At 39.3% G+C, this 57,671-nt stretch carries 64 protein-coding genes (1 of these 64 only partly in view); 17 read left to right on the top strand and 47 right to left on the bottom strand.

The genetic code is table 11. The features are described 5' to 3' along the window. The 3 genes from ACPUEY_RS01740 to ACPUEY_RS01730 all read left to right on the top strand — a co-directional run. On the top strand, positions 1-145 hold the final stretch of the coding sequence (locus ACPUEY_RS01740) for an LLM class flavin-dependent oxidoreductase (RefSeq protein ID WP_425120930.1). 857 nt of this gene lie to the left of the window's left edge; only the last 145 of its 1,002 coding nucleotides appear in the window; its start codon lies off the left edge, out of view; its stop codon occupies positions 143-145. A gap of 427 nt (positions 146-572) precedes the next feature. Then, entirely contained in the window at positions 573-1,427 is an 855-nt protein-coding gene (locus ACPUEY_RS01735) for a ferritin-like domain-containing protein (RefSeq protein ID WP_425120929.1), read from the top strand. A 21-nt stretch (positions 1,428-1,448) separates the two neighbouring features. Beyond that, positions 1,449-2,003, top strand: a complete 555-nt coding sequence (locus ACPUEY_RS01730; RefSeq protein ID WP_425120928.1) for a flavoprotein — start codon at positions 1,449-1,451, stop codon at positions 2,001-2,003. Positions 2,004-2,428: 425 nt separating this feature from the next. Here the strand turns inward: ACPUEY_RS01730 and ACPUEY_RS01725 are convergent, their stop codons facing one another. Beyond that, positions 2,429-3,199, bottom strand: a complete 771-nt coding sequence (locus ACPUEY_RS01725; RefSeq protein ID WP_425120926.1) for a hypothetical protein — start codon at positions 3,197-3,199, stop codon at positions 2,429-2,431. A gap of 67 nt (positions 3,200-3,266) precedes the next feature. Further along, positions 3,267-4,103 (bottom strand): posphoenolpyruvate synthetase regulatory kinase/phosphorylase PpsR, encoded by an 837-nt coding sequence (gene ppsR, locus ACPUEY_RS01720; RefSeq protein WP_092818297.1) that lies wholly within the window; start codon positions 4,101-4,103, stop codon positions 3,267-3,269. Positions 4,104-4,256: 153 nt separating this feature from the next. On the opposite strand from ppsR, the gene ppsA reads away from it, so the two are divergent. Then, positions 4,257-6,635 (top strand): phosphoenolpyruvate synthase, encoded by a 2,379-nt coding sequence (gene ppsA / locus ACPUEY_RS01715; RefSeq protein ID WP_086197274.1) that lies wholly within the window; start codon positions 4,257-4,259, stop codon positions 6,633-6,635. A gap of 242 nt (positions 6,636-6,877) precedes the next feature. Continuing rightward, on the top strand, positions 6,878-7,570 hold the full coding sequence (locus ACPUEY_RS01710) for a hypothetical protein (protein WP_425120925.1): 693 nt from the start codon (positions 6,878-6,880) through the stop codon (positions 7,568-7,570). Positions 7,571-7,633: 63 nt separating this feature from the next. Here ACPUEY_RS01710 and ACPUEY_RS01705 read toward each other — a convergent pair whose 3' ends face one another. The 34 genes from ACPUEY_RS01705 to ACPUEY_RS01540 form a co-directional block, all read right to left on the bottom strand. Beyond that, entirely contained in the window at positions 7,634-7,882 is a 249-nt protein-coding gene (locus tag ACPUEY_RS01705) for a pentapeptide repeat-containing protein (protein WP_425120938.1), read from the bottom strand. A 100-nt stretch (positions 7,883-7,982) separates the two neighbouring features. Then, positions 7,983-12,779 carry an RHS repeat-associated core domain-containing protein gene (locus ACPUEY_RS01700; RefSeq protein WP_425120924.1) on the bottom strand — a complete coding sequence of 1,599 codons (4,797 nt, stop codon included), beginning with the start codon at positions 12,777-12,779 and terminating at the stop codon, positions 7,983-7,985. Between the two features lie 419 nt (positions 12,780-13,198). Further along, the gene (locus tag ACPUEY_RS01695) at positions 13,199-13,714 is read right to left on the bottom strand and encodes a glycoside hydrolase family 108 protein (RefSeq protein ID WP_425120937.1); all 516 of its coding nucleotides are present in this window, start codon (positions 13,712-13,714) and stop codon (positions 13,199-13,201) included. A gap of 235 nt (positions 13,715-13,949) precedes the next feature. Beyond that, entirely contained in the window at positions 13,950-14,525 is a 576-nt protein-coding gene (locus tag ACPUEY_RS01690) for a hypothetical protein (RefSeq protein WP_425120923.1), read from the bottom strand. A 62-nt stretch (positions 14,526-14,587) separates the two neighbouring features. Beyond that, entirely contained in the window at positions 14,588-14,818 is a 231-nt protein-coding gene (locus ACPUEY_RS01685) for a hypothetical protein (RefSeq protein ID WP_425120922.1), read from the bottom strand. Next, entirely contained in the window at positions 14,811-16,706 is a 1,896-nt protein-coding gene (locus tag ACPUEY_RS01680) for a hypothetical protein (RefSeq protein WP_425120921.1), read from the bottom strand. The genes ACPUEY_RS01685 and ACPUEY_RS01680 overlap by 8 nt, the downstream gene beginning before the upstream one ends. 15 nt (positions 16,707-16,721) lie before the next feature. Then, the gene (locus ACPUEY_RS01675; protein WP_425120920.1) at positions 16,722-17,561 is read right to left on the bottom strand and encodes a hypothetical protein; all 840 of its coding nucleotides are present in this window, start codon (positions 17,559-17,561) and stop codon (positions 16,722-16,724) included. Positions 17,562-17,564: 3 nt separating this feature from the next. After that, a complete protein-coding gene (locus ACPUEY_RS01670; RefSeq protein ID WP_425120919.1) occupies positions 17,565-17,963 on the bottom strand; it encodes a hypothetical protein in 399 nt (132 codons plus the stop codon). Further along, entirely contained in the window at positions 17,960-18,256 is a 297-nt protein-coding gene (locus ACPUEY_RS01665; RefSeq protein ID WP_425120918.1) for a hypothetical protein, read from the bottom strand. Before ACPUEY_RS01665 ends, ACPUEY_RS01670 begins: the two co-directional genes overlap by 4 nt. Next, positions 18,253-19,548 (bottom strand): hypothetical protein, encoded by a 1,296-nt coding sequence (locus tag ACPUEY_RS01660; protein ID WP_425120917.1) that lies wholly within the window; start codon positions 19,546-19,548, stop codon positions 18,253-18,255. Before ACPUEY_RS01660 ends, ACPUEY_RS01665 begins: the two co-directional genes overlap by 4 nt. A gap of 53 nt (positions 19,549-19,601) precedes the next feature. Further along, positions 19,602-21,218 (bottom strand): hypothetical protein, encoded by a 1,617-nt coding sequence (locus ACPUEY_RS01655; protein WP_425120915.1) that lies wholly within the window; start codon positions 21,216-21,218, stop codon positions 19,602-19,604. 10 nt (positions 21,219-21,228) lie between these two features. Beyond that, positions 21,229-23,193, bottom strand: a complete 1,965-nt coding sequence (locus ACPUEY_RS01650) for a hypothetical protein (protein ID WP_425120914.1) — start codon at positions 23,191-23,193, stop codon at positions 21,229-21,231. Next, the gene (locus ACPUEY_RS01645) at positions 23,183-23,599 is read right to left on the bottom strand and encodes a hypothetical protein (RefSeq protein ID WP_425120913.1); all 417 of its coding nucleotides are present in this window, start codon (positions 23,597-23,599) and stop codon (positions 23,183-23,185) included. Before ACPUEY_RS01645 ends, ACPUEY_RS01650 begins: the two co-directional genes overlap by 11 nt. 2 nt (positions 23,600-23,601) lie before the next feature. Further along, positions 23,602-27,000 carry a tape measure protein gene (locus tag ACPUEY_RS01640; RefSeq protein WP_425120912.1) on the bottom strand — a complete coding sequence of 1,133 codons (3,399 nt, stop codon included), beginning with the start codon at positions 26,998-27,000 and terminating at the stop codon, positions 23,602-23,604. Between the two features lie 104 nt (positions 27,001-27,104). Further along, complete coding sequence (locus ACPUEY_RS01635) at positions 27,105-27,254, bottom strand: hypothetical protein (RefSeq protein ID WP_425120911.1); 150 nt, start codon at positions 27,252-27,254, stop codon at positions 27,105-27,107. Between the two features lie 355 nt (positions 27,255-27,609). After that, entirely contained in the window at positions 27,610-28,176 is a 567-nt protein-coding gene (locus ACPUEY_RS01630; protein WP_425120910.1) for a hypothetical protein, read from the bottom strand. A gap of 342 nt (positions 28,177-28,518) precedes the next feature. Further along, positions 28,519-29,262 (bottom strand): hypothetical protein, encoded by a 744-nt coding sequence (locus tag ACPUEY_RS01625; RefSeq protein ID WP_425120909.1) that lies wholly within the window; start codon positions 29,260-29,262, stop codon positions 28,519-28,521. Next, positions 29,262-29,432, bottom strand: a complete 171-nt coding sequence (locus ACPUEY_RS01620) for a hypothetical protein (protein WP_171259615.1) — start codon at positions 29,430-29,432, stop codon at positions 29,262-29,264. Before ACPUEY_RS01620 ends, ACPUEY_RS01625 begins: the two co-directional genes overlap by 1 nt. A gap of 4 nt (positions 29,433-29,436) precedes the next feature. Then, positions 29,437-29,889 carry a phage tail terminator protein gene (locus tag ACPUEY_RS01615; RefSeq protein WP_092818189.1) on the bottom strand — a complete coding sequence of 151 codons (453 nt, stop codon included), beginning with the start codon at positions 29,887-29,889 and terminating at the stop codon, positions 29,437-29,439. Next, positions 29,882-30,382: a phage virion morphogenesis protein gene (locus tag ACPUEY_RS01610; RefSeq protein ID WP_425120908.1), complete on the bottom strand. Its 501-nt coding sequence runs from the start codon at positions 30,380-30,382 to the stop codon at positions 29,882-29,884. The genes ACPUEY_RS01615 and ACPUEY_RS01610 overlap by 8 nt, the downstream gene beginning before the upstream one ends. A 55-nt stretch (positions 30,383-30,437) precedes the next feature. Continuing rightward, positions 30,438-30,878: a gp436 family protein gene (locus tag ACPUEY_RS01605; RefSeq protein ID WP_425120907.1), complete on the bottom strand. Its 441-nt coding sequence runs from the start codon at positions 30,876-30,878 to the stop codon at positions 30,438-30,440. A gap of 7 nt (positions 30,879-30,885) precedes the next feature. Further along, positions 30,886-31,161, bottom strand: coding sequence for a hypothetical protein (locus tag ACPUEY_RS01600; RefSeq protein ID WP_425120906.1), 276 nt, complete (start codon positions 31,159-31,161; stop codon positions 30,886-30,888). Between the two features lie 10 nt (positions 31,162-31,171). Continuing rightward, positions 31,172-32,245: a major capsid protein gene (locus ACPUEY_RS01595; RefSeq protein WP_425120905.1), complete on the bottom strand. Its 1,074-nt coding sequence runs from the start codon at positions 32,243-32,245 to the stop codon at positions 31,172-31,174. A 3-nt stretch (positions 32,246-32,248) separates the two neighbouring features. Beyond that, positions 32,249-32,632, bottom strand: coding sequence for a hypothetical protein (locus ACPUEY_RS01590; RefSeq protein WP_425120904.1), 384 nt, complete (start codon positions 32,630-32,632; stop codon positions 32,249-32,251). Beyond that, positions 32,632-33,594 (bottom strand): hypothetical protein, encoded by a 963-nt coding sequence (locus ACPUEY_RS01585; protein ID WP_425120902.1) that lies wholly within the window; start codon positions 33,592-33,594, stop codon positions 32,632-32,634. Before ACPUEY_RS01585 ends, ACPUEY_RS01590 begins: the two co-directional genes overlap by 1 nt. A 369-nt stretch (positions 33,595-33,963) precedes the next feature. Continuing rightward, positions 33,964-35,169, bottom strand: a complete 1,206-nt coding sequence (locus ACPUEY_RS01580) for a phage minor head protein (RefSeq protein ID WP_425120901.1) — start codon at positions 35,167-35,169, stop codon at positions 33,964-33,966. Between the two features lie 54 nt (positions 35,170-35,223). Beyond that, entirely contained in the window at positions 35,224-35,805 is a 582-nt protein-coding gene (locus ACPUEY_RS01575; protein ID WP_425120900.1) for a hypothetical protein, read from the bottom strand. A gap of 68 nt (positions 35,806-35,873) precedes the next feature. Then, positions 35,874-37,334, bottom strand: coding sequence for a phage portal protein family protein (locus tag ACPUEY_RS01570; protein WP_425120899.1), 1,461 nt, complete (start codon positions 37,332-37,334; stop codon positions 35,874-35,876). Positions 37,335-37,346: 12 nt separating this feature from the next. Then, positions 37,347-38,753: a phage terminase large subunit gene (gene terL / locus ACPUEY_RS01565; protein WP_425120898.1), complete on the bottom strand. Its 1,407-nt coding sequence runs from the start codon at positions 38,751-38,753 to the stop codon at positions 37,347-37,349. Beyond that, complete coding sequence (locus ACPUEY_RS01560) at positions 38,743-39,213, bottom strand: DUF2280 domain-containing protein (protein WP_425120897.1); 471 nt, start codon at positions 39,211-39,213, stop codon at positions 38,743-38,745. Before ACPUEY_RS01560 ends, terL begins: the two co-directional genes overlap by 11 nt. Positions 39,214-39,265: 52 nt before the next feature. Further along, a complete protein-coding gene (locus ACPUEY_RS01555) occupies positions 39,266-39,907 on the bottom strand; it encodes a putative metallopeptidase (RefSeq protein WP_425120896.1) in 642 nt (213 codons plus the stop codon). Beyond that, positions 39,867-40,343 carry a hypothetical protein gene (locus ACPUEY_RS01550; RefSeq protein ID WP_425120894.1) on the bottom strand — a complete coding sequence of 159 codons (477 nt, stop codon included), beginning with the start codon at positions 40,341-40,343 and terminating at the stop codon, positions 39,867-39,869. The genes ACPUEY_RS01555 and ACPUEY_RS01550 overlap by 41 nt, the downstream gene beginning before the upstream one ends. Then, a complete protein-coding gene (locus tag ACPUEY_RS01545; RefSeq protein WP_425120892.1) occupies positions 40,333-40,509 on the bottom strand; it encodes a hypothetical protein in 177 nt (58 codons plus the stop codon). The genes ACPUEY_RS01550 and ACPUEY_RS01545 overlap by 11 nt, the downstream gene beginning before the upstream one ends. A 740-nt stretch (positions 40,510-41,249) precedes the next feature. Then, the gene (locus ACPUEY_RS01540; RefSeq protein ID WP_425120891.1) at positions 41,250-41,780 is read right to left on the bottom strand and encodes a hypothetical protein; all 531 of its coding nucleotides are present in this window, start codon (positions 41,778-41,780) and stop codon (positions 41,250-41,252) included. 236 nt (positions 41,781-42,016) lie between these two features. Here ACPUEY_RS01540 and xseA point away from each other — a divergent pair, with 236 nt between their 5' ends. Both xseA and xseB read left to right on the top strand, forming a co-directional pair. Then, entirely contained in the window at positions 42,017-43,279 is a 1,263-nt protein-coding gene (gene xseA / locus ACPUEY_RS01535) for an exodeoxyribonuclease VII large subunit (RefSeq protein ID WP_425120890.1), read from the top strand. Beyond that, entirely contained in the window at positions 43,272-43,466 is a 195-nt protein-coding gene (xseB, locus tag ACPUEY_RS01530) for an exodeoxyribonuclease VII small subunit (protein WP_009586282.1), read from the top strand. The genes xseA and xseB overlap by 8 nt, the downstream gene beginning before the upstream one ends. A gap of 2 nt (positions 43,467-43,468) precedes the next feature. Here the strand turns inward: xseB and ACPUEY_RS01525 are convergent, their stop codons facing one another. From ACPUEY_RS01525 to ACPUEY_RS01480, 10 genes are read right to left on the bottom strand one after another with little or no spacing between them, the layout of a single operon-like run. Continuing rightward, positions 43,469-44,236 (bottom strand): hypothetical protein, encoded by a 768-nt coding sequence (locus tag ACPUEY_RS01525; RefSeq protein WP_425120889.1) that lies wholly within the window; start codon positions 44,234-44,236, stop codon positions 43,469-43,471. Between the two features lie 51 nt (positions 44,237-44,287). Then, positions 44,288-44,791 carry a hypothetical protein gene (locus ACPUEY_RS01520; protein ID WP_425120887.1) on the bottom strand — a complete coding sequence of 168 codons (504 nt, stop codon included), beginning with the start codon at positions 44,789-44,791 and terminating at the stop codon, positions 44,288-44,290. A gap of 2 nt (positions 44,792-44,793) precedes the next feature. Continuing rightward, positions 44,794-45,201, bottom strand: coding sequence for a DUF559 domain-containing protein (locus ACPUEY_RS01515; protein ID WP_425120886.1), 408 nt, complete (start codon positions 45,199-45,201; stop codon positions 44,794-44,796). Further along, the gene (locus tag ACPUEY_RS01510) at positions 45,198-45,458 is read right to left on the bottom strand and encodes a hypothetical protein (protein WP_425120885.1); all 261 of its coding nucleotides are present in this window, start codon (positions 45,456-45,458) and stop codon (positions 45,198-45,200) included. The genes ACPUEY_RS01515 and ACPUEY_RS01510 overlap by 4 nt, the downstream gene beginning before the upstream one ends. After that, positions 45,455-46,408, bottom strand: coding sequence for a helix-turn-helix domain-containing protein (locus tag ACPUEY_RS01505; protein WP_425120884.1), 954 nt, complete (start codon positions 46,406-46,408; stop codon positions 45,455-45,457). The genes ACPUEY_RS01510 and ACPUEY_RS01505 overlap by 4 nt, the downstream gene beginning before the upstream one ends. After that, complete coding sequence (locus tag ACPUEY_RS01500; RefSeq protein ID WP_425120883.1) at positions 46,405-46,824, bottom strand: HNH endonuclease; 420 nt, start codon at positions 46,822-46,824, stop codon at positions 46,405-46,407. The genes ACPUEY_RS01505 and ACPUEY_RS01500 overlap by 4 nt, the downstream gene beginning before the upstream one ends. Next, positions 46,817-47,116, bottom strand: coding sequence for a hypothetical protein (locus ACPUEY_RS01495; RefSeq protein ID WP_425120882.1), 300 nt, complete (start codon positions 47,114-47,116; stop codon positions 46,817-46,819). Before ACPUEY_RS01495 ends, ACPUEY_RS01500 begins: the two co-directional genes overlap by 8 nt. A 3-nt stretch (positions 47,117-47,119) precedes the next feature. Further along, the gene (locus ACPUEY_RS01490) at positions 47,120-47,470 is read right to left on the bottom strand and encodes a hypothetical protein (protein ID WP_425120881.1); all 351 of its coding nucleotides are present in this window, start codon (positions 47,468-47,470) and stop codon (positions 47,120-47,122) included. 47 nt (positions 47,471-47,517) lie between these two features. Next, positions 47,518-48,009 carry a phage regulatory CII family protein gene (locus tag ACPUEY_RS01485; RefSeq protein WP_131274467.1) on the bottom strand — a complete coding sequence of 164 codons (492 nt, stop codon included), beginning with the start codon at positions 48,007-48,009 and terminating at the stop codon, positions 47,518-47,520. Between the two features lie 59 nt (positions 48,010-48,068). Continuing rightward, positions 48,069-48,317, bottom strand: coding sequence for a hypothetical protein (locus ACPUEY_RS01480; RefSeq protein WP_131274468.1), 249 nt, complete (start codon positions 48,315-48,317; stop codon positions 48,069-48,071). 116 nt (positions 48,318-48,433) lie between these two features. Here ACPUEY_RS01480 and ACPUEY_RS01475 point away from each other — a divergent pair, with 116 nt between their 5' ends. From ACPUEY_RS01475 to ACPUEY_RS01450, 6 genes are all read left to right on the top strand, one after another. Further along, complete coding sequence (locus ACPUEY_RS01475) at positions 48,434-49,189, top strand: S24 family peptidase (protein ID WP_425120880.1); 756 nt, start codon at positions 48,434-48,436, stop codon at positions 49,187-49,189. A gap of 17 nt (positions 49,190-49,206) precedes the next feature. Continuing rightward, positions 49,207-49,410 (top strand): hypothetical protein, encoded by a 204-nt coding sequence (locus ACPUEY_RS01470; RefSeq protein WP_425120879.1) that lies wholly within the window; start codon positions 49,207-49,209, stop codon positions 49,408-49,410. A 27-nt stretch (positions 49,411-49,437) separates the two neighbouring features. Beyond that, positions 49,438-49,653, top strand: a complete 216-nt coding sequence (locus tag ACPUEY_RS01465) for a hypothetical protein (RefSeq protein WP_425120877.1) — start codon at positions 49,438-49,440, stop codon at positions 49,651-49,653. A gap of 57 nt (positions 49,654-49,710) precedes the next feature. Further along, positions 49,711-51,573 (top strand): DEAD/DEAH box helicase, encoded by a 1,863-nt coding sequence (locus tag ACPUEY_RS01460; RefSeq protein ID WP_425120876.1) that lies wholly within the window; start codon positions 49,711-49,713, stop codon positions 51,571-51,573. Beyond that, the gene (locus tag ACPUEY_RS01455; protein WP_425120875.1) at positions 51,570-52,007 is read left to right on the top strand and encodes a hypothetical protein; all 438 of its coding nucleotides are present in this window, start codon (positions 51,570-51,572) and stop codon (positions 52,005-52,007) included. The genes ACPUEY_RS01460 and ACPUEY_RS01455 overlap by 4 nt, the downstream gene beginning before the upstream one ends. 93 nt (positions 52,008-52,100) lie before the next feature. Beyond that, positions 52,101-52,454, top strand: a complete 354-nt coding sequence (locus tag ACPUEY_RS01450) for a hypothetical protein (RefSeq protein WP_425120874.1) — start codon at positions 52,101-52,103, stop codon at positions 52,452-52,454. Between the two features lie 366 nt (positions 52,455-52,820). Here the strand turns inward: ACPUEY_RS01450 and ACPUEY_RS01445 are convergent, their stop codons facing one another. Further along, complete coding sequence (locus tag ACPUEY_RS01445; RefSeq protein WP_425120873.1) at positions 52,821-54,500, bottom strand: DUF4041 domain-containing protein; 1,680 nt, start codon at positions 54,498-54,500, stop codon at positions 52,821-52,823. Positions 54,501-54,767: 267 nt separating this feature from the next. Between ACPUEY_RS01445 and ACPUEY_RS01440 the strand changes: the two genes are divergently transcribed. Genes ACPUEY_RS01440 through ACPUEY_RS01425 form a run of 4 tightly spaced genes read left to right on the top strand, consistent with a single transcriptional unit; the run spans position 54,768 to position 57,662 of the window. Beyond that, on the top strand, positions 54,768-55,034 hold the full coding sequence (locus tag ACPUEY_RS01440) for a hypothetical protein (protein WP_425120871.1): 267 nt from the start codon (positions 54,768-54,770) through the stop codon (positions 55,032-55,034). Further along, complete coding sequence (locus tag ACPUEY_RS01435; protein WP_425120870.1) at positions 55,031-55,339, top strand: hypothetical protein; 309 nt, start codon at positions 55,031-55,033, stop codon at positions 55,337-55,339. Before ACPUEY_RS01440 ends, ACPUEY_RS01435 begins: the two co-directional genes overlap by 4 nt. Before the next feature lie 11 nt (positions 55,340-55,350). Beyond that, positions 55,351-56,424 (top strand): ATP-binding protein, encoded by a 1,074-nt coding sequence (locus tag ACPUEY_RS01430; RefSeq protein ID WP_425120869.1) that lies wholly within the window; start codon positions 55,351-55,353, stop codon positions 56,422-56,424. After that, positions 56,421-57,662, top strand: a complete 1,242-nt coding sequence (locus ACPUEY_RS01425; RefSeq protein ID WP_425120868.1) for a hypothetical protein — start codon at positions 56,421-56,423, stop codon at positions 57,660-57,662. Before ACPUEY_RS01430 ends, ACPUEY_RS01425 begins: the two co-directional genes overlap by 4 nt. The last annotated feature ends 9 nt before the right edge of the window (positions 57,663-57,671 follow it).

The following is a 57,671-nucleotide window of genomic DNA, read 5'->3' as shown; positions in this document are numbered from 1 at the left end:
TGGCTCTCCTGAAACGGTCAAAGCCGGTTTAGAAAAGCTGTTAGAGAAATATAATGTAGATGAATTTATCTTTACCTGTGACATCTATGACACAGATAAACGAATTGAAAACTTTGAATTATTGATGAATATTAAAAATTCTTAATACTTTCTTAGATGAGCATTTAAAACAGCATCTTATTGAGGTGCTATTTTTATCTCCAATACCCATTCAGTTCATCATTTAATCGGCTTTTGCCGACAAGATAGAACTGCACTTACGCGCTTGGTTCGCATAGACATCATTATATAAAACAATACATTTTAATGATAAAATCTGGCCCCTAATGATACGTCTTTATTTTTTATTATCAAATAGTTGAACAAATTAACGCAATAAATCAGCAGCCTAAATGATTAACAAAAATGCTCATATTATTTTAAGCACTTAGGCAAATTACATTGTCAGTCTTTCTCATACACTTGTAGCGAAATAATGATTTTACAGGTGTGCAGGATGGCTTCAATCGACTTGGAAAAAATGCTGAATAAAGTCAAAAATACGCAATGGACTTTATCTGATATTGACTGGGATGCCCCCGGGAAAGGAATTGATCACCGCTGAACAATGGCCAAATCTTAAAGAATTTATGGCCGATTTAATGTGGATTGAGCATGTCGGTGCACGCGCATTTGCAGCAATGTCAAAAAAGACACCCAATCCTGTATTGGCAGAAATGTATGCCATTTTTCATGCTGAAGAACAACGGCATGCCAACGCAGAAATGGCACTCATGAAACGCTGGGACATGCTCGAACATGACATACCCAAGCCCAATAAAAATCTGCGTCTGATTATTCAATGGCTAGATCGCTATGCAGATGATATGCCCTTCTATATCTTGGGTGCTGTCATTCCAATGCTGGAAGTTGCCCTAGATGGCGCTTTATGTACTTTTTTGCTGGACAGCGTCGATGATCCGGTTTGTCACCAGGCATTTAAATTGATCAATGGCGATGAAGCACGTCATCTTGGTGTGGGTTTTAGTGTCATGGAAGCCCAAGGCTATAATAAAACCTTGATTCAACTTGCCCAGATGGCTGCCCGAGCCATAGACCCTCGCATACTGCTCGGTATTTTGGCTTATTTACCGCTCATCAATAAAATGCGTGACAATGTGATCAAACTCGGGCTTGCAGAAGAAAAACTCTATGCAGCAATGAGCAAATTTTCCAGAATTGGCGGCCGAACTGCTGCGGGTCGCCGTAATCCCTGGTATCAGATTATCCAGTTCCATGCCTACAAGGTAATCGACCGCAAACAGAAATGGTTTCATATTCCTGTTGATGCCATGGTGACGATGACTGACAAGATTCCAGAAAAATCTTTACCTAAAGTTCCATCTTGGATATACCAGTTAACTACAGAACCAACTGCAACAAAGTAAAAAATAAGAAAGGATATAAAAATGGTTAACAAGAAAAAGAATCCACAGGATGGGTTCTTTCAGAATTCACCCGATTTTTTCCAGAAATTCCAAGGAAAAATCGTTGCTTCTGAAGATATTAAAAACTTTGATTTTACAGATTTAAATGTGGCTGTGGTTGGGGGCAATCAAATGACAGTCATGCACCTGGAACAGATCTGTAATACTGCAAAATTTGTAAAAGTATTTCAAATTACCCCGCTTTTTATCTTGCCTCAAACTGAAAAAGGCATTCATAAACTGCTTTCGCATCCTTTAATTATTAAAAATCGGCGCTTATTTAATACCCGCATCAAATCCTTACTGGCTATTCGCTATCTGGAGTCGCAAGTTCAGGATACCTGGTTAAAACGCCAGCTGATGCCCAACTCAGCATCTGGGAACAAGGTTTTTCTCAAATCGGATCGTTATTACACTGCGCTGCAACGGGAAAATTGCAAGCTGATTACCTGGCCTGTGGTAAAAATCACTGAACATGCTGTACAAAGCATGGAAGGTGTTGAACATCTAGTGGATGTCATCATTACTACCTATTGAGGGTGGCAATAAAATTCTTCCATAAATCATTTTAGAAACTAAAACTTGTTCGTAAAGCTGAAATTGTAAATGGATTTTTTAGTCGATATTAGATTCACGAGTGTGGCAAGGATGCCACACATTCCCCATCCTTGCGCTGCGTTTTAAAGCAGTGCTTAAAACTGGCTCAGGATGTTGTGTATGGGGAATAAAGACTTTTCTTGCGAACTCAAGATATATTTTGAGTTCTCATTTTAGTCTGTCAAAAGTAGGGTTCAGCCTACACAAAGTGACTTAAACTCTTAAAGAAAAGATAAGGCTGTGGAAAAATAAAATATAAATAAATATCAAATATTTAAATATAACAAGATCATCATGTTGATTTGTACGGAAATAAAATTCAAATTATGGAACAGCAATGGTATATCAGCCTCTTTTCATCCTGTTTATTTTACTATGCCAATGTATTGATAATGATTTTTAGTCTTTTGATAACGCAAATAACTAGATGTTAATTCACCAGATGGCTTGATGACTAAAATATCAATATTTTTAAGATCATTCGCAACACGAATATAGTGCCGGTTCATATCGAAAGGCTGAATATGCTTCGGATAATAATTGCAGTCATAATCGACATCGATATGGTTCATGGTTTGAGTTCTGGTTTTAAACACATCGGCAGCTTGATATTTCGCATTTCTAATTTGTGCCGCCTGAATGTCGTATGCACCTACACAACTGCTGCCAATATAGGTACTTGAAATAAAATAAGTGGGGACTTTATTCAGCTCGGTTTGCTGAATGGATCGTATAAACCCTCTATCATTCACCGCCTGAGTAACGACTTTATTGCCCTGTTTAAACTGCACATAGGATTCAAATTCACGCATCGTACCGCCAGATGAAATATCAAATGTATAAAATTTCAGCTTTCGGTCAGGGCTATAATTCACAAAAACCATGTTTTTGCTGGTTAATTTTTTAAAATCATAAGCAAAACTTTGCGGATTCTGTTCAATAAATGCAGCAATTTTCGAAGCCACTTCCTGATTCACAGCCTCAATTTCATAGCGATCAGTGAAACGGATTTGATCATATCGCTTGACCATTTGGGTTTCAAAATCAGTCAGCGGTTCTGCCAAAACATGCGTACCTATCAGACTAAATCCAACAAAACCAAGAGCAATTTTATTTATTTTTAATAGTTTATTCATATAATTAAGCTCTTTATTTTCGATTATAAAAAATGGAGTTAAATTGGTATTTAACTCCATTTTCAAATTAGCCAATACGACGTTTTAAACCTGTCATCTGTAAGACACGGGTAGAAATTTCTTCAATCGACATTTCAGAAACGTTCAGATATTTAATCCCTTCTGAAATATAAATGCCTTCTACGGCACGCAGTTCCATCTGGCATTGATTAAAACTTGCATAACGGCTATTGGCTTTACGTTCGCTACGAATCGCTACAAGTCGGTCTGCATCAATCATCAAGCCAAACAGCTTGTGCTTGTGTGCCTTTAACACTGCAGGTAAACGGTTGTCATCCAGGTCTTCTTCGGTCAGCGGATAATTTGCCACACGAATTCCAAACTGTAATGACAGATAAATTGAAGTCGGTGTTTTACCGGAACGGGAAACCCCAATCAGGATCAGATCGGCCTTGTCATAATGACGTGTGCGTGCGCCATCATCATTATCCAAGGCAAAATGTACCGCATCAATACGTGCTTTATAAGACTCAGAATCGGTCACGGCATGGGTTTGTCCGACTAAAGTCGTAGGCGCAGTACCCAAAACTTCCGACAATTTACCAATAAGACCTTCAAAAACATCAAGATTTACTGCATTTGCGGTATTGATAATATCACGCACATACGGGTCTACTAGGGTATCAAACACCAAAGGTTGTTGCCCGTCCTGATCGGCACGCTGGTTGATTTCAGCCACCACATTCATCGCAGCTTCTTCTGAGGTGATATAAGGAATAATATGAATGTCAAAATCTACATGAGGAAACTGTGCTAACAGTGAATGTCCAAGGGTTTCAGCAGTAATTGCAGTCCCATCGGAGATAAAAAACACACTGCGCTTAATCTGTTTACCTTCTGACATTAAAATTCTCCTTAAATATTTGTCTAAGTGCTGTAAAATCTTTATAGTAAACCGATCTTACATGAGTGTCGCCGAGTAAATCAAAAAGCTGGGCGATTTGTTATAATTTCATGCCAAGATAGTGATTAATACTGCATAAGTGGAGTAACAACTTTGGAAGCGCGCGTAATTGGTCTAGAAAAATTAGGGAAACACGACGTTGAACTCGTTGGTGGGAAAAACTCATCACTGGGTGAAATGATCAGCCATTTGTCTAATGCTGGTGTATCAGTACCGGGTGGTTTTGCAACCACAGCTGCTGCGTATCGTGAATTCCTCGAGCAAAGTGGCCTAAACGCTAAAATCAACGCCGAGCTTGCAGCGCTTAATGTTGATGACGTAAAAGCTCTGGCAGAAACAGGCGCAAAAATCCGTCAATGGATTGTCGAAACTCCGCTTACAGCAGAACTCGAAAAGGAAATTCGCGAATCTTTCGCTGCTCTTTCAAACGGCAACCCTGACATCGCGGTTGCCGTTCGTTCATCTGCAACAGCAGAAGACTTGCCAGATGCATCATTTGCAGGACAACAAGAAACCTTCCTGAACATCCGTGGCATCGACAACGTTCTTGTCGCCATTAAGGAAGTATTTGCTTCACTTTATAACGACCGCGCAATTTCTTACCGTGTACACCAAAACTTTGCTCACGACATCGTAGCGTTGTCAGCTGGCGTGCAACGCATGGTCCGCTCTGAAACTGGTGCAGCTGGTGTAATGTTCACACTGGACACAGAATCTGGTTTCCGTGATGCAGTGTTTATTACCGCTTCTTATGGCTTGGGTGAAATGGTCGTTCAAGGTGCAGTTAACCCTGACGAATTCTATATTTCCAAACCGCTTCTTAAAAACGGCAAACATTCTATCCTGCGCCGCAACCTGGGCTCTAAACACCAAAAAATGATTTATGGTGAAGAAGGTGCAGCAGGCAAATCTGTCGTTGTTGTCGATGTTGAAAAACAAGAGCGTCAACAATTTGCTTTAAATGATCATGAACTGCAAGAACTTGCAAAACAGGCTTTGATCATTGAAGAACATTACGGTGCTCCAATGGACATCGAATGGGCCAAAGATGGTGATGACGGTCAGCTTTATATCGTTCAGGCACGTCCAGAAACCGTAAAAAGCCGTGAAAATGTCGGCACTATGGAACGCTACCTGTTAAAACAAAAAGGGACTGTAGTCTGTGAAGGCCGTTCAATCGGTCAACGTATCGGTTCTGGTAAAGTCCGCATCGTCACTTCGATTAAAGAAATGGACAAAGTTCAAGACGGTGATGTGCTTGTATCTGACATGACTGACCCGGATTGGGAACCAGTGATGAAACGTGCTGCTGCCATTGTCACTAACCGTGGTGGCCGTACCTGTCACGCTGCCATCATTGCACGTGAACTGGGTGTTCCAGCGATTGTAGGTTGTGGTAATGCAACTGAAGTCCTTACTGATGGTCAGGAAGTAACAGTTTCTTGTGCCGAAGGTGATACAGGCTTTATCTATGAAGGCGCTTTAGATTTCGAAGTTCAACGTAACTCTATCGAATCTATGCCTGCGCTTCCATTTAAAGTCATGATGAACGTGGGTAACCCTGACCGCGCATTTGACTTTGCACAAATTCCAAACGCAGGTATTGGTCTGGCACGTCTTGAATTCATCATCAACCGTATGATTGGCGTGCATCCTAAAGCATTACTCAACATTGACAGCCTTCCACGCGAAACTCGCGCAGCTGTAATGGCACGTACTGCAGGTTATGCATCTCCAATCGAATTTTATGTCGAAAAACTGGTTGAAGGTATTTCTACCCTTGCTGCTGCATTCGCTGACAAACCAGTGATCGTGCGTATGTCTGACTTTAAGTCAAACGAATATGCCAACTTGATCGGTGGTAAGTTATACGAACCGGAAGAAGAAAACCCAATGCTTGGTTTCCGTGGTGCAAGCCGCTACGTTTCTGACAACTTCCGTGACTGCTTCGAGCTTGAATGCCGTGCGTTGAAAAAAGTTCGTGACGAAATGGGCTTAACCAACATTCAAATCATGATTCCATTCGTACGTACAGTAAACGAAGCGAAACGTGTCATTGAATTATTGGCATTGAATGGCCTGAAACGCGGTGAAAATGGTCTGAAAGTGATCATGATGTGCGAGTTGCCAACCAACGCATTGTTAGCTGAACAGTTCCTTGAGCACTTCGATGGTTTCTCTATCGGTTCTAACGACTTAACTCAGTTAACGCTTGGTCTAGACCGTGACTCTGGTATCGTTTCACATCTATTTGATGAACGCGACCCAGCGGTTAAAGCACTGCTTTCTATGGCAATCCATGCATGCCGTAAAGCCGGCAAATATGTAGGTATTTGTGGTCAAGGCCCTTCTGACCACCCTGACCTGGCTAAATGGTTGATGGAACAAGGTATTGAGTCTGTTTCTTTAAACCCGGACTCTGTTTTAGACACTTGGTTCTTCCTTGCAGAAGAAAAAGCTCAACAAGCGTAATAAAACATGTTAAAAAAGACCCATTCGTGGGTCTTTTTTATATCTATTAAACAATAAGTTAAATAAATAAGTTGCATTTTTGTTGCACTACGTTTGAAAAATAATAATTTTGGAAGAAAAAACATATGAATACCTACTTATACTTTCACATTCAACACTGCATGAAATTTGCTGAGCCATGGAATAAAAAATCAGGCTGGGCTGTCTGGCATAGTTGTTTTGATTATGAGTATGGGTGTTGAGTGAGTTTTGGTTTTGAGTGGGGTGATGAGTTGAATGAAATAGAAAGGATTGTTGCCAATACAATTGCTATAACATGTATTGCGTTATTATTTTTATTTGCATTTACTTGGATAGTTTTTGACTTTCAGGGGTCGAGCAATTCTTTAAGGGATACGTGGGGTATTGTTAGTTCATTATTTGGAGGTATAGCCACCCTGGTTGCAGCTTATATTGCTTCTTTATTATTTAATGATTGGAGAGAAACACAAACTGCTCAGAATAGAGCAGAACACGCCAAAGCAGTAAAAAAGAGTCTAATTACATTAAAATCAAACATGGAATTTTATCGCTCTCAGGTTTTGGACTATTCCAATAAAACAAAACCAGAAGAAAGAAGAATGTGCAAAGAATTAAAAGAAGATTTCTTAAATAAATATCATCTCTTGTTTATGGACTTGAAGATTAATTTAGAGATGTATGAAAACACATATAATGACAACATAATGAAAAATATTGATGGGCCACATCTAAAAGCTTATTTTATTTGTATCCTTATTGCATTTGAGGCAGTAATTGATATGGGTGATGAGCAGCCTAATATTGAAGTATCAAAAACTTTATATGACATAGAAAAATTCAATAGCAGCTTTAATGAGGATTTTTTTCTTCCAATTTTAAATAAACTAAATCCCCCTATTAACCTTGTTAGTTAGTTACAAGCCCTCAATTGAGGGCTTATTTCTTCCAATTACAATTCTGTTACTCTTTATAAGAACTTAATTTATTAAAAATTCATCTGCTTCTACCAGATGATTATCTATATTCTTATTATTTATAAAATTAACATTTGATAGCGATGGATATCTAATTTGATTTTTTTCAAATAAACACTTCTTAAACAAACTGTCTACTATATTAATCGTAATCATATTAGAGCCTATAAAACTACAATTTATAAAACTACAATTTATAAAAAAAGCTCCCCTCAAATTAGCCTTATAAAAAATGTAATTTTCAAAGATCATATCTCTAAATAAAACTCTATGTAAATCAATATAACTAAACATGAGCTTCTTTATAAATATACAACTCATTATATTTTTATTAGAAAGGTAATAAAACATTTTAACGATTCCCCCAATCATAACCATCTACTTTTATTTGACTCATTGGAAAACGCTGTAAACCATGGGATGCATTTGACGGCAATTTAGAAACATTAATGCTACACAATTTCCCCACAATATAGCGATGGTTTCCATCAACAATAATATTACCATCTGCTTTAATTGGAGGAATACTTCTTTGACCACTTTCAACTCTAGCCACATAAGCTTGAATAACTGGTAAAGATACAGACTTTTGCAATGTTAAATGTCTATCGCCAGTAAGAACTGATCTAATTGTTGACTCATTAGCTGGCAAACATTTTTTCTCACAACTCTCATCTTTAGCAGGGTTATTAGGAATAGGCTTTGGTGGAGACATCAATGTAGGAGCTGTAGCAGCAATAATTCCTACTTCAGCACAAAAGGCTGGATTTCTAGCACAAGTCATACTCACACTATCGGGAAATAATCCTGATGAGTCTGTTAGATGTAAAGAATTCCCCCCAACATACCCATAAGTATTCAACCCACCATTCAAACCTATCGGATCACTCTCTATATAACGCCCTGTAACAGAGTCATAGTCACGGAAGTAGTTATAGAAAATTCCTGTTTCGCTATCATAATATTGACCAGCATGACGAATTGGGAAAATGAGATTTCCTGTAGGTAAAACATCCCCAAACTGATCACCCTCCCAACGCCATACAACCTGATTGCTGTTAGTGCTGATTGCTCTTGGTGTACCTAAATGATCCGTATGCACCCGTAAAATTTCATTTGGATATTGGTAACTTCTTAAACCCACCAACCGATTTTCTAACCAAATGTATTCTCGGATCACCTCACCTTGTGGCGTGTATTCTCCAAGCAACTGTCCATTTTCATCATAAACAAATAAGGTTTGTGTTTGCGTACCTGCGTTGCTGCCAATCTTCTGGATGCGCTGTCCAAAGGCATCGTAAGCATTAAAACTGCTGCTTATGCCTGCACTAATACTTTCACTTCGCCCTTGAGTATTGTATGTATAACTTCTTAGACCATCATTCGTAATCTGACCAGTTGGCAAATAGGTATAGGCTTTATCGTTGGTTCCTTGTGTTATGCTCCTAATGCGATTATTACCTGTTTGAATCGTATAATTTTCTATTATAGATGTGCCACTCTCAATCTGATTTCTTGTGAGACGGTTGCTATTGGCATCATAACTGTATTTAAAGGTTTTATTGACAAGGTTTTGCTTGATTAAACGGCTTAAAGCATCGTGATTAAAGCTGCTGTTATTATTACTATTAGTCTGATCAGTAATCGTAAGGATTCGATCTGCTGCATCATAGCTATAGTCTTTTTCATAAGCATTCGGTATCAGGATTTTTGTAATACGTCCATCTAGGTCGTACTGGAATTGTGTCTGATCTCCTACTTGGCTATATGTCCAGCCTTTGATACCATTGACTGAGTGTTGGATATTGTTGATAAAGTTTTGACTATTTAGCTTGATACCTGTCAGTTGTCCCTTATTGTCATAATCATAGTTAACAACATTGCCACTTGGTAATCCCAGCTGTTTCAGCTTACCGCCCAAGCTATAGCTGTAATAGACATTCAGTTGTGGAGCGGTACTTTGTTGTGTAGTCAGATATTTAATGGTTTTTCGACGCACTAAACCCAAGTTATTGTAGCTAAATGTCGTTTCTGCCCGTTTGTTATTGGCTTGAACCAATCTGCCCTGATCATTGCCTATTTGCCCATAGGCAAAGCTGGTATTTTCATATTGCTCTGTACCATCCGTATATTGATCTTGCTGTAATGTCACCTGACCTTGGGCATCGTATTGATAACGATGTTTACGTTGGTTAGCATCAACTTTTTCCAACAATTTGCCATTTTGGTATTGATAGCTGGTTATACCTGTATCTGGGCTATTAAGCTGTGTTACTTCACCAAATGCATTATACTGATAAGTCGTCGCCCCCCCTTTTGCATCAATCACTTTTTTCAATTGATCTAGAGCATTGTATTCATATTGATTACTTTGATCTAACGGATCGGTTTTACTGATTTGACGATCCAAAACATCATAAGCATAAAAATAACTTTGATTTAGTGCATTATTCTCTGACGTAACTTGATCATTATTGTTATACGTTAGAACTTGTTTTTGTTGTTGGTTCCCTAAGGTTTGTTGTAAGCGCCCTATACTGTCATAAACTTGCTGGTTTTTCGCTTCGAGTTGCCCTGTATTTCCATATACCGTAGTTTGGGTGATATCCCCATTAGAATTTAATATAAAAATGGTTCTATTCCCTGATTGATCCTTCACTTCAGTTAAACGATGTGCATCATCATAGGTATATTCAATTCTTTCACCATCAGGTAAGGTGGTAGAAGTAAGTAACCCTCTAGGGTCATATTCATAACTATTTATTGCTTGTTGAGCAACTCCCGGATTTGCAACAACTATGAATTTTTGTTCTTCTTCGGTATAAGGTTGCTCCTCGTTAAACAAACTATACACAGCATTCACTAACTGCTGCCACCAGTTTAATCCATCTTCGCTAATCTGCTTTTGTAATTCATCATTCGTTAATGTTTGTTTTTGCTGAATCACCCGTCCAATATCATCATAAACCAAATTAATGTTCTGTCCTGAACTAGTTGTTATTATTAAAGGTTGACCTTGAGCATTATGTTGGCTATACGTTGTAATAATGCCATTAGTATCTGTACTGCTTAATAAATTTCCATTGTCCCCATCATATTGATATGTAGTAATTTTTCCTTGAGGATTGGTTTCTTTTGTCAATTGACTAAAGCTATTGTATTCGTAAGCCCAACTTCTAGCTTCTTGTGATGCTGGGTCGGTGATGGTTTTAGTTAATACATTACCCTTATTATCATATGTGTAGTCAGTAGATCGAATCACCTGGCCTTGAGCAATTTCTTGTATTTGAATTGGTCTAGAAAAATAGCTATGCCAAGTTGTATTTACTGTTCTTTCTTGAGCCGTACCAACTGCTTCTGTACGAGAAATTTCTCGATTCAATTCTGGATCATAAATAAATTTTGTAGTTTTGCCATTTTTTAGAATAGAACTGACATTTCCAAATTGGTCAAAACTGAGCTTTGTTTCAGACAATCTATTATCTGAAATTAAAGTTGGTGTATTATATCCTTGGATATTTTGTAAGTTATACGTAAATACCTTACCACTAGCAGCCGTTACTTCACGTTGACCTTGACTCTCTCCGCTATAATCAACCGTATGCTTATCAGCTCCATTGCTATGCTCTGTAGATATTGCTCTATCTGTATTATCATAGGCATAAGTAGCAAAACGATTACCTTTTTCATCGGTAATCCCTGTAAGCAAATTAGAGTTCCCTGAAGGTGCTAATATACTGTTTTCACTATAATGATAATAACGAGTTGTAGCATGGATAGAACCTAGCTTTTTAACACTAACTAAACGATTTTTTGCATCATAACTGTATTTTAGTTGTAAATTTCCTAATTGAATCGAATCAATGCGTTGTTCAGTATCATAACTAAAGTGTACGGTATGTCCAAAGTTATCTGTAATTTTATGAAGTAAGTAATTATTGTCATATGTAAAGTTAATAGATTGACCATTGAGATACTTTTCTCGAATAAGCTGGCCATTTTTATTATATATCTCATAGATTCCTGTCAATTTATTTGAATAAAGCCATGAGCCGTCGGGAAAGGCTTCAATTTTTATTCCATTATTTCTTTGATCAGTTTTAAATATAATTTTTGATACCGATTCATCATTTGCAGTTATAACACTATCTACATAGGCAATGTAGGTATTGCCCCCTGGTCTTTTTAATCTAATTATTGGATAAAATGGTGTTGGCTGTTGTTGCCACGCATATTGTGTATCAATTTTATCAAATAAAATAGTTGCTGAACCTTGATACGTCTCAATCAAATTACCATCGTTAAGTTTATTAAACTGCAAAACTATTTGTTTATCAAAATTAAAGTCCCAATTCGTGTTGTGTTTAAAGCCTTCTGCTTTAAGATATTGATTTTCAGGTAGACTGTTGTAAATACGTGAAATATTTAATGGTGAAAATGGTGAATACCAATCACTCTCTTTTTGCATTTTATTTCCTGAAACGTAATCAATCGGATTACCGCAGGTAGATGGGATCGGATTGTTATTATTAGAAGTATTACAACGTTTGGGTTCAGGCGGTAATTGACACATAAATGGATATTTAACCCGATTTGGATCAAATGCCATCACTTGAGTTGTATTTGATGGGCAACGAAAACTAATAATCTCTCTCTCACCAGCAATATTTGCGTTACCAAGCCAATCCCCACTGGAGTTTTTAACAGGTATAATAAGAGTTTTTGGTAGATAGCCTTCAAAATTTGCGAAGGAATAAATATCTCTCGCAGAAGACCAAAATGTTGAAGGTGATCTCCCTAAAAGAGGACTGGATGCAGATCCACTACCAAATATATTGCAGCTCGAACATAAATAAGGTGGCATTGGCCCAGCAATTACACCGTATCCATCAGCTGCTTGTTGAGGTGTTGTTCCTGTACCATAAATAGTTCCCCAATCACCAGCCCTTAAAGTGTAAAAAAAATTGCTTTTAACTTTCGGATTAAGTGGTGGTAAACATTTGGATTGTCCCTCAAAGGCTGTACAAATATTTTCTGCATAATTAGCGGAATATGCCAAATTAATAAATAGCCCAGGACTGAGCAACACCACAGAACATAAAACGAAATGTTTATTTAAATATTTATTGATACTATTAATTTTTTCCACTTTTCCCCCAAAAATAGTTTATAACTAAATCTATTTTTCTTATAAAAAATCAAACCAGACCTAAACCAAGTTCACATGAATATTGATGTTTTTTTAATCAACCCTAAACTCATACAATTGACCAAAATATTTTACTGCGCAAAAAACCTTCGACTCCCTATAAAAAACACATACAAATCAGTATTTTTATTTATTGTAAAAACCATTTATAAAGTATTTTTGATTATTTTTCAAAATAAACACGATTATTTAATCAAGTGCTTATTTTATTTTTTTAGAGCTTTTTGGACGAAATTTGTCTAGGAGAGTGGTAGCAGTCCATTTCAAGCTATAATACTGCACACGCAGACGGTGGCATGAGTCTTTATTGAAAATCGCATATACTGTGCAACCAGATACTCTGGATGCACAGCGTTAAACTAATTATCACGTGCTGCATACTTTAAGTTATCTGCAACACGATTCACCCAGCCTTTACCCCAAATTGGCCATGTGTTTAAGGATGTATAAAACTTTAATCGCTCAGCAGTCAAAGTTAATAATACGTCATTCAGATCTCGTGAATTCACGGCTTCCATGGTCTTAGGTCCAATTACTCCATCCGCAGTAACACCTACCGCTTGTTGTAATTCCTGAATTGCACGCTTCTTCCCGGCATTAATCGAAAAATCCCAAAGTTGAAACGTGATAGCAGAATGCAAACCGGTGCCACCTAACTTGTCCCACCAGTCTTTTTTATAAATTTCTTTGGCTTGGGCAAGCGAGATATTTTTAATATCAAGATTTGGATATGTGTTTGCTGCCAAGCCAAACTTAGTACCTTTTAATATTCCTACGCCGACTTTTCCACCAGTCCAATTACCTGGATCACGTCGATCATTAGTATAGCCACCTTCATGACCGATCAATCGTCGGAATGCTTCATCAAAAGCGATTGAATCAACCGGTAGTTTTGCAAAGCCTAAAAGTGTTGGTTCGGGATGCAGTTCAGGCTGGGCCTTCTTGCGACCAATGATTGTAGCCAGTAAAACAAGAATGATTGATACAATACTTTGATATGTAGTAGGTAGCACATTAGCATTTGATACCTCTTGTAATACCAATTGCAAACAGGATAAAAAAAGCGCCATATAGGCGCCATATTTTACTGAGTCAAATTTCCATACACTTTCATTGATTAATTTCATTATTAGTTCTCACATAATTTCGTTCATAAAATTTGTTGCGGATTTCTTCAACTGTTCTTAAAAGTTGGTCAGACTGTTTTTCAAGAACTTGAATTTTTTGGGTGTTTTCCATAGATCGAGTGGTCATGGTATCGGTTTTTCCTGTCTGGGTATTCCAGGCAAATCCCAACGCACTAAGTAATGCGACACCACCCCAGCGCACAATATTTGTGGTGTTATCAATCTTGGTTTTGCTTTCACTTAGTACTCGAATCTGAAGATCAACTTCCTTTTGTTTTACTTCAGCATCTTGTCGAATCTGCTTGAGGTCACTTTTGAAATTTGATTTGGCTCGATCCAATTCCTCCTGCAGATTGTCGCGAGTCTGCGTTAAGTCATTTCGCGTCTGCTGATGCTCTTTATTGAGCTGCTCTAACTGCATATTCATACGGTCAAGCTTCTGAGGCATTTCGGCCAGCTTATCCATGTTTCTGGATATATCATTGATCTTGTCTGAAATGGCAATCAATTGCCCTGCTGTCGCTATTGGTGGATCAGATGAATAATTTTCATTTGGCATGCCGCCCCCTAATTTTTGGCAATAAAAAAGCACCCGATTGGGTGCCATTGGTTTGTTTTTACTTAAACTTCTATTTGCACAACAGCACCCGAAGGTGCTGTCCGCTTGATCTCCTGATCGGATACAAATACCCGGGTGCCGACTGAATATTTTGTACTGCTGGTACACAGTACAAGGCCAGTGCCATCTACCACCAAAACCTTATATTTAGGATGGTCCTCACTGGTGATGGTTCCCACAAATTCGGGTGACTTTGGCAGTAGATCGATTAGACGTTGTAATGCATTACTCATCTCGATTCACCCGTTCAACCTTAATGGTCTGGTTCACTACCGCATGAGTAAATGACACACTCACACTATCAATAATTCCCCACCATTCCCCATTAAAAGCGACTAATTCACCGGGTGCACACTCTCCCACTTCTGCATTAATTGGCATGACTAGACTATGAGTTTCGACCATACCAGCTTTAGCCAGTTGAGCCTTGCCATATGCACCCATGCTTTCCACTGTAAATAATGGATTATTGACTGTTTCAAGCAGAGTATCTGCACTGGTACCGGTTCGCTTTACTTGACCTGTTAAGCCTGTTTGATCATTACTGAGTGTAATACCATTGTAATCTGGATAGACTTCATAGTCCGTAGACTGATCCTTTGTAATGCTTTCCGGCACCAAGCGGTCATAGTCTGAAATTGCAATCGGGTCCCAAAAGGTCTTTTTGTATTTGGGTTTAATCGTCAGTGCATTACCACTTTTTTCGCTGTAAACAAAACCTCCTGCAGACTCAGCAATCAGTTTGATTGCAGCAATCGGAGTGAGATTCGAATAACTCAAACTATAAGCCGGTAATATCCAGCCAAGCTCATCAATCAACTGCCAATTCAGTTGAGCGCTACTATTCACCCGGTCAAGTTCAGCCTGTGCTAATTGCACTGATGTGCGCTCATTTTCCTGTAAAAACGACCGTGTTGGTGATGTTGGGGAATCAAGCAATGCTGACTGACTTCGGCCAGTTAAAGTAAATGTTTCCTGGGCGAATCGACGTGCACGACTGCGATTATCCAGCAACATGTGATGCTCATTACCATTCACCATAATTTTAAGAATCACCGGCTGCCCTGCGATCGGCTCAAGCTTACTAATTTCATTGGCTGGCACGTTCAAACTGTATGACCAGCACCAGCGGCTTCGATCCGTGCCGTAGTTGCCATCGTAAACTTTAATTTCCTCGCCATTGTCCAGGCGGGTAACCGACAAACTATTCAAGATATACCACCAGTTTTTATTGGGTAGTGCCGGAATGCAATCATCCGCACCAAAATTTAAAATGACGTTATGTGGATCTACCTCATGACAAAGACAGACAAAATTAAGATCAGTTGAACCTACATATTCAGGAATTTCTGGCTTTGGCCATGGCAATACTGGATGTTTGCGGTAGTGAATCGCATTGGTTTTATCCCAGGAAATTTCACTGCTTGTGATGAGTTCAAGGCCTTTATCCCACTCAAATGTAAAGTGCTTTTCGAAAACATGTGCGACTTGATGTGAATAGGTAAAAGTCTTGCGCTTACGGACCAGCTCAACCCAATCTGCATTCCAATTGATTCTTAATCTCTTAGATTCCTCAAAAACCAGACTTCGGGAAATAAACAGTTTTTCATTTTCTTGCCATTTTAGATAAGCACTACGCGATAGCCCTGTTGCCTGCTCATGAATGATTTGAACTGAACGATGTAACGTATTAGCTTTATCAAATCCAATCGCTGCATGGTTGCTCAAACCTAAACTGCGCTCAAAATAAAAGGCGCTGTTATGCGCCTTAAAGATCGGTTTCTTCCATGGTATATCTGGTGAACTTAAACATGGAATTGCACGCTGAAAGTTTGAGGTCAAGTAAGATTCAATGCCACGAATAAAGTTGATATCTGATATTCCATGACTCACAGATACAAACGAAACATTAATAAAGGCCTCCAACCGGTCGTTATTAACGGTCAAAGTGTTTGAGCCACTGATTACAGCAGAAAAAGCCAGCGTTAATCTGCTATTCAGTTTTTGATCGAAATATACTGCACCATATGTAATTGTTAGATCAAACGGTGCTTTAAGTGTAGGTGGGTTGATAAAATCTGTACAGACAACCTTAAAATTAAAACTGTATTTGGGATTCATAACCTACCAACCCTATCATGAGAGTCTTTTAATACGGAATTTTCGCATCTGTCCAATAAATTGTTGTGTATTGGGGTCGCCTCCAAAATACCCGGTAACTAGATGCGAATAGCTACCGACCGTAAATCGCGGCACCCACCCTGCCTCAACCTCGTTCACATACAACGTAATTCGATCCCCTTTAAGCTCAAGCCTAATAAAATATTCCGTGTTAACAGCATATGGGTATACGATAAAGTTAGAACTTGCTGCACTATTAAAATAGATGTGCATCTTATAATTTAAATTTTCTTCAACAATAGTCCCCATGCCTAGATTTAATGTTCCGCCACTCCAAGTATTAAATGTATTCATAAAAATATTTAAGAACTTACGAGTAGTTACGTTTGGAACTTTTGCATAAACGCTGATTTCATAGTCACCGTCATTAAAATTAATCACATTTCCTGGTGCACGTATTCCAGTATTATTGGAATCAGCGAAAGTTAGCACATCGCCATCACTAAAGGTTAGATTGGAACCTGACGACGTGTTTTCCCAGATAAGCTCCGCAGAACCTATATCCAGGAACCCGCCTCCGTCGGTGATGATAGCTACCACCCCCTGAGAAGTCACAACAGAATTTAGAGGGCTGTAAACCGTTTCAGAACCGCGATGAACCGCAACCATATAGTAATAACGCACACCTTCTACCACAGCGCGATCAAGATAAAATGGCGTTTTTAAATCTACTGCCAAGGGAGAAGGAAGTGTCGTACTTGTGAAAGGTAATACACTTCGATAAATAGAAAGGGAATCAAAGTGGCCAAATACTGAAAATTCTATACGATTCCCGAATCCTGTGAAATCTGTCATACGTTACCCCAAAAATGGTTTCAGAATAATGGAATCAAGCTTCTGTAAGGAACCGAGCAGAATGTCATAGCTGTTTAAGATAATATCCGTACCCATTTCAAAATCCGCAACTGCAACGCCAGCACCGTTATACAGCCTTGCCCATTTAACAACACCAGCCTTAATAGCCATGCCTGTATCAGTAGGATACAGCTCAATACCATCTGCAAGCAGTTGCTTGAAGCACGGCTTAGGTAGATTTAGCGTTACTATTCTTGCATCTGGATCTGCAGCCACATTCACTTTTGTAGGTTTAGTACTATCAAAATAAACAAAGGTGGCATTTTCGCTGCCCTGATCTAAATAAGTTGCTATGGCTTGTAGTGCTACAATTCCTGTAGCTAGAGAAGGAATTACACTCATTTGGCCACCACATTATCTTGAATGACTGCATTAAATTGTTGGTTTTTATCAAATGCCACAATAAAGGTTTTTAAGTCAGTATTTAAACCTAAAAAACTATAGTTGCCATTTTGGTCAGGTCTACTCACAGCAATCGGTTGTAAATTTGCTTTGTTATACAAAACCACGCTGCTGTCTTGATATTGCTGACCAAGTTTTTTAACGGTCCCTTGAATTTTTGCAATAACAGGATTTGTAGTTATGTTTTGCAATAACGATGACGAATGTAATGCTTGTCTAGAACATGGTTTCATTCAAGCTCTCCCAGATAGAAATACAATCCACCAATAAAGTTGTCACCACCATCTATATAAGCACTGTCTGCCACATACATGCTTTTATCAGCCATTATTGGCTTTGTTTCGGTAAAGCTGCTGATGTTTTTACCAGCATAAAAAACATGATAAAGAGAACCACGTAAGAATGCGTTCGAATCATAAAATGGGATCTCTAAGGCTGGTACATTGGTTTGACCAAAAACACTTGTAGCGCCTGAGTTGAGACTTGGAACTAGCGGAATGGCTTCAGCATGATTTGATAATCGATTCAAGACATTAAATTGGTTAGTAAAAAATCTTGAAGCTAATTCGCTTTTGAATAATGGTAAAAAGCCAGGGATTGATGTTGATACATATTGCGATGCATTGTTGTTTGAAATGCATGACATTAAGAACCAGTTTGGAATTAAATTATTATCCAAACTATTTTTAAATAATCCACATCCGTTTAAACGCTTACTTCCATTTACTGCAGAGTTATAGAGCAAATAAAATGCATTGCAATCTCCAACTAACGTGAATCTTCTATTTCCATTAGAAACATAATTTGACTCCTGAATTTCATGGCCGCGATCAGTTGCCCAATGCCACTTTGACCATCCGCGTACAACATTTAAACCTGTTCCAGTTAATGTCCAATTTTTCTTAGGTTCTAAACTATTAAAAGGTAGTTGTAATTTATTTGGATCTTCAAAGTCATCGATATGGGTCATATTCTCGATAAGCCCAACCATTGCTGATTTTGCATAGGTGGAGTTATAAGAATTAGTACCGTCTGAAATTGTTTCATCCACCCGAATGTACGGATGTTCAGCACGTGGATTTTTTGCACGATAAACACGCTTTACATCGTTTGTATCACGGAAAATAATGTCATAACCCAGTGAAGCCAACTTTGCCGAACCTAGACTCAAAATATTAACTACAAGTGGATTTTCAACAGTACGTACGATGCCTTTTAAAATCAGTTGATTATTTGTTGGAATTCCTTTGATGCGATATTTGCCATTAATTTGTCGTGAGGCTCCATCAACACTAACATCAGCAAAGCCAGATAATTCTATAATCTGGAACAGCATGCAATTATGTGCTGCATATAGTCTAAGCGTAATATCGCCCTGAGCATCAATTGAAGCACTTGTGATTTGTGTTAAATCAATACCGGTGACCAATGCTTTATCTAGCAAGCGTATTAAATCACCCCAGTTATTGCCAAGCGTCAAGCCATTTAAATGACTGAAATACTGAACATCTACATCTGTCGCCATTAGCGAATACTCATAAAAAAGACCGCTTATAGCGGTCATATTTGATTTAAATTTTAAGCAATACGGTCAATATCACCACGTAACATGATCTGAAACTGGTCAGACAGCACAGTAGGTTCAGACTGTTTTACGGTACGAATCACCCATACCGGGAAAGTTGCAGCAATGGTATTGAAGCGTAGGACGTTGCCACTTACCCAGCCAGCACCCCAGCCTTCCTTTTTAATAGTGAAATACGGCACACCTGTCACCGGGTTAATCGGTGCATAATCTGAATTTGTTGTACCTGTACCAATCTGGCCAGAGTACTCACCAACGCATCGGAATGACTGCGCATCAGTGAATACAATCGCCCAGCGCTCCTGAATCGAACCATTGTTGGTAACTGCTACTGGATATAGCGCATCATTATAATTGGCTGAAATCGCCCCACCGGTCGCCTCATCTGCCCAAACATTTGACCATGTCTGCTGTACAAACTTGCGTGTATAGCGTGCCTGCATATCACCAATGACCAGCGCAGACCCAACAATTGAATTCTCTACAGAATAATTATGAGTGACTGGCTTGGTAAAGGTAATCTGGCCATTGATCTGTACATCACGGATCAACCCCATATCTTGATAGCGATATTTAGCTTTTAGCGGCGCAACCAAAACTCCTAAGACAAAATCGCCATTGAGAGTGAATTTTCCGTAATCATAGTCCACCACATACATATCATATGGAACTTTGGTGCCTTCGTTATCCTCAAGTTCAAGATATGAAATGCGCTGATCTGCCAGTGAATAGGTCTGCCCAGCAATATGATCAGGCAACTCATAAGATTTGGTTGAGCTGATAATGCCAATATCACCCACCCGAAATATCGGTACCCGGCCATCCAGAGGCAAACGAGTTGCGGATAAACCCAAGATTTCTGAATCTAGTGGAATATAGGTATAAGCTACAGCGTTGTAACGGACAGATGAGGCATCTACCCATACCGGAATATTGATATAGGTTTTGCCTAGTTCTTCATATTCAAGCAGTGGGTCATACCAGGCATTGACTTCAATCTCAGCACGGTTCGCTACAGTAATTTCAGTTTTGGTATAGAAATAGATATTCACAAAACCGGTATCATGATTAATAGAGCCATGCGCACGACTGGTTTCAATGATTCCATTTTCATCTGTAGTCAATGTGAGCTGACCAAACTCCAATGATGCCACTACCACGGTTAAAGACTGTGGCCGAATTGGAATAATCGGTGTTCTAAAACTGATTTTGTTGACTGGTGGCAAATCGGTGGTCGTTGTGAGTGACTCCAAAGTAATGCTGTTATCAGCATTCGGTGTCCATGAATCAATCTCGACTCTGCCGGTGCCATACTGAATCACACCAGATGCAATCCCACTATTATTTGATGAATCCACATTCCGATACAGTGTACCAGCACGATCCAGGAAGGTATCCAGACCCACTTTAAAACGCGCTGAGCCTGTCAAAATCTGCTCATCAAAACCAGAAGATAAGTCTAAGCGCAGTTTGTCCCCGGTTACGATTTCAGAGCTTGAATTTAATCCAGAGGTGTCACGATATTTCACTGAAATATCTGCTTCCTGATAGGCTTTTAGGGTAACTTCACTGCCTTCAATTTTAGAAGTTTGCGGTAAATAAAATGACATACAACCTCACTTAAGCTGCTGCATACACCGCTATTGATGTGTAAACAGGCTTAAATTGTTTAGTTTTTAAAATCGGAGTTATTTCAACGGCACCCGTGCTGTAATTAATGGTTCCTTGTATCTCTCCGGCATTATTTACAAGGTTACCGATAGTGCTATTGATTGGTACATCAATGACCTTGGCAGTACCAGTATTCTGGCCAAGTTGATCAGAAACCGGAATGCTAAGCTCAACACTATTGGGCTGAATGGCGGCACCGGTACCAATCGTAAAACTTAATTTTTGATTGCTGTCTGGCACGATTGCCGACTTTGTTTGATTGAGCTGATCGCCAAAGTTATAAACTACTGTGAACTGGGTATTTTTCTGCGGCAACTTGTTAGGAATGATTTTTCCAATCCCGGTAGAGTAGTTAATTTCACCGGTTGCATCGCCAGTAAACTTGCCTTGAGCATTGCTCACTGCAGTTTTTGCTTCATCTTCAAGCATCCAGTTAATCGTCACACCTGGTGCAATACCGGTTTGACCCAAATCAAAATCAAAAGCTGCCTTCTCAACACTTAAGTTAGAGCGCACAAAAGTCACGATGGGAGTGCCCCACTGCAATAAGATTGGGGTGTCTACATCAGGCAAGGCGCCAGTCGTTAATAACCAAGTTCCCGTTTCATAGTTGATCATCCCTGATCCAAATGAAGAACTTGAACCCTTGAGCTGACCTGTTCCATCATCTTTCAGTTCATAAAATTTGCCTTGCGACATGTATGAAATAGACAAGCTGCCTGGGGTTGGGATCGGGACCAACACTCCATTCCAGTTGGAACTTTGGTTATTTTGAGTCACTGGCCGCGCTTCAGACTGGAAATACTGGTTTGGTGTAGCTGCCGGCTTAAAAGTAATACTTAATGTTGTTACACCTGCAGTTGCAGAAGCAGTCCATTGAATTAGACCGCGCTGATAATCAATCGTGCCTACTTGAATGCCTGTACTGGTTTTAAGTAGTCCACCTTGATCAGTCACGGGTTGGCCAAACAATGAAAATGAGAGGCTTGATGGCATCACAGATGAGCCAATATAAAGGTTCTGACTCACCCCGACTGTGGTTGGAAAACTGGCAGTAATGAAGCCATCATTACCGGGTACCAGAATCGCACTTTCACCTGCCGCATTCACATCGACAATTGGAGATTCGGTTTGAGCAGATGGAATGAGTTGGGTAAAAATGCTCTGTGCCTTTACTGTGTATTCCCCTACCTGGGTGTCTTCACCTAAGCCAACAGATGCATAGTATTCACCAGTATCAGCAACAATCGAGTCTCGGATAATGGTTTTTGATGCCTGACCGCTATACCATTGCTGTGCTGATAGCCCAACATAATCCATATCAAGCGGATCATTAAGTGTATAAGTGGCAATCTTGTATTCAACATATTTACCATCAATCACCGTGATTGCCGTTCGTGTTTCCACCTTGATAATGTACAAGTACTGTTCATGCTCTAAGGTTTTACCCTCATCACTGATCAGCACAATGGTGTCACCCACTGAACTTTCTGTTTCTTGCGGGAACATGGCGACTTGTAATAGCTTCATTCCTTTTAAGTGTGTATCCAGCGGCGTTCCTGCTATTTGCCCACCTTTCGCCTTATAGTTTTCAACTCGGTTTTTCGCTGCTTGACGCTCATCCGTCCATGACTTTGTACTGAACAATAGGGCCGATACATTGGGATCTTTGGGATTTTCCGAGATAAAGACAGTAGCCCCCATTAGCTTGTCAGCATCATTAGTGGTGACCGCTGGAAAGATCTTGCGCATGGATACATCACCCATGGTTCTATCTAACTCAGATACATCATCGAATAGATTATTGCTCTGGCCATCGATAATGACCTGGCCATTGTATTTACCACCGCCATCCGCATTATCAGTTAAGCGCTCGGATTCATAGAGCACCAGGTCTTTAGTTTCAATTGGCATTGTCTAGCTCCGTAAAACGCATGGTGACGTTGTAATAGTCATCTTCAGAAACTGCAGGAATGTTTTTCACTGGCTTGGCTTCTAAGGCACCTGCTTCATGATTAAAAATCACATTGAATTGGCGTGTATCGTGTGGCCATTCAAATTCAAGCTGGAATTGCTCTTGCAGCAAGGACCATTCATAAAGCGTTTTTAGATGCTTCAGCTTGATCCACCCCATCTCTTGATCAGCGGGCTGCAATGTAATGGGGCGGCCTGACTTCTTCTTACCTTCTTGAACAATCAAAGTTCCATCGATTGCACGCTCCTGCTTCTGTTCAATTGGCTTCCATTCAAATTCATCAGACCATAAAAAACCGTCCTCTAATGGGACGGCTTCTGATGTTGCTATACGTACTAACCGCATAATTAAGTACCTTTTTTAAGCATTTCCAGTTCGGCAAGGAAATCGTTGAAATTACCTTGATTTTCTGCGGCTACTGGAATGCTGATGGTTTTTCCATTAATTGAAATGTTGTTTTGTATGGTTTTGGATGGCGAACTGTCAGCAGTGCTTGGCAAGGGTATATTCACATTTGGGGCCAGATTATTCACATCTACAGACTTCGCAGATGGACCTGTAGAAACAAGGCTATTACTACTCATTTGGCGCAACAATTCGTTAATCTTGTTGGTGCCGTGCTGAGTGGTTAGGCCTTTTTGGGCTGCATTATCAAATTCAGTATTTATCAATGCCTTCATCGCAAGACTTCCGCTATTTCCTAGGCCTTGCTCTTTAGCCGCACGATCCGCTTCCATGGCTTTGGACCAGATTGAGCCAGCCAATTTTTCAGCCTCTTTATCGCTATAACCCTTAGTCTTCAGCTGCGATAAAACATCTGCCTTGCTGTAAGAGCTATAGTTATAAATCCCTTTGCTTAATGACTCACCTTGGCGTTTCATTTCCTTGTTGAAATCACTTTTCGCCTTATTGACTGCATCAGCCCAGGCTTCAGTAGAGGATTTAGCCTCTTCACGCGCGACTTGCCCTGCATGACGGTAACCATCGCCAATATCACGGGCAGAGTCTCTGACGCGGTGATTGGATTTATCCCATTCATCATTTGACTTAACAGCAGCCTTTCCTGTTTCATCAATCTGAACTTGCAGGCCGAGTGATGCAGCTTTAGCTTGTACCGCTGCAATTCTAGCCTTATCGCCTGAGGCAATAGCAGCATCAAGCATTTGTGTGTAAGCCTGTTTAATACCATCAGCAGAGGCCTGCCCACTCTTACTCACTACATCAAAGTTTCTTTTTACAACGTCAGCAGCTTCATTCAGTTCATCTTTAGTTTTAAGGCCAAGTGAAGCAAATGCTGCCCGAACTGGATCTAGTACAGCTGGCAATTGTTGTGCCTTCTGTTCAATTTTAGTTAAACCAAGTGCAACCTGCTCACCAGTGATCAATCCTTGTTTCTCAAGAGAAATTAATGAGCTTTTTGCATAATCCAATTCAGCGCGGGTTTGAGCTGTGTCAATCGCTTTATTCAGATTGGCAGATAAGGCTAATCCCGTATCAATGCCCTTGGCCTTGTAAGTATCAAGATTATTAATCACTGTCTGCACATCATTATTTGCAGACTGAAATGCCAGTGAAAACTTACCTTGCAGCTGTTCTGTACTTAAACCCGTACGCTCTAAAGCTGCCTTCATTACTGCTTCAGTTAATTGGGCAGTTTTCTCTGCTTCCTTGGATGTTCCTGCAAAAGCTGCTCTTGCATTAGCCTCAAATACAACTAAATCTTTACCGTCAAGCGCCTTACCTAAGCTCTGCTGAAGTTGATCAGCTGTAATTTTTCCTTGGTTTTTTAGCAGAACTAAAGCAGTAATCGAATCATTAATTCCTTTGGTGGAGTCAAACTTCATTGCACTGGATATTTTCTCCAATGCCTCTTTAGTTGGTTCGCCTTTTTTAATTAACTCATTGAATTCTGCAATTAGCTTTTTAGATTCATTTGTTAATTGGTACGCTTTATCACGAGCCTTTTCAGCAGCATCAGCCATTAGTTTTTTACTTTCAGCTAAAGCTTTTGCTCTGACCTCAGATATCAACTCTTGCTGTTCAAGTTTTTTTAGCTCCTCATCATAGCCTTGAAGTTTTGCTATCCCTTCGCCAATGTATGTGCCAATTGGCTCGAATACAGTAGGAATTAAAACCCCAACAGCTGTAACAGCAATACCTAATGCACCAAGGCGACCAATCAAAGTCATGATTGATCCGCTTGTTGCTGCAGCCGCAGTGGTTGCTACTGCTGAATTGGTTGCTAATTGATTCTTGGCTACAGCTGCTGTACGTGTAGCGGCTGCATTTGCTAATTGTGCCTGTGTATTAGCAACAACCGATACAGTTTCTTGCGTAATAGCTACCTGGGCGGCTCGAACACCTGCTGCCTTATCTAAGAACACACTAGCAATATTGAGCGCCTTATAGGCAATTAATGCCTGTGCTGCAAGTGTTAGTGTTGAAACGATAGAATCCAGATTATCAGCGACATATTTAAGCGCCTCTGCTACTTTGGTACTGGCGCCAGATGCTGCATCAGCTTCACCGATATATGTGGTCCATGCTGTTTTTAAGTTCTCAATTGAGGCACCAATAGTTGCTGGGAACTTTGCAAATTCAGTACTAATTTTTTCAGATTGGCTTAATAACGCCTTTGTTACAACATCGGTAGTCAATTTCCCGGCTTCAGCCATTTCGCGCAGCTTGCCAATCGTCACACCAATACCATCAGCCATTGCTTGTGTTAATCGAGGTGACTGCTCAACCATTGAGTTGAATTCATCACCACGAAGCACACCTGAACCTAATGCTTGGTTTAATTGGGTTATAGCAGCCTCATTTGATGCAGCCGAACCGCCACCAACCTGAATTGCCTTATTAATCGTTTCAGTGAGAGCCAGTGCTTGTTCTTGCGGCCACTTCATCTCCTGACCAATCTTGGTTAGCCTGGCATACAAGTCACCTGTAGCGGTTAAATTTGAATTTGTGGCAATGGCGACATTTCTAACATCATCCATTGCCTTTTGAAGGTTGCCATGCTCACCAACAGCAATAGAAATACGACCTGATAAATTCTTATACTCATCTGCAGTTTGAGCAATCTCCATTGCCGATGTGCCAATGCCTAGTGCTGCAAGCGCACTAGTTAATGCGGTAAATCCAGTTTTTAACCCTTGAATTTCACCAGATGCTCGCTGAGTAAAGGACTCTGTTTGTTGTAATTCTGCATTTGCTTTACCCAACTCTTCATCTAATTTAGCCACTTCTGGATTGATAAGGCTTAATTCTGACTTAAATGCAATAAATGCCTTATCCGCTTGCAAGACCTCTTTCTCTAACGCATCTACTTGCTGTTGCGCATTACGAATATCCTCTGGTGTTGCATTGGTTTTTGAGAACTCTTCAAGCTTTGTTTTTGAAGTCGCCAAATTGGCTTTTAAGATATTCAGCGATCGAACCGAATCAACACCCAACTTTTTAAACCCATCAATCGCCCCATCCGCTGCAAAATCTGTGCTTTTTAACGACTCTGTAATAGCGTTCAATGACTCAGTAAGCTTGATGGCTCGTTCATTTGCATTTTTTGGAATAATGCCATCAATAGCCTTGGCTGCCTGATCTGAAACACCAACTATACTTGCAGATCCGTCTTTAATTGCAGCTATTGCTTTTTCCGCAGCTTGTTTAGACTGATTAACATTAGTGACAAAACTTTTAGTATCAGCATCCATCACCAACTTAAATGTTAAATTTTTACTAGACATGCTGACCTCTAAATTTCAAGCATAAAAAAAGCGCCTTTAGGCGCACAGAAATAAGAAACCGACCTCTTATTGAGCCAGTTCTAAGATGTATTCATTAATTTGCTCTATTTTAAAGCCAAGACTAAACCAATAGTGACTATTCCACATACAAGTATAAGCAGTGCAATAGCTTGTAAAAAACCAACACGATCAGCGCCTTTTTCGCTCATTTTTCCATCTACCTTTAATTGTGAATTTGAGGTATGATCATTCATACAAATTTAACTCCATAACTTATGTCGGTTGAGTTGATTTAAGAACCTCAGTGTTGGCGCACTGGGGTTTTTGCTTTTCAGATATTATTTAGATTTAAAAAAGAGTTCATCCTGCGGTTTTTTCTAAATAAAAATCCCATGATTACGGATCACAGGCTTTTTGCTTATTTTTGAATTTTAAAATGCTGACCAGCGATCAGCTTTAAGTTAAATAAAATACGTAAAAAATAAAATTTATTAGAGTTGTATTAAGCTTTAATACAACTTGAAGCTAATTTTGGGTATTAAAAAATCACCCAGATATTATTCCTTCAATTCCCCAAAGAACTTCTTAAATTCTTTAGCATTGGCATGATCAATCAGAGCCCATATCTTTTTTAAACGTCTCAAATCCTTTCTTGTCAGATTGAGCTACACGCGCAGCAACGGCGGAATTGAGAACCCCTTGCTTGTACATCTTATTTGCAGCCTTAACGTAGCCATCAAACGCACCGTAAGTCATTTCCATAATCTCACTATGCTGGTGACCCATTGATACCAGAAACTGAAATGAATCAAACCAAGTGGCTTCAATTGTGTGGGCTTTCTTTGCCCCATGCTTTGGCTTTTCATATTTGAAATAGGCTTGATTGACCAGAAGCACATTTTTAAGCAGTTCTTTAAAGGCCTGCTCATCTGCAGCAAGTTTGAATAGGGATTCATTATCTAGGTCAGTTACACATGCAATAGCTGAAATGACCTGCACGCCATGCGCTGCAAATAATTCTGTCAAAATCTCATCTGAATGATTTTTATTTTTAAGGAACTGCTTGATTGGCTCAGCATGTGTAGCCCAAGTGTCAAAGTCTTTCATTTGTATCTGGCGAACTTCAATATCATTCACCACGACAGATCGATTTGTGGCTAAGAAAAAATCATTCATGATGAGGTCTCAATGTAAATTTTGGACATAAAAAAACCACTCCGAAGAGTGGTTTTTTTATTTTCTAAAGATTCAATTAAACATTTGCCCAAATTGGTGGATAACCAACATAAGCATTAGAGCTGAAAATGATGTTACCAACACTTCTATTATTGCTGTCATTTCTTTTCCCTCTGATTTTAATTGTTCTTTTTTTATACAGACAAATAAGAATATTCTCAACAATTAATTCAACCAAAAGGTAAAAAAATTATGACAATATTCAATATAAAAAGGTGGCATTGTAATAGGCACAAAAAAAGACGCTTAAGCGCCTGTGTGGTTCTTTGTGCCTGTGTGGAGTTACGCTGTTACGCTAAAGCGCTCAATATGACCAAACACACTGAGTTCAGCATCATTGGCTTTAGAGATATCTGCTAATGCCTCACCTTCAATTGAATAAGATCCAAAGTCTTCATGAATCAGATCAAATTCAGTATCTGGTGAGAATTTCACACGCCATAACGTCATGACAACCTTGTCACCAGTAAGCGTATCAATGCCCTTGAAGAGGATTCGATATTCACTCCCAATGTTATTAGCAATTGTAGTACGTGTCTTAGCACCAGCCTTGGCAGAAAACTTAACTGGACCAACGATAGCTTCATTAAATACTACTGTGCCGTAAACAGCATCCAGTACATATTTATCTGAAGTAATGGCTACATCTGAGCTATCTTTAAAAGCCACATTACTTAAATTGCGTTGGCCTAAATCAATCATAGCGCCAGCCTGTACAGTACCAATATTGATATCAGTCAGCTGAGCCTCAGGAATTTCAATTGATTTACCGCTAAGGATTAACTCTAGATTTTCCTTAGTCACCTCTTCAATTGTTCCCGAAATAGCAACACCAGTTTGCTTGTACAAGACTGCATCTTTCGAACGTAGACCAGTTTTACTTTCATAATGGTCAGTAGACTCAATAGAAATAGCAATCTGTAATTCCGGAGTACTACCGACTGGTAATAATGCAGCAGGTACACCACTAACCATTTTTGCTAGATGAAGTTCACCCTGAAGTGAAATCACATTTGAATTAGCCATTACTTTTCATCCCCTATGGTTTTCTTGGCTGGAACAGCTTTAGGTTCAGGTACTTCCTGAATTACACCATCTGCCAGTAATTTTTTGAGTTGAGCATCATTCAGCCCACCGACAACATCGCCTTTTTTGAAGCGACCGACGGGCTGCAATGCCTTGTATTGTTTTTCCATACATTTAATCCGCTATAACATTGGTTTTAGATTCAAAAATACCCGTGACATAAAGACACGTTTTTGAAATATCATGATCGATATTTAAAAGACTTAGAGGCTCATTGCTTGATTTTGGTTGCCAGCCTATGAGCTTTTTAATCACTTTTTTAATCAGCACACCACCTAATAAAAACGCTTGTGTTGCATCAAGCTGTGAAGCTGCATGACGCACCACCACTGTTACTTCCCATTGAGGTGCTAAAGCAACCGCTCTGCCACGTGCCTTCTCATCAGTTTTTCGCATTCGACGGTAGTTCACTTGGATATTAGGGGTTACTTGACTTAATTCACTGGTAGCCCCTACATTCATCGGCGTATAGATCTTCAGTACACCCCATTCCTGCATGAACGGCGTTAGACGCGCTTCAATCTCTTTCAAAACCGCAAAAAGATCATCTTCTTCTAAATTATTCATCAAGAATGGTTCCTTCTACCAAGTTGACAATATCTTGTGCATCATCGTCCGTAATACCCAACCAAGGACGTTCAGGCATATTCACCTTATAGGCTTTGGCTTGTACGTCTTGAGCAAAATTAGATCGGCTTTGACGCACGAAACGATTACCCACCAAGCCTGTGCGACCATCCTGTCGAAAATATACTGTGCGCGTTCGTGCAGGCATATCAATCACACCACCAAAGTGATGAATTGCACCATACTCAGCATCAGTTCCGATTTCTAAACCGTTATCTGTTGCGTTGTATGTAATAGAGTTCATTAGTCGTGATGTTTTTCGCAGTGTCGTACCACCTTCACGCATCACTCGAACTGATAATGGCCAACGACCATTTAAGCCCTCACCACGCGTCCAACCCTCTCGGATATTTTCAGTGACCGTTGAGCCAATATCCTCAAACAATCCACGCTGTCGACCTTCAAAGTCGCTAAGTTTTTTCAAAAAAGCCATTAAGATGGAATTTTCATCCGTCTTAATTTCTATAAGCACTCCGGCCATACGGACCTCACTTGATGCCTGGCATCATATTCAAAACATCATCACCAAATACACCGCCGGTATAGGTGGTACCGATTGGCATGGTGGAAGGTTTATTTTTTGGTTGTTCTTCAGTGACTTCATTTTGAGGATTCAAGATGTTGAGTGTCGCCTTACCATCCGCAATCCGTTTCAGAAAATCAATTTCCGCTTTATAGCGGTTTTCAACTTCTTCAGTGGGTTGCTGAAAGTAAAGTCGGTAACGTGCAATGTTGCACGCTATCCGTTTTAAGGTACTAGGTGTACTTGGCAAAGGCAGGACGTATTTCACAGCAATGTAACTATCGATTTCCTCAGAAGCATCCTGTAGGGCTTCTTCTATCGAATTGCCCACAGTTTGCATTATTTCCAGTTGCTGAAGTTCACCCTCACCAAAACGCGCCTCTAAGTCATTTCGAGTAGCGTACATAGATCACCTATTTAGCTTCGTCAGCTGGCTTGTCACTGGCTTTTGGCTTAACTACTGGCTTTGCTTTTTCAAGTTCAGCCACTTTCGCCTTAAGCTCAGCATTTTCTTTTTCCAGCTCAGCCAACCGTGCGGCGGTACCGTCTGCCTTAGGTTCCTTAGGCTCTTGATATTCTTCAATAGCCCCAGATACTAAAAGGGCCTGAAGTTGGTTATCTTCAAGCCCTTTAATTTCCTGACCTGGACGAAAATGTCCGATCGACTGTTTTGCAATGTACTTTGGCATTTAGTTCTCCTTATACGAATCCACGACCACCCACTAAACCGTTCTTGTTATTTGGAACAGCAAGTGGAGAGGATTCAGCCAATAATTGAATGCTTGAAGGGTTCTTTTCTTGCCATTGGCTTAAATAGAATTCCAAAGCCTGACCAAATGCTTCAACGTTTTGCAATGCACAATGTGCGATCCATCCATTAGCATCAGAGACAAGACCAAAGAAATCTTCAGGAATAAAGCGTTCCGCAACACCTTCCATGCTGTGCTTAACGTCATACGTCCAGATTTCAATATTATCCACTGTGCCACGGAACTGAGGCTTGTCAGCCTGGTCAAAGGTTGGTGTGATTGGAACACTGATACCTGTATAAGGAGCAATGAATTTTTCTTTAAACTCAGGATCCTTAATCAAGACATTAAATACTTTAGAGGTGGTCAAAGCCATATTTGGTGATGTACCTGAGTGCTCCACAGATAAGTCAATCATTGATTGAATATCTTTAACAGGGGTGGCACCGGCTTGTCCCCATTTGATCAACGGCGTGAAGTTACAAGCAGGGTTGCGCTCATAATCCACTTCATACATTGGGAAGTCTGCTGAAGCGAAAGTGGTTTTACCGTAGAGTAAGACATCACGGGCAATTAACAGTTTTCGATTTTCAATAGACTGACGAAGATACAAAGCCTTCTGCGCTTGGTCAATTAAAAGTAGATCCGCATCAGATAAACGATTTGAACCGGTCGCAATCACCCCAAACTGACGTAAGCGTGCGATCAGAGCAGTGTTTTGTACTTCACTTGGCATAACCGTCATCATTGGCTTTAAGTAAGCAGGCTTCACGAATTTCACGTTGCCAGATTCACCTACTTTGATTTGGCGACCAGCTGCAGTCGGAGTAACGAACGGCGCAAGTGGAGTTGCTGTATTCAACTCACCAACTGGAACTTCCTTTTTGGTGTATGAAACACGTTGAGGGAAAAAGCGATCCATCAACCATGTATCTACCTTTTGAGTAGTATCTGTCAGTAGCACCAGTTGTGGCACATCCAGCAATTCAACTGGTGCATTTTGAAATGTAAAAGTTTGACTCATGTCTTAGTTCCCCACAACTTTACGAAGTTCGATTTTATTAGCCAATGCCTGTGCACGTACTGCATCGTATTGATCTGCTGTTAATGGAACTCCGTTCACAGTAACTACAGCAATATCGAAAGGGCCTTGTGTGTAGATTGGCATTTCTAAGTTATTGTTGGCGTGATATGTAGATTGCTCTGCCGTGAAATCTGATACAGCAATCGCGTTCCAATCCCCTACCATCCCAGTGGTAACAACAGGGTGGTCAGCCACATTATTTGCACCAACGTTGAGTAGATCTCCACGTTTGTATGCAGTTGCTGTTTTTACTTTGGCATTTTCGGTACGAATACCATCACCTACCACCAATTGATTAGTCGTAATAGTTTGAGTAATTGTTCCCATTATTTAGACTCCTGAGCTGCCGCAAATTTGGCGAATGCCTGATCTAAAGCTGATCCTTGTGGAGCTTGCCCACCTTGACCACCATTAGCTTGGTGAGTGAATAAGTGTGCATATGCTGGATTAACACTTGGTGCCGGCGTTTGTTGTTGCTGTCCAGCTGGCGGTTGTTGGTTGCCTGCTGCAAATTGGCGAAGCTGCTTTGCAGCAAATGTGAACATGGAATCATCCATATTGGTATAAGCAGTTTTATCGTCAGCGCTAAACTGTGTTTTAAGTTCAGTTTCTAAAGCTGCAATATCTTCAGCACGTTTATCAGCCTTGAACTTTTTCAATTCAGCAAGCGCGTCATCACGTTCACGTTCTGCCTGCTCTTTGGCCTGTTGTGCTTTTTCTAATTCGGTCACGTCTTTGTCCTCTTTGGTTGGGTTTGGATTGGCTTTGCCTGAGAAGGCCTTGATTGATGTATTTCGATCAGCGCCTGTTGAGCAGATCGTAAATTCACGAATGCGGTTCTGACGGAAGATTGTGATTGGACCTTCAAAGACCTGACCATTCACAGTGACTGATTTACCTTGTGAGACCTCTTCGATAGATCCTGGATCAATCATCATTGACATCTGGAATGGGAAGCCATCATCAGAGTCTTGAACAATTTCCTGTGCCTTCGCATTTGTGAGGAAATCACCTGACACATCAATTTTTCCGTTTGTATCTACAGCTTGAACCACCCCAATTCGACTTGAACTAAAGTGCTCTTCAAGCAAGGCTGCTGGTTTATCAATCTCAATACCATCAAGATCAAAAACCACACCAGAGCGCCCCCAATACCAGTGACCATCAACACGTCCACCAGCATAAGCAGTGCCCTTGAATTTTCGTTTTTGCCCCTCTTCAGCTTTTGGTACTTCAATTGCCGCGGCATTAAATAAATACTTCAGCCGTTCTTCATTTGGATCTGGCATTTTCATGCTCCATAAAAAAACCCCTGTATCTCTACAAGGGTCTGATTTTTTTAGATTTTGGTGCCTATTCACGCTTAGAAATAAACTTAAGCAAATCCAATCCTGCACCAACAAGACGAAATATTGATAAAAATTTTGAGCCAACACCTAATCTTGAAAGGATGGATAAAAATTTACTACTAGTGAAAGTACTAAGGATCACTAAAAAGGATGAAAAAAGCGATTTGATTACCAGTTTGGTAGTACTGAGGAGTGGTGAATCATTTCGTAAATAAACCATATATTGCATATTTTTTCCTAAATCTTTGGTTTTTATCTCTTAAACCCTACATGGAGATTCCAAATCTTTATTCAATGCCATTAATCGGATTAATTCACCAACGCCTTTAACGTATAAACCATTTGCCCATCAGCCGCTTCAATTGAAGTAACCTCAAAAGACAATCCCATTTCAAACAGCACACCTTGACCGGCATTAAGCTTATCAAGATCGATACCAAGTCCTTTTGCATTCTCAATCTTGATCACAATGCCTGAGGCTGTATCACTCATTAGTAACGGCGCATTCAATTGAATTGTCTGCCCAACCTGATAAGCTGCTACCTGTTGAAGAGTCGCAGCACCTACCACGGTTGATGCTGTATTGCTTGCCACAGCTTGAATAGCTGCCATATCGGTACTCAGCCAGCGCTTAAGCACATCATCAGCCAGAGAACCTGTAGTGGCGTTTAAATAGTTGGTCAGTGCGGCATCATTTCCCTGCACATAGTCCAGAAAGGTGCGAATCGCACTTGGCCTGATTTGTGGATCAAGTGGAATCACCGTATTGGCCACCGTATCGAATAGGTCCAGAGTCTTATCATCCATTGGAGAAAATAGACTGGTGATCTTTTTACTCGCAATCCACTCAGCCTTAATAACTTCTTTCTGCTCGAGGAGATACTCCTTATCCAGAGATGAAGCACTGATCTTTTTATCAACCAGCGATTCAAGTTCACCAAACTGCAAAGGATGAGAACTCCAATCCAATGCCTCAGCTACTTCTGGCAACTTGTCATCAGGTGTAATGCCGTATTTCAAAGCCTGCTTCTCGGTTAAGGCAACCACGGTGCACCGGCAACGGAATCCCAACGGCGGGTAATGTGTAAGCCAGAATGGATGATCAATCGGTAATACAATTCGATTCAAAGCCAAATGAGCCGGACGGACCCGACTATCATTGATAGCTGAGTACATCAAATACGGACGTTTAGCTTTGTTCCGTTGCTGTTGTTGCCACCGGCCATGACCATATGCGTTCTGGATATTGGTACGGAATACATTGTCCAGGTAATGCTTTGGCAGAATGATTTCAGATTCGGCAATTAACTTTTGGAAGTCGTTGAATGTCCCACCATCTGCAATCGATTTATTCACGGCTTTGATGACAGTTTCAATCTGCTCAAGACTTGATAGGAAGCTGATTGTTGTCGCCATCTGCCGAGTCTTGAGGTCCATTGAGTAGAACTCATCTGGGAGCACAATCTTTTTACTGTGAGCGTACTGAAGTGCCTCAAGAAATGTGACTAGTTGCATGGCTAAAGCTCGTAAAAATAGCAGCCTATTGGCTGCTAGTGAATTTAAGAGAACCTATTTAATTAATCTTTTTAAATCAAGCAATGTTAGGAATAGGAACCCAAAAAATAAGAATATTCCTAAAAGTCCTAATATAAATATTAGATAAGCAATACCTATAATGTTGGTATTAATATAGTAATTAGAAGAGATAAAATTAATAATTGAATTACCTTGTACCGCGAAAAAAATTAATCCGATTAACAGCAAAATACATGAAAAAAAAGATAATAATTTTTCTTTCCAGTACGCCATTTTGTTAAATTCTATCTTAATAATTTTCTCTTCATCATCATACGTTTTAATCAAAGTTTGATCCCAATATGCCACCATAGGTGAGATAATTTCGAAATTGATAAAATTGGGGTGCCGGCAGTAGTAATCTATAAATTCATAAGTAGCTAGCCCACTACCAGCCAGTTTTTGAGCAGCTGAATTTTTCATTGCTCTTTTCTGGCTTGGATTTAGATTTTGATTTATTTCAATAGCTGAAATTTCTTCGAAATAAGTCTCTCTACGCTTTAAGCGTTCTTCAGCTTTTTTAAACTTATCTTTTCGACTTATATAAATCTCAATTAACTTTGTTATATCAATCATTACCATCCCCAATGATCTTAATTTTAGTAAGTGGTAATGATTCTAAAGCTTAAAAGTTGAAAAGTAACTTATTCACCTTCACTTGACGTCATATACCCCAGCACATCAGCCGCATATAAAGCTTGATCCAATTTAGTTGTGAACTCAGTCCGTGATGCCTCAGGTAGTAACTTTGCCAAGTTAAAAACTAAAGTTTCAGGACTATCGGATTCAGCCACCAATTGTTTAATTTGATCCTGATTTAAAAGCTCTAAATCACCCTGGCCATCCGTCAGCTCTTCAACTTCTTGCTGCGCTGCAGATAACTTGTTGGAAGATGCCTTAAAGTTGAATGCTTGGCGAGGTAATGCAGAGAATTGAGTATTCATCGGTAGTTGCTGAGACTCAGCAATATCACCGTCCTGTAAGCCATATTCACGCTGAAAGTATTGCGGTGTCAGATTAGCCCCGGCATTTTTAAGATGGGCATCGCGCTCTGCCTGCTCTTTATTGAGTGGCTTTGGCTTCTCGCCAAGCATGACCTTATATTCACCCCAGCCATTTAATGCACAAAGGGCATTAACCACTGCCTGCAAAGTTGGTGTTACTAAGCGAATATCCGACTTCAGCTTATCTGCTCGTACATTCTCATGTACTTGACCTAGTGCATAACTCCCCTTGCCATCTGTACCACTGGTGAGCGTCTGCCCCAATACAACCTTTTGAATTTGGCGAACCAATTGATTGTTAAAGGCCTCGAATGCTGCACCGGCTGTCCCACTTGTTCCTGGTGCAGAAAGGATTTGCACATCATCTTCAATATCAATAGACAAAACACTTTGAGCATGAGCATCCAGCAGTGCTTTGCTCATATCATCAGTTTCAGTATCTTTGCATTTACCAAGCAGAATTGGCGTACCAAAACGCTCCAGGAATTTTGCCCAGAACTTAAAACCATTTTGCTTAAAGAAGAATAACCAATACAGTGTGGCCAGCAATGCCTTGCCATAAGGCTGCTCGTATGTGGCTTTACGGAGTGTTAAGAAGAATTTGAATACCTGATCAACTTCACGCTCTGCATTATGGCCATCCTGCCGATAAATCAATCGACCATCGTTCTTAGGCTCAAACCATTGCATCGGCTTCTCACCGATCCACTGAATACCCACATAACCTTCCGGCTTTAATTCATATACAGCTTCTTGCACTGAATATCCAGATAGCAAAGCATTAAAAGCGGCTGCTGCAATTTCATAAAACCACTCTTTCAATATCAAATTCAGCATCTCTGCTTCTTTGCTATCACTTGGTTCAATACGTAACGGCGTGGCCAGAAGAGCATCTAGACGTGTTTCAACTGCTTGGGCAATTTCATCATCATCCAGTAGTACACGCAGTTTATGACGTGCAATCCCTGCTTTGCGCAATACTTCATCAGTATCTGGTTGCTTTCCAAAATTCACCAAGAACTGAGTGACTGCTTCCTGAGTGTATAAGTTGCCATAAGACAAAGCCTTCTTTGACGCTTTGTCCTTTTTAGACTTTGCCATGTGTTTTCCTTATCAATAAGTTCGAGTACCTGCACCTGCAGGTTTTTTTGGTGTTCTCACCTCACTTAGCTCATTGAATGCATCACTCCCAGCATCTACCTGGTCATCATGCACACCATTTGGGAAGTGGCGTAATTCTTCAATAAATGCCTTATTCCAGTCTCCGCGAAGCATTTTCACGTTCCCTACGTTGACCTGAGCCGCAAATGGTTGAGCACGTGTGATCTTGTCACCTGATACCGTTTCAGCCTTAACCTTAAAGCCTGAAAGTTTGGTTATAAAATTTTTGGCCTGAGCTTTACCAGCTTGCCCTGGATCTTGTGGTAATCGAATTGACACCGACTTCCCATCTAGTTCTGCAGTTTGCTTGATGCGTTTTTCAACACCGTCTGGACCTAGTTGCCCTCGTTGCACATCAATAATGTAAACATAACCATCACTACCTTTAGCCTCATGCACACCCACAGTGTAGTCACCCTCATTTTCAGAAGATGCTAAGTCCCATGCACGTACATGGTGAGTTAGATCCGCAGGTAGTGCATCCACAATTTCAATATTGTCAGGCTTAAAAAAACCACCTGCTGGTGGTGATGGCATTTGGCGATATTGTCCAGCAAATACATACGGTGCTGCTAACTCCATTCTTTCAAGCGTTTGAATGCTATGTTTGGCTGGCCATAGTGCTGATCCATCATCCTGAATGGCAGATAAGCATAGATGTTCCCACTCTTCACCATTTCCCCCATCAAGCAGCCAACCGGCTAAATCCTCCTCATGCAAACGCTGCATAATGACAATAATTGGTGTGTCAGGTGAGTTGGTACGTGATTCAAGTGTATTTTGAAACCATTCAATCACACCTTTACGAATTGTGTCTGACCGAGCTTCACTGGCTTTATGTGGGTCATCAATAATAATTGCACCGCCAAAGGTATCTCGAAACTTACCCGCACCAAAACCCGTAATCGTGCCGCCTGTACCCTGGGAGTAGCACACACCACCATCAGCAGTTCGCCAATCATCTTTAGCCTTGCTGTCATCTCGTAACTGGAACTTAGGAAATACACGCTTAAAAGCTTCTTCTTGAACCAAGTTTCGTGTCTGAAAGGCATTATTTGCTGCCAAAGTAGCCGAGTAGCTGACATGAATAAACTCACTGTCTGGAACCTTTCCAAAGCACCAAGCCATGAAGTTGATTACAGCCAGTTCTGTTTTAGAGTATCGCGGCGGAATATTAATGATTAGACGCTTGGTTTCGCCCCGGAATACCTTCATCAAAGCATCACAAACCACTCGATGGTGCCAGTTATGTAGCCACTTGTATTTGCGACGCTCTTTAAACATGTAACGTGAAAAGAAATACAGGTCCTCTTGGGCTTCGATTTGAATCGCTAATTCGCGCTCAGCTTTAGTACTCATCTAAAACCTGCTCCCTAGCTTGCAGGTAGCCCTCTTTGGAAACAGTTGTTTGTACGGTTTCTAACGGTCCACCATCCTTACCTGTTATTTCAATCTTCTTCTCATAAAACCCTTTCACAATTTTTTGAATTTGATCCGAGAGCTTGATTGCATCTCGGGTATTGCCTTGCTTTTTAATAAATAAAGTACTCAAGACTCTGAGCTGAACAATATCGTTTGCAGCTTCAATATTGTAGATTGGCTGATCAATATATTTCTTACGCGCCTCATTAAACATGTCAATGAATTCTTGCGATAAGTCAGCGCCCGCTACCTTGGTGGGGTCGTAGCATTCAACCTGTTGTCGAGATACATCAATCTTGAAATTTTCCTTGACAGCCTCTACCACTTGTGATGGTTCCATAAACTGGGCAAGTGACCGAACTATAAAGGCTTTTTCGTGTTTTTTAAGTCTTGCCATAAGTCACAATCCGTCAAGGCACGTCAAGGAAGGTGGGCAAAAAAATTTGAAGCTAACCTATTACACAATTCCCACAGCACGCAGCAATATTAGTTTCAGATACAAACGGCGCATTCTTGGCGATTTCCAAAAGTCGTTTTACTGACTCATCAGCGCCCCATCGTTTGGTCTCACCGAAGAACACTTCAATGTCATGGCCAGCCAGGTAATGCTTGGGTAGACCGGTATGGTCGCTATAAATGATCTCGCCATCTTCATCACGTTCAACACCGATGTGATACAACTCATGCTCAATCAAACGACAGAACTCACGATCTGAAGTTTGCTCACAATATGCTGCATCCACAGTAATGAGATACACCGGCACAAAACCAAACCAGTCACGCATCTGCTGTTCCTGCCGTGCTTTCTTCCATCCGCCCTGGTTAAACATAACCTTTTCACATTGACCCAGCACCATACGCTTTTTCGCTACGGCGGCCGATGATGCCCAAGCGAATGCTAGGAATGTTTCATCGTCATGCAGCAGTTCAGCAATGTGGTCATGATCCGGATTATGAAGTTCACCGCCAATGGTCAGCCAGTTTTTAATAACCCATTCTTTTAATTCCACGGCTGGTGCCAGGCGAGTCGCTTCTTCTTCCTCAGCCTGATCAATCAGATTTGACGGCGGGAATGGTCTGAACTGGTCCATTGAGTGATTCTCTCTTCAAATTTTTCAGCCATTGAGATGCGAATTGAGCTTCTATCTGCAATGGCCCGGATTCATCAATCTTGTATCTATTAGCTGACTCTAATCGAACAACGGTAAAACCCATCTCATTAGCATGATCATAACGATCCATGCTCCACGCTTTTGTAGCCAGCTTACCTTTACGACCACCTGACCAGGGACCACCAGCAATTTCTATCAACATTCGATACTCAATCAAATGAAAGTCAAACCGCCAATGCTTAGTGCTTTTGAAGTGAAAATACTCTTCGTATTTAATTTCCATACGATTAAGGATTTCTTTGAGTCGATCGAATGCTTCCAAGTATTTTTCACCAGCTTTTGGTAACGGTCTGGTACGAGGTTTCTTTTTAAGTGGGCCTTTATCAGTTAAGGCTTTGTATTGATCAGGATTCATATAAAGCAAAACGCAAATTCTTAATACGCTCTTTCAACTTAATCATGATGCCGTCAATTGCCAGCAGTTCATTTCTTGTTAATCCCGCTCTACTGAGATTCTGATACTTAGACAGCTCAGCACTGCAAAATTCTAAGTCTTGTTTCGCTTGTACTTTGTCTGTCATGGATGCTACCAATATGAAAAGAAAAACCCCGCCAATATCTAGAATTGAGCGGGGTCTTATGTGCCGTAATACGTCCGGCAAATGTCACCGAAGTGACAAGGGTTCATTCAACTTCTTTCAAACAATCCCGACACACCTTGATTTCTTCATCATCAACCGTGTAATCGATTTCAGTTGCACCATGCAGGCCGAATAAACACATTAAGAATCGGAGCATTACTTTTCTCCATGCAAAAAAAAGCCCATTCGAGGTGAGTGGGCTTGTGAACTAAAGACCTTGGAGGGTCATCCAGAAACTACAGCAGTTTCTACATCCGATCATATATACTTATTCGTGAATTTCTTGTGAAGAAAATTCCTTAAAATTTTAAATAACATAAAACTAATCAATATATTACAATAACTTAATTATTTATCTTATCCAACATTAAAAAAGCCCGCTTAACTCGGGGAAGTTAAACGGACTAGTATGGGGTATCATCTTTTTTATTTTTTTATTGCGCTTTCTCTTGGAGCAAAAAAAATATATCACCAGGCTTTGATTTACAAAGTATAGAGAATTTGGAGAAACTGTTTCTTTGTGTCTGCTTTTGGTTATTTTTTAATTCTTGTCAGACAGCAATCATCATTAAATCTAATTTGCTGGTGATGATTTCAATTTGAAATCATAATTAGTTTAAATATCAACATTAAAAAAGCCTGAATTAAATTATCAGGCTTTTCTTTTTTGATTCTAATATCTAGCGGCCTAAATAATTTTCAATATTTGAAATTGCTACCGAATCATAAATATCTTCCAGTTCAACTTTTTCTTCGAACTGCTCCAAATATTCATTATGTAAACGTTCTGCAATTAGCCTATCTAAAACATATTCCAATCCCAAAATCATTTCCTCTTTATTAAGAATTTTTAATTTTCCTTTCACTCTCTCATAAGCGTCTTGAGTATATTCTTTTGAGAACTCCTTGGATTCAAAGTTTTCTAAACTTTTTAATTTTTCTCCAATTTCATTTTGAATTATTTCTGAATAACCAATTAAGTCATCATGTCGAGAGTTTTTATCCTTGTTTTGATCTTCCACCTCCCAATCTAACTCAGAATTTTTCGACTTTACCGCATAAAAAAATTCAGAAATTTTAGATGCAATATGCTTAATTTTTAAATTCTTACTCAGTTCTTCCATAATTTCTTTTTCTTGTTCTGGAGTTGCATAATACTGTTTAAAGAAATCATCTTGAGTAGGAGCTGGTTCTTCATTATTGGCATTCATAAATTATCCGTTAACTAAACTTTTTGTAGTTTTTAACTTAAAGTTTTTTTGAATAAATAGCAAACAAAAAGCCCACCATTTGGCGAGCTTTTAAATCGATCTAGTGCTTTAACGTACACTTCGATCACTATAGCTGAAATATGCCATATCCCTTGCGCAAGGTCAATATCTCCACATTGCCTTTAATTTCATCGTTGTATACTATTTTCACTAATAATTTAGGCATTTCCTTGTTTATGTCAGATTTACAGCTTTCCTTAAGTGAGTACCTTGCAACAGTCCAGGAAGTTATACGAATAACTTTTGATGAACCAGTATGGGTCAAAGCTGAGATTCGTAACCTGAGTATTAAAAGTGGCCACTACTATTTAGAGCTGGCAGAAAAAGAAGAAGATACAGACAAAGTGATTGCCAGCTGTAAAGCGACAATCTGGAAATCTGCTGCAGCAAAAATGGTATTGAGGTTTGAGCGAGAAAGTGGGATTGAATTATCCCGAGACCTGAATGTTCTGATTAAGGTTAAAGCTACTTTCAGTCCTCAATACGGTTTCTCAGTCAATGTTGAAGATATTGATTCGAGTTACACCTTAGGCGATATTGCACAGCGCTATCAGCAAATATTAGAACGCTTAACCAAAGAAGGTCTAGCCAATAAAAATAAACTTCTCCCTACTCCATTTGATATTCAAAATGTCCTAGTGATTGCACCTGAAAATGCAGCGGGTCTTGGTGACTTCAAGAAAGATGCTGATGCTTTAGATAAAGCCGGTGTTTGCCATTTTGTTTATCACAACGCGACCTTTCAGGGAAACACAGCTGCAGTTTCAATTATCAATTCATTGGGTGATGGTTTACGTCAGTGGGCTAAAGACTTTAAAGCTGCACCAGATCTGATTGTAATCATTCGTGGTGGCGGTGCCGTGAATGATCTGGCTTATTTAAATGACTATGATTTAGCTGCCCTGCTCTGCAAACGCACAGTTCCAATCTGGGTCGGTATTGGCCATGAAAAGGATCGGACCATCCTGGATGAAGTTGCGCACCGGTCTTTTGATACACCTAGTAAAGTGATCGGAGGTATTCGTAATTTGATCGTTGAACGCATTCAGGAAGTACTTGAGTCTTTCCACACGATCAAGCTTTTATCTCAGCACCAGATCACATCGTATCAAAGCCAGAATGACCACTTGATCAAAGTGATTAAGACGCATGCTCAAAACCAGATTAATGAAGCCAGCCGGTCTATAGAACTAGTTAAGGATACAACACGATATTTGGCTCATCAGCAAATTAAATTAGCCTCTAACCAGGTTGAGTCACTGATGCGTGAGACCTTATTACAAAATCCCCGGAATGTGATGGCCAAAGGTTACGGTATTGTCCGCAGCCAGGGCAAAGCTATCCGCTCTATCCAACAAATTTCAGGTGACAGTATCCAAGTAGAATTACAGGATGGTACCATTGAAGCCAACGTAATCCAGGTATTAAGCAATGACTAAAAAAGAATTAACGTTTAAAGAAGGCTATGAAGTTCTTAAGAAAAATGCTGAGCTGCTTGAGTCGCAAGAAGAACCTGATATTGATAATTTAATGAAAATCGTTGAAGAGTCTATGTCTGCATACAAAGCCTGTAAGTCACGTGTTGATGCGGTGCAACAGGCTTTGAATGAGACTTTTAAAGAGTAGTTTTATATTTTAAGATTAACAAATTCATCTTTATCAATGACATTAGTTTGTATGTTTAAAAAACTATATATAGCCGTTGCTTTGTATCTTGTTTTCTTATCACCAGATACAAAATAATCTGCCTTTGAAGCATAAATTAAGTGAGAAATATCATGTAAATTTGATCTGTATTGATTCAATCTATCTGAATAAAATCCTATTAGTTCTAAAAAGCAAATCAGATTATCGATACTATATAAAAGTTTTTTGTGTAAATTATTATGATCCTTCAATTTTATTATTTCATCAGTATCATTTTTACAAAAAGCTAAAAGAGCATTTTTCACATTAGTATTCTCAAATAAATCATGAGGGTTAATATTTCCTATATTCTCTATAATATATTTCTCCCTTACTTCAAACCTTTCTTGAAACAATTTTTGATGTAAAAATTCAGCATATGTAGTTGTTTTGTCATAATCTTTAAGGACACGATATAAGCACAACCAAGGATCTTCTAATTTTGAAAATATCTTTTCACCAGGTAAATATTCATAGTAATCAGTTATCTCAATTATTCCATCAATATTATGAGTTATTAAATCCATAATTTCTTCAGAAGAAAGATTACTTTTTTTTATATTAGCTATTTCTTCAATATGTGCAGGACTATAAGAAAATTCCACCTTCTTTTTTAATATTTTAACTTTATTAATTATATTTTCTTCTTTTCTAGAAAAATAATCACACATAACATTATGATCTAAATATATATCAATTTTTTCTTTCATATGCATCACAACAATATTATAAAGTTAAAAACGTAAGTATCTAATTATCTATCAATTCATGTATCTAATAAACCCATACCGACTATGCAACGCAGCCAACCCACACTTCACATCCATCCGGGCATCTAACTGACTGCGCTCATCTGTCACCATTTCAGACCATGAACAGCTGTAAAAGTAACGACTAATGATGGCATCCATCCAGTCGTCCAATACCTCTGATTGTCCCTGCATATCCAGAACTAAACGCTGAACTGCCCGAGCTTCGTTGTCGTCAATTTCACAAGTCATTTTCGTTTTACGTGGTTTAGGTGGTACATAATCCCCAGTAAGATAATCCGCAATAATCTGCAGCTGCTGGTCAGCATTAAGCTTTTTAGATTTCTTTGCCTTCACAGCATTGTCCATAGCCACGGCGATAGGATTCACAGTACGCCCGCTTGAACTTGTGTTCGTATATAACCATGCCCCAAACTGCTGTAACCAGCCCTCTAAATCAAAACGTGACCAATCCACCGACTGTAAAATATGTTGCTTTGCTACCGCAGTACTCATCGTTATAAATCCCCTACCATCTTCTCTATTTGCTGAACCGCTAAACCTGACTTCACTTGCTCTGTACTAAACCGTATTACCTGGTAACCCATCATTACTGCAGCGTTGTATTTCTCCATATCCCCAATGTAGCCTTTACCTCTCGTATGCCTGCCACCACTCCAGACCCCACCTTCAACTTCAACCAGTATCTTTTTGCCAACAATATGAAAATCAGCTCTCCATTTCCGTTTTGGGTGAAATTGGTATTCCTGTTCAAAGTTGATTTTTAAGGCCCTTAACTCCCTGGCCAACTTTGCTTCAAACTCATTCGGTACTTTCTCATCCTTGACCTTAGGACGCTTAGAGCCTCGTTTAGGTTTAGGTACCCCAATCATTTTCTTGTATTCAGCAATTGAGTAGCTGGTCATGCATCTGCCCCACTGGCCAACTCTGCAAAAAGCTGTTTTGCATGATCAGTTAGAGTAAATCCCTGTGGTGTTTCACCATCCTTTGCCACCAATCCCCAGTGAACCAGGCCATTGAGATAACGCTGCAGGCTGCGAATTGAAATCCCCATGTTTGGCTCTATCGCTGCATGTATTTGCTTAACAGAGATACGGCCTTTGGTTGACACCATGGTTTTGAAGATCATCAGGTTTGTGTAGGTGCGCTCTGCATCCGTCATGCTGCAGCTCCCGGGAGTGACCCATTGAATCCAACCTGTTTCAAATACTGTTCCCATTTTTTGGCTTGTGCTGGATCTTCCAGTTTCACGGCGATACGTGCAGCGAGTTTTTCATAGGACTCACCCGGTTCAGAGAACTTGCTTGAGAACTCAGGATGTTGTGAAAGTTTTTGAGCGAAGGTGTGAATCTGTTTTTCAGAAAGCTGCTGAGATTTACCGCCGGTACCTGCAGGTTTTCCAGAAGTTGGATTTTGAGTATTCGAATACTTGGTTCTGTAAGCGTTAATCAACCAGTCAGCAAAGTGATAAATCATCAGATCATCACTCATGGGTTTTTCAGCGTTGTAATTCTCGAATGCTCGTTTTTCACGTTCCGCCCATTTCGAATTCATGATGGATTCAAAATCGATGCCGTCATCAGCCAGATAAATTTCTTCACGAAGTTTTTTAAAACAAAACCAGTCTTTTTTATTTTTAGATTCTTCTGGTAGGTTCTTTGATAGATTCCGTGTCCCAACGTTGGTACCCTTTAACGGAATTGTTGGGACTCTTTCATGGAATTGTTGGAACTGTTCCGTTGTTGGAACTGTTCCATTGTTGGGACTCTTTAAATCGGCTTTTTGCTCTTTTAAGGATTCCACTGTTGGTACTGTTTCACGGCCATTTACCCCAACCAATTGATACACTTTGACCTGTTTGGTTTTACCTTTTCGCTCACCAGTATCTGCAATTAATCCATCGTCAATCAGCTCATCAATGATCTTTAAAACGGTTTTACGGTCCATTTCTGTGTCATCCACCAATCGAGACATACTTGGGTATGCGCAATGATCTTCGCCTGCACGATCAGCAAGTGAAAGTAAGACTAATTTTTTGAGAGGCTTTAAAGCCCCACCTTTTTTAGTGGGTACTTCTACACTCCATGCCCATTTGCTGGCATCTAAGCTCATAACGCTCTCCCGTCAGGTGCTTCGTTAAATTTCGTTCCTTTTTTTGAATTACAGCTTCGACAAAGTGTTTGTAAGTTATCAAGCTCGTCACTCCCTCCATGTATAACTGGAATGATATGATCTACAGTTAAATCGCTAGTACTTCCACAATGTTTGCAAATACATCCATCGCGGTTGAAAATGGTTTCTCTGATAACTCGTGGCAATGGTTGTCGAACTGTATTTTTCGGTTCTGGCCCATACTTTTTTTCAAAATCTGAATCAATCCACCGTGCTTCCAAATCAAATACATACAAATTTGTAATTTCTCTTGCGCATTCAACACACAGACGAATTTGTACATTCATTCTGTAAATTGGATTAAACACTTCCCGGGAATGGCATAAGGTGCAGAATAATCTTTGGTTTTTATTCATATGTTTGTACTCTCGGCTTCACGTATCCACCAAATGATTCAACTGAATTCGACTTCACCAGGCTTGATACGATCTGATCAGCCAGATAAATTGTGATGCGAAATCTCCGGGCCATTAACTGGGATAATTCAATTTTGGTAACGGCGGCGTTGTTTTCGTCATAGCCCTTTTTGCGAAGGCTTAATTTCTTTTGTTCATGGATTTCATTCAGCACACGTAAAGCAGGTTCATAAAATGATTGAATGCCCTGCTGTTGCTTAAAATCCGGTTGTTTCTGGAACTGTCTATTCATGGATCACCCCGAGACAAATAATGCAATGGGTTGATCCAGACGGCGTTTGGCTTTGAGTTCAGCGGGTGATGCGAGCTGAATGTCATCTTTGTGAATAATCTGCCCACTGTCCAATCTGTAGTATTCATCTAGGACAAAAGCCTCTACGGTTTCCAGGTTGTTATCTGCAATTCGATGTGAATACACCACCACATCCCCTTTAATAAAATCGTATTGCACGTAAGCATCATCCAGTGCCAGTCCTAAATTGAATTCTCGTTTTTCAATTTGCTGGACTAAGCAGGTATTACATTGCTCTTCTTTACAATTCGTGCACTTGTTAGCGCATGGGTGTTGTGGTAATTTTGTTTTCATTCATGGGTTCCAATAATTTGTGAATACTAAAAGCCTGATTTCACGGATCAGGCTTTTTCTATTTGTATTTGGGCAATGTACTTCCCAGATGCTTTTCTCAACGCCTCATCTGTAGCTGCAGCGAATTCCTGGATTTGCTTTAAGAATGCATGAGCCTCTTCATATTCTTGCGGTGTCACAACGTTATCTTCTAAAACGTCATAAACGGTTTTTGTCGCTTGTCCTGCTGCAATAGTGGTTTGCAACATTGCTTCAACAATTGAAAGCTCACGATGGTTATCACCTTTGGAACCAACTGGAACCAACACATAACCAAGTTCATGTGCCCAAACTTTTATTAACTCTGGGCTTTGAGTGAATGACTGAATAGCTTCAAGCTTTTTCAGACTTGGGATGTAGTTTTCCATATTCACATTTGCGTAATTCAGAATGGTGTTGTGTGAATCACCAGTAACCTGAGCAATATCTTTTGGTGAAATGCCTTTTGTTTGCTTAATCATTTTAAAGATTGCTGTTTGAGCTTCTTTACTTAATTCCATTGTGAATCCTGTAGTTAACTTCACATTTATTAAAAAAAATTATTGAGTGATAATTTGGTTCAGGCAGTAAGTTTTTGATTGCGTAAATAATCAAAATCAGCTTCTGGACATAATGAATCGCAAGAGACTTGGCCTTTACTTGCTTTATCTATGCGAATAGCCAACGGTGCTCCACATTTTTTGTTTACATAGATGATTTGCTGAAGGTTACCGACTGTTGTTAGGCATTCTTGTGCGAAGGTTTTACGACCCTCTGGTGTAAGGCTTAAAAGGTAGCTTTTAAGTTGTTCAGTGTTAGAGGAAGACATTTTTATCTCCTTAATAAATATATTTAGTAAATACTAATTTTAATTACTAAACATGTCAATCAATCTTTAGTGTTTGCGAATTTACTTTTTACTAAAAACTATGTGAAATACTAAATATGGATAAAGTTGCTTTAAGACGCAGAAATTTGCGCACAGCCATTGATGCTGCCAACAAGGAATTAGGTTTTAAATCGGATGTAGCTTTTTGTGAGCATTACGATTTAAACGCTAGTCATATTTCTCAACTCATTAATGGGCATGGGAGTTTTGGTGAGCGTGCGGCAAGAAATCTTGAGAAGAAGATTGGTTGGGATACTGGATTGCTCGACAAGGAAGATTATTCCGTGGATGGCTCTACCCCACATTCATGTCAAACTGGGGGAATCCATATAGCGCCCATTGAGTTTAGAAGTGGTGAAAGAAAGCCAACCAATGTAAGAATTCCTATTTATAAAGACATCAAGGCTTCATGTGGCGCTGGCATAGAAAATTTTTTAGAAGATGTGAGTGAGTATCTCGACATAGATCCATACATCTTAAAAATTATGGGCATACAAACTAAACCAGAAAACTTGCGAATAATCTATTCTGCTGAATACAGCATGTACCCTACTGTTGCCCCAGAAAGTCCATTATTTGTGGATATTTCAGATAAAGACCCAAATGCTTTGAAAAATGGAAATGTGTATGTGTTTACACATAATCACGAATTAAGAATGAAACGTATTTTTGTCAGCTATGGTTCGAATACCGTGAAATTGACCAGTGATAATCCAGATAAAAAGCGATATCCAGATGAGTTCATTACAAGCGACCAGCTTAATGAAATCAATTTTGTTGGACGTTTAGAGTTGGCTTTAGTTAAGCCTTGATTACCTAAAGGATTGATATGCACCCGAAACAAATCATGAATCAAATCATAGATCGTATTAATCAAGCTGCTGAATCAAATGAAGCTCTTAACCTGAATGCAGATGAGGTAAAAGTTCTTGCTGCTGAAATTGGGGATATCCATTTTGTACCTGTTTATACCAATGAGCAAATTGTTCAGCTGGTGAAAGAGGGAAAATTGGGGCAGAAGATAGTTGATTAAAAACCAAGGGAATGACTAATAAACTCAATGCAGAAAATTGAAATAAATTCCCGCAAGATCAGCTATGTACTTTATCAGCACTACCTGTTGACAGTAGTGCTTAGAACAGGTGAAAGGTTCCTTTACCGACTTCTTGAATCAAGTACGTTTACTAAATTTATAGATTCTAAAGATAAAGACAAATTCTATAAAAACGAAATCGAAGCGAATAAAAAGTTTAAGCGTATTCAGCTTTTTATTTAACTGAAACAAATTGCGAACCCGACGCGGGTCTTTGATCGGGAATATAGGGGTTTACGTATGTCTTATTTTAAAGATACGAGAGTTAATATTGTTGGGAATAATAAGCTTAGATCTCCTCAGATCGAGGCTTATATAAAGATTCAAGATTATTTTGAACAAAACCCACAAGGTGAAGCGCTAGTTGTATTACCTACAGGTACTGGAAAGTCTGGACTTATTTCAATTGCGCCATATGGAATATCAAATGGTCGTGTGCTTATTATTACCCCAGGATTGGTCACAAAAGAAAGTATCAGCAAAACTCAAGAATCATTAAAAGATAACTTCTGGATTAACTATGATGTAATTTTTGGTTCCAATAACTTGCCTATTGTTTGTGAATATACATCTGATATTACTGACGAGCATTTAACTAATAGCAATATTATTTATTCAAATATTCAAAGAGTCATAAGCCAATCTGATAGTTGTTTGAAAAATAGAGTTTCACCCGACTTTTTTGACATGATAATTATTGATGAGTCGCATCACTCTGTTGCATCTAGCTGGGAATCAATCCTCTCATATTTTAATACCGCTAAGAAACTTCATGTTACAGGTACTCCATTTAGAGGAGATGGTTTGCCGATACCTGGTGAAAAAATCCATGAAACTCCATTATCCGAGGTAATGCGCGATAGACTGGTAAAATACCTAAAAAAAGAAACAGTAAATGCCCACCACCTATATTTCATAACCCCTGAATTTCCAGAGGAGAAACTAACAGTAGAGCAGGTATTACGATTTAAAGATACTGAGTGGCTACAAAAATGTATAGCTCTATCTAAAGAGTGCTCAATGGATGTTATTAATCACAGCCTTATTAAGTTGAAAGAGCTAAGGGATGTGTCGCCAGATGTACCTCATAAAATTCTGGCAGTTGGTTGTAGTATTGAACATGCTGAGGATTTGCAAAAATGGTATGAAGAGGTAGGACTTAAAACTATATTAATTCACAGTAATATGGATAAAAGTATTCAAGCAGCAAAATTTAAATCAATTGAGAATCATGAATGCGATGTAGTTGTTTCCGTTAATATGCTAATGGAAGGCTATGACCATAAATACCTTACTATACTATCGATTTTTAGACCATATAAAAGTTTGAATGCATTTGCTCAAGTAATCGGTCGTGTATTACGAGCAATTCCAGATGAAGAGATTAAAGCTTTTGAGATTGATAATAATGCTACAGTTATTTTTCACGAAGAAACTGGCTTAAATGAATTATGGGAGGATTTTCAAAAAGAAGTTAATCGTGCCAAATCCGAGCGAATTAAAGATTATACTTTAAAAGAGTTAACATCAGATTATAAACGCAGACCGCAAACTCTTGGTAATGTTGACTCTGACGCTGCTTTTATTAGCGACCAAGATTCTTTTCTGCCAGATATAGACTTTAATGAATTATTTGAAACCAAAAGAAAGGAAATAAATTCCAAAGTTCAAGAAACACTTAAAAAGTTTAAAGAGATACAGGATCTTGACGAAAATATTCTTAAAACCTTGGAAAAACAGTTAATTGATCAAGAAAGTAAAAAAATTTCAACTGACTTTATTGATCCAGAGTTACTTGAAAAACGTCCAACCGTAGCACGTGATCAGTTAAGAAAACTAATTAAAAAGAAAACTGAAGATGAAGTTACCAACCTTCTTTCAGACCATGGATACAATCCTAAAGGGCTTGAATTAGCTAATTCATTTTCAAGGCATACATCAATTATCAAGCCTGGTACAGCTAATGATGGCACGTTAGTAATGTATATTAATTTTAAGCTATATGATAAATTTGGCTCCATTGCGTCAAGAGATAACCCAACTCTTGTAAAATCCTTGAAGGTAATTCCTTCTCTTATTGAAGAAGTAAGGAAAATGATATGACCGACCTCATGCTTACTCAAATTACAGATTCTTTAGCTAGCCTTTATATTTTCAAAGGAATACAGCCAACTGAACTTGCTGATTCAATTTTTGAAGATTCATATGTGAATATGATTTCTGAAAGAAAGATGGATAAGATTGAAGTTACCCTTACATTTAATGAAAAATGTGAAATTACAGATAAAATTTATACTCATCATATGAAATATATTTATAATGAGCAGAAATTTTTAATGACAATTAAAGAAGCAGTTAATTCTAAACAATTTAAAACTGTTTGGGATAGGACTTTGCTTATTAATTCATCATTAGATAAATTAAGTAAAACCCTCAAAAATTCTGACTACAGTGATAATCAGATTCAGAAAATATTAGATACCATTCCAAAAGATTTCAACTTAAGAAACAGCAAAACTCTCAAAATAGCCTCTTAGGTTTTAGTATTATTAAAGACCCACCCCAACGGTGGGTTTTCTTTTCCTATTTTCCGCTTATAATCCCCTCACCAATAACAACAATACATAATTATGAAAAAAGTACTATTCACCATCCTACTTCTAACTTTAGCTATCACCGGCTGCCAGAAACAACCAGAACAAACAACCCCATCTGATCCAGGTAAAACTAATCCTGTAGCAAAAGCCCAATTTGAAAAGTCGGATGCAATCATCAATACCTACCTAGACAAGCTTGATAGTGCTGAGACCCCACAAACGGAAAGAACTCAAATACTCTGTAAGGACTACCCTGCTGAATACAAAACCAATTACATGCCGGCCTTACTTAAGTTGTCACCCACTGAATATACGCGGGCACAACTATTGAAGGATCTGGACATAGCTTTGGACTACTATAAGAAAAAAGACAATATCCAGTGCTGAAGGATTCGCATGTGATTTGCAGGAGATTATTATGGAAAGAATTGTTATCGCGATAATTCTCATTATTATCGTGATATTACTGATCGTTCTTTATTTCAAAAATAAATAACCCACATGGCTATTTATAAAGCAAGCCTAAACAATAATGTCATCTTATGAGTCTATCTTCACACTCTAATACTACGGATAGTATTTGATCGCACAGACCCACTTCGGTGGGTTTCTTATTTCTGAAACACTCAATAGTTATTCTTTACTCAAGATCTCATACGAAGACGGGATCTGTAATGACTAAGTAAGACCTATCTCGAACCCACTATATGTGGGTTTTCTTTTAAAAAGGCCAGCATGTGCTGGCCTTTTTGATTAGTCTTCATCTTCAACTAAAACATAATCTTTCTGCTTTAATTCCATTTTTTCAATAGCATCTTCCAATTCCCGTTGTTCTTCATCTGGCATAAGTTCAATTTTTAAAGATTCTCTATACTGTAAGGCTTCAGCTTTTAGAGTAAATTTGGCTTGTATACCTAATTCCTCAAGGTAGCTCTTCACATCTGTTAAGGAAGTTCTGAAAAATTCTTTTTTATAATTAACTTTATTAACTCGTTCATGATTAAAATGATGATGAAGCTTTTTCTCTAGAGTTGGAGCATCTTCACTATAAATCATTGCATGAACATCAAATGTAAATGGCACTGATGCATCTCCCAGCTCCCTAATACGATCCATTGGCTCCAAACGTCTAGTCATTCCAAGTTTTAAGACATCATCTCCAAATGACCCAATATTCGAAATAACATACACGTGCCCTGCTCTTGTTTGCTGGGCCATTGATAAAGCACGCTGATTTCTTTCCTCCGCTTCATGAAGTTTAAGCATCAATTCATTCATTTTTTGATCATATTTAGATTTTTGATCATCTGTTGCTTGTTCGAACTCCTTTCGTGCTTTTTCATAAGCCTTCTTCAATATATCTTCTTCTTTACTTGCCTCTTTTATTGCGCGTTCATATTCTTTTCTTGCTTTTTCCTCTTCACGAATTTGCTCACGAATCTCTCTCTGCTCTTCACGTTCTCTTTCTTTGAATTCTAGAACTAATGCTGCCCATTTTAGCTCCTCAATCCTTAGTGCTAAATAAGATGGATTGATTCTGGCATTTCTAAAAGCTTGTCCATAATTATTTAAAAGTAAATAATCATCTTTCAATGCCTCAATTAATTTACCAACATTATCATGTCGTAAACGTGATACATGAACATCCGCTTTACTATTAAAAGAATTTGTTATGAATGCGATAGCTGTTGTTTTTCTAATATCTTCAACATAATCACATTCAGCAACGACTCCGTGTTTAATGGCTGTTTTAATCTCAGATTTAATTGTTTTTAATCTTTGAGCTGCATCTAAATACTCATATCCCTCTATAAGATCATCAAGTATTGCTTGATTAGGTAATAGATATTCATCATTGTAACCCTGAATTTTATTCTCAAGCGCCTTATTGGTTTTACTCAACTCCATAGTTTTCTGAGCTAAATTGTAATAATCACCAAGTATTTTCTGTGCTTGTTGCTCTGTGTTAGACATAGTTTTTTGAGCATGTTTTTCTAAAAAAATTTCTACTGTTTTAATTTTTTCTTTAATTTTGGTCTTAAAAGCTTCTGCTTCAGCCACAATAGTGCGCTTGTAAGCTTCATGTGATTTTAAATTAGATTGATATTCTTTCTGCCATACAGCTTTATCATTTTCTATCTCAGCAGCACATTTTTTCTTCTCAGAATCTATATATTTCACGACATCTACAATAGCTTGATATTTTTCCAATTCAAGTAAGCGACTTTCAAGCAATTCTTTCTGATTTAAAAGCCCACTGATTTGTCGGTAATCACTACTAGCTTGAGCTTCAAGCTTTCCTATCTTGATAGACAAGTTTTTATTCTTTTCTATGAGTTCCTCTTCATTAGATTTAAGTTCCTTATTCTTAGTGTAAAAGAAATAAATAACACCACATGAAGCTATCAATAAAAAGAAAAGAAAAAATTCCATAGCTGTATCTATTAATTAAAATTTAACCAATTCTCAAACATTATTTCCTTATTTTCAACTTATTAGAAAATATTTTTTATTGAATATTCAATATCTTTGAAAAGGTTTTCTTTTGTCTATATTATTATTTACTAAATATTTTACTAAATTTATTTAGCAAAACTATTGACTAAATATTTAGTAAATACTAAATTACATCTCACCAGATAACAAAAAAGCCCCTTGCTTTCGACGACCAGGGACTTTTACTCAAAGAGTGAGATAAGTATGAACCAAACACCTTCCCATAGTCAAACCCCTGAGTTTGGCCACATCCCGCAAACCGGGATTCTTTACCAACAACCACCTTCTAGTGAGCAGATTGCTAAGGCAAATCGCTGGAACAAGTTCAAAGCTTTTATGCGTGACGCGATTGCAGTAGTGGTTTTTAGTTCGCCAATTGTGGCAACACCTTTCATGGTTCGCAGTTGTTCAGATGATGTGGATCGTCAAACTGTGCAGGCGGTTAAGTTTCAGATGGAGGTAAGCAAATGACTACTTCTACTCAAAAATTCTCTGAATACCTTGGTGGCTTTGAACAAAACAGCATGTCCATGCGTCTTGGCCACACTGTTTATGTTGAACAAGGTAAAGACATCTTCACTGAAGATCGTAAAACCGGTGAGCTTCAAAAAGTCACTCTTGAAGAACAAGTTGCCAAGCCTTGGATCCGTCAAAACTTTGACCGTGAACGTGCTTTTCAACGTCGTAAAGCTTTGGCCATTGGTTTGCAGAGTTCACATATTCCATTGCGTGAACGTCGCACTTTCAAAAAACGTATGGGCTGGGTTGGGGCTTAAGGGGAATTATCATGACTGTATTTTTTAAGAAAGCTGAACGCAAAAATGCGAAATTACGCCTTGCCCTTGCCGGTCCTACCGGTTCAGGTAAAACCTTAGGTGCACTCCTTTTAGCTAAAGGAATTGGGGGACGAATTGCAGTAGCAGACACAGAAAATAGTAGCGCTGAATTATATGAAGATGTTGTTGAATTTGAACATGCAAATATTCAACCACCCTACACCCCTGAAAAGTTTATTGATGCTATTCATGCTGCAGAGAAAGCAGGTTTCGATACCTTAATCCTGGATAGTATTACTCATGAATGGTCTGGCGTTGGCGGCTGTTTGGAGATTGTCGACAAACTTTCCGGTACCACTTTCAAAGGTAATAGCTGGGGTGCATGGAGTCAGGTTACTCCACGCCATCGCAAGTTTATCGATGCAATGCTTCAGTCCAGCATCAATATCATTGTGACCATGCGCAGCAAAATGGATACCGTTCAGGTTGATGCAGGAAACGGCAAAAAGAAAGTCGAAAAAGTGGGCATGAAAGCTGAACAGCGCGATGGGATTGAATATGAGTTCACTACCGTTCTGGATCTAACCCACGACAACTATGCGGTTAGAACAAAAGATCGTACCCGCATTTTTAGTGAGCCTATGCTACTCACAGAACAGGCTGGCATATTGCTCAAACAATGGCTGAACTCTGGATCTGCTGATGCATGTATCAATGGTAATCAATTTTTAGAGCTTGAAGCACTTATGCAACAAGCTGGAATTGATATTGAAAAGTATTGTGCCAAACGTGGATTAAACAGCCTTCACGATGTTCAACAGCAGAAGTTTGATGAGACATGCGCTGGCATTCACTCAATCATTAAGCGTACCCAACAAGCACAACAGGCTAATGAGCAGCAGTTACATGCCGAGAATGAAGCACGTTTAGAAAATGATTATCAGGTTGCGTTAAAAGACATTCAAAATGCTAACCAGATTAATGATCTTAATCGTCCTGCTACCTACTTCAAAGGCACAAAGTACGAACAACAAATTTTAAATGCCTGCCAGGCTAAATCAGATATGGAGGGATGGTCAGCATGAATATTTTAAATAGTAATGAAGCTTTTACAGCAATGATGGCGGGTCGAAATATTATGTGCCGCGCTATCGGTGAATTGATCGAATTCAATGATATCGATCAGTTCCCCGCCAACATCTTTGCTAAACCAGGTTATGAGTATTGCATCAAAGTTGAAACCATGGAATTGGCTGGTATTACATTCGAAAAGCCCCTGACTCCGGATGAGGTTCAACTCGGCGATAATGTATATATTGTTCAAGCCAGTGGTGAGATACATCACTATAAATATGTAGTCTGCCATGAGGTATTAAATCAATCTATTGCCCGGGGGTTTGCACAACGCGATCCAAATAATACACAGCTACAAGCAGAGGCATTTTGTAAGCTTTTTGACCGTGTTTACCGCCGAGCAGATATTGTTGAAATTAACACTCAAACAAAACAAAAACGTCGTAGCCGCAAAACAGAAGCACCAGCTGCAAATGACCAAAATTCAACATCAAATGATGTGGAAGAAAAGACATTTGAAAGTCAGTCAGATATTCAGATTACCGAGCAAGGTCCAGCTGCTGCAGAAGACAGTTTGACAGAGGAATTTGTTGAAACTGATGCAGTGATATTGGTTGAGAAGTTTACGGCTCAAATTGATGAATGCACAACAACACGGGATGTTTTGGCTCTACGCCCTGTCTTTGTGGCTAATGGCCATCTGGAGCGTGAAGATCAACAACACTTGTGCAAGCTGACTGAAGATAAATTGCTTGAACTTGATCCTGAGCAATACACGCCTAAGGTTGAGCTAGATAATGATTTAAGCATTGATAAACTTAAGCGACTGCAACAAGAGGCTGAAAGTCTCATTCAATCCCAAAAAGATGAGCATCTGGAACCGCCAGTTCAGGCCGATGTAGACGATATTCACCAGGTGTTACTAAATGAATTACTTGGAAATGTTGCCAATGCAGCTACACCAATGGAAGCCAATGCTCAAATCAAGTACACCACTCACTGGACCGAAGAACAGCGCAAGCCATTAATTAATGCAATCAATAAACGCCTGGTCGAGCTTAATCCACCTAAGGCTCAATCATCACTCGCAGTTCGTATTCAGAAAGCTGAAGACCTGACTGAGCTGGATGCCTTGGAAATTGATGTGTCAGCATGCGATGAAGAAATTCAACCCCGATTAATGGAAATGGTTGAGAAGCGTCGACTTGAATTGGATCCGTTTACTGCGGCAATTGGTGATGCATCATGAAATTCAATT

It is taken from the genome of Acinetobacter sp. G11 (assembly GCF_049808495.1).
Classification (GTDB): domain Bacteria; phylum Pseudomonadota; class Gammaproteobacteria; order Pseudomonadales; family Moraxellaceae; genus Acinetobacter; species Acinetobacter kookii.
The sequence above is the reverse complement of the archived record's forward strand: the minus strand, read 5'-3'. Positions and strand labels throughout refer to the sequence as shown.

Coding starts and splice junctions, on each gene's coding strand:
- ACPUEY_RS01450 (WP_425120874.1), top strand. CDS start 52,101: ATGAAAAAAGTACTATTCACCATCCTACTTCTAACTTTAGCTATCACC.
- ACPUEY_RS01480 (WP_131274468.1), bottom strand. CDS start 48,317: ATGTCTTCCTCTAACACTGAACAACTTAAAAGCTACCTTTTAAGCCTT.
- ACPUEY_RS01555 (WP_425120896.1), bottom strand. CDS start 39,907: ATGGACCAGTTCAGACCATTCCCGCCGTCAAATCTGATTGATCAGGCT.
- ACPUEY_RS01630 (WP_425120910.1), bottom strand. CDS start 28,176: ATGAATGATTTTTTCTTAGCCACAAATCGATCTGTCGTGGTGAATGAT.
- ACPUEY_RS01725 (WP_425120926.1), bottom strand. CDS start 3,199: ATGAATAAACTATTAAAAATAAATAAAATTGCTCTTGGTTTTGTTGGA.
- ACPUEY_RS01525 (WP_425120889.1), bottom strand. CDS start 44,236: ATGAAAGAAAAAATTGATATATATTTAGATCATAATGTTATGTGTGAT.
- ACPUEY_RS01470 (WP_425120879.1), top strand. CDS start 49,207: ATGCACCCGAAACAAATCATGAATCAAATCATAGATCGTATTAATCAA.
- ACPUEY_RS01560 (WP_425120897.1), bottom strand. CDS start 39,213: ATGGCAAGACTTAAAAAACACGAAAAAGCCTTTATAGTTCGGTCACTT.
- ACPUEY_RS01495 (WP_425120882.1), bottom strand. CDS start 47,116: ATGAATAGACAGTTCCAGAAACAACCGGATTTTAAGCAACAGCAGGGC.
- terL (WP_425120898.1), bottom strand. CDS start 38,753: ATGAGTACTAAAGCTGAGCGCGAATTAGCGATTCAAATCGAAGCCCAA.
- ACPUEY_RS01705 (WP_425120938.1), bottom strand. CDS start 7,882: ATGATCTTTGAAAATTACATTTTTTATAAGGCTAATTTGAGGGGAGCT.
- ACPUEY_RS01645 (WP_425120913.1), bottom strand. CDS start 23,599: ATGCGGTTAGTACGTATAGCAACATCAGAAGCCGTCCCATTAGAGGAC.
- ACPUEY_RS01605 (WP_425120907.1), bottom strand. CDS start 30,878: ATGTACGCTACTCGAAATGACTTAGAGGCGCGTTTTGGTGAGGGTGAA.
- ACPUEY_RS01640 (WP_425120912.1), bottom strand. CDS start 27,000: ATGTCTAGTAAAAATTTAACATTTAAGTTGGTGATGGATGCTGATACT.
- ACPUEY_RS01455 (WP_425120875.1), top strand. CDS start 51,570: ATGACCGACCTCATGCTTACTCAAATTACAGATTCTTTAGCTAGCCTT.
- ACPUEY_RS01445 (WP_425120873.1), bottom strand. CDS start 54,500: ATGGAATTTTTTCTTTTCTTTTTATTGATAGCTTCATGTGGTGTTATT.
- ACPUEY_RS01610 (WP_425120908.1), bottom strand. CDS start 30,382: ATGGCTTTTTTGAAAAAACTTAGCGACTTTGAAGGTCGACAGCGTGGA.
- ACPUEY_RS01460 (WP_425120876.1), top strand. CDS start 49,711: ATGTCTTATTTTAAAGATACGAGAGTTAATATTGTTGGGAATAATAAG.
- ACPUEY_RS01440 (WP_425120871.1), top strand. CDS start 54,768: ATGAACCAAACACCTTCCCATAGTCAAACCCCTGAGTTTGGCCACATC.
- ACPUEY_RS01585 (WP_425120902.1), bottom strand. CDS start 33,594: ATGCCAGATCCAAATGAAGAACGGCTGAAGTATTTATTTAATGCCGCG.
- ACPUEY_RS01505 (WP_425120884.1), bottom strand. CDS start 46,408: ATGAGCTTAGATGCCAGCAAATGGGCATGGAGTGTAGAAGTACCCACT.
- ACPUEY_RS01600 (WP_425120906.1), bottom strand. CDS start 31,161: ATGCCAAAGTACATTGCAAAACAGTCGATCGGACATTTTCGTCCAGGT.
- ACPUEY_RS01690 (WP_425120923.1), bottom strand. CDS start 14,525: ATGCCAAATGAAAATTATTCATCTGATCCACCAATAGCGACAGCAGGG.
- ACPUEY_RS01670 (WP_425120919.1), bottom strand. CDS start 17,963: ATGAGTGTAATTCCTTCTCTAGCTACAGGAATTGTAGCACTACAAGCC.
- ACPUEY_RS01685 (WP_425120922.1), bottom strand. CDS start 14,818: ATGAGTAATGCATTACAACGTCTAATCGATCTACTGCCAAAGTCACCC.
- ACPUEY_RS01655 (WP_425120915.1), bottom strand. CDS start 21,218: ATGTCATTTTATTTACCGCAAACTTCTAAAATTGAAGGCAGTGAAGTT.
- ACPUEY_RS01520 (WP_425120887.1), bottom strand. CDS start 44,791: ATGAGTACTGCGGTAGCAAAGCAACATATTTTACAGTCGGTGGATTGG.
- ACPUEY_RS01435 (WP_425120870.1), top strand. CDS start 55,031: ATGACTACTTCTACTCAAAAATTCTCTGAATACCTTGGTGGCTTTGAA.
- ACPUEY_RS01735 (WP_425120929.1), top strand. CDS start 573: ATGCCCCCGGGAAAGGAATTGATCACCGCTGAACAATGGCCAAATCTT.
- ACPUEY_RS01590 (WP_425120904.1), bottom strand. CDS start 32,632: ATGGGAACAATTACTCAAACTATTACGACTAATCAATTGGTGGTAGGT.
- ACPUEY_RS01515 (WP_425120886.1), bottom strand. CDS start 45,201: ATGACCAGCTACTCAATTGCTGAATACAAGAAAATGATTGGGGTACCT.
- ACPUEY_RS01660 (WP_425120917.1), bottom strand. CDS start 19,548: ATGGCGACAGATGTAGATGTTCAGTATTTCAGTCATTTAAATGGCTTG.
- ACPUEY_RS01680 (WP_425120921.1), bottom strand. CDS start 16,706: ATGAATCCCAAATACAGTTTTAATTTTAAGGTTGTCTGTACAGATTTT.
- ACPUEY_RS01545 (WP_425120892.1), bottom strand. CDS start 40,509: ATGACAGACAAAGTACAAGCGAAACAAGACTTAGAATTTTGCAGTGCT.
- xseA (WP_425120890.1), top strand. CDS start 42,017: ATGTCAGATTTACAGCTTTCCTTAAGTGAGTACCTTGCAACAGTCCAG.
- ACPUEY_RS01665 (WP_425120918.1), bottom strand. CDS start 18,256: ATGAAACCATGTTCTAGACAAGCATTACATTCGTCATCGTTATTGCAA.
- ACPUEY_RS01430 (WP_425120869.1), top strand. CDS start 55,351: ATGACTGTATTTTTTAAGAAAGCTGAACGCAAAAATGCGAAATTACGC.
- ACPUEY_RS01490 (WP_425120881.1), bottom strand. CDS start 47,470: ATGAAAACAAAATTACCACAACACCCATGCGCTAACAAGTGCACGAAT.
- ACPUEY_RS01650 (WP_425120914.1), bottom strand. CDS start 23,193: ATGCCAATTGAAACTAAAGACCTGGTGCTCTATGAATCCGAGCGCTTA.
- ACPUEY_RS01540 (WP_425120891.1), bottom strand. CDS start 41,780: ATGAATGCCAATAATGAAGAACCAGCTCCTACTCAAGATGATTTCTTT.
- ACPUEY_RS01500 (WP_425120883.1), bottom strand. CDS start 46,824: ATGAATAAAAACCAAAGATTATTCTGCACCTTATGCCATTCCCGGGAA.
- ACPUEY_RS01575 (WP_425120900.1), bottom strand. CDS start 35,805: ATGATTGATATAACAAAGTTAATTGAGATTTATATAAGTCGAAAAGAT.
- ACPUEY_RS01620 (WP_171259615.1), bottom strand. CDS start 29,432: ATGGAAAAACAATACAAGGCATTGCAGCCCGTCGGTCGCTTCAAAAAA.
- ACPUEY_RS01615 (WP_092818189.1), bottom strand. CDS start 29,889: ATGAATAATTTAGAAGAAGATGATCTTTTTGCGGTTTTGAAAGAGATT.
- ppsR (WP_092818297.1), bottom strand. CDS start 4,103: ATGTCAGAAGGTAAACAGATTAAGCGCAGTGTGTTTTTTATCTCCGAT.
- ACPUEY_RS01510 (WP_425120885.1), bottom strand. CDS start 45,458: ATGACGGATGCAGAGCGCACCTACACAAACCTGATGATCTTCAAAACC.
- ACPUEY_RS01425 (WP_425120868.1), top strand. CDS start 56,421: ATGAATATTTTAAATAGTAATGAAGCTTTTACAGCAATGATGGCGGGT.
- ACPUEY_RS01550 (WP_425120894.1), bottom strand. CDS start 40,343: ATGAATCCTGATCAATACAAAGCCTTAACTGATAAAGGCCCACTTAAA.
- xseB (WP_009586282.1), top strand. CDS start 43,272: ATGACTAAAAAAGAATTAACGTTTAAAGAAGGCTATGAAGTTCTTAAG.
- ACPUEY_RS01465 (WP_425120877.1), top strand. CDS start 49,438: ATGCAGAAAATTGAAATAAATTCCCGCAAGATCAGCTATGTACTTTAT.
- ACPUEY_RS01595 (WP_425120905.1), bottom strand. CDS start 32,245: ATGAGTCAAACTTTTACATTTCAAAATGCACCAGTTGAATTGCTGGAT.
- ACPUEY_RS01570 (WP_425120899.1), bottom strand. CDS start 37,334: ATGGCAAAGTCTAAAAAGGACAAAGCGTCAAAGAAGGCTTTGTCTTAT.
- ACPUEY_RS01485 (WP_131274467.1), bottom strand. CDS start 48,009: ATGGAATTAAGTAAAGAAGCTCAAACAGCAATCTTTAAAATGATTAAG.
- ACPUEY_RS01580 (WP_425120901.1), bottom strand. CDS start 35,169: ATGCAACTAGTCACATTTCTTGAGGCACTTCAGTACGCTCACAGTAAA.
- ACPUEY_RS01730 (WP_425120928.1), top strand. CDS start 1,449: ATGGTTAACAAGAAAAAGAATCCACAGGATGGGTTCTTTCAGAATTCA.
- ACPUEY_RS01475 (WP_425120880.1), top strand. CDS start 48,434: ATGGATAAAGTTGCTTTAAGACGCAGAAATTTGCGCACAGCCATTGAT.
- ACPUEY_RS01635 (WP_425120911.1), bottom strand. CDS start 27,254: ATGAATGATCATACCTCAAATTCACAATTAAAGGTAGATGGAAAAATG.
- ACPUEY_RS01675 (WP_425120920.1), bottom strand. CDS start 17,561: ATGACAGATTTCACAGGATTCGGGAATCGTATAGAATTTTCAGTATTT.
- ACPUEY_RS01625 (WP_425120909.1), bottom strand. CDS start 29,262: ATGGCTAATTCAAATGTGATTTCACTTCAGGGTGAACTTCATCTAGCA.